At 46.3% G+C, this 57,671-nt stretch carries 52 protein-coding genes, 1 riboswitch and 1 other annotated feature (1 of these 54 running past the window's edge); of the genes, 27 read left to right on the top strand and 25 right to left on the bottom strand.

The features are described from left to right. From sdhD to sucD, 7 genes are all read left to right on the top strand, one after another. A protein-coding gene (gene sdhD / locus R3289_RS12700; protein ID WP_318925973.1) for a succinate dehydrogenase, hydrophobic membrane anchor protein crosses the window boundary here: on the top strand, nucleotides 1-53 show its end. The gene continues 295 nt to the left of window position 1, outside the view; the window shows 53 of its 348 coding nt (coding positions 296-348); its start codon lies off the left edge, out of view; its stop codon occupies nucleotides 51-53. After that, nucleotides 54-1,820 carry a succinate dehydrogenase flavoprotein subunit gene (gene sdhA, locus R3289_RS12695; RefSeq protein ID WP_318925971.1) on the top strand — a complete coding sequence of 589 codons (1,767 nt, stop codon included), beginning with the start codon at nucleotides 54-56 and terminating at the stop codon, nucleotides 1,818-1,820. It begins immediately after the preceding gene. 14 nt (nucleotides 1,821-1,834) lie between these two features. Continuing rightward, nucleotides 1,835-2,548: a succinate dehydrogenase iron-sulfur subunit gene (locus R3289_RS12690; RefSeq protein ID WP_318925970.1), complete on the top strand. Its 714-nt coding sequence runs from the start codon at nucleotides 1,835-1,837 to the stop codon at nucleotides 2,546-2,548. Between the two features lie 113 nt (nucleotides 2,549-2,661). Beyond that, nucleotides 2,662-5,472, top strand: coding sequence for a 2-oxoglutarate dehydrogenase E1 component (sucA, locus tag R3289_RS12685; RefSeq protein ID WP_318925968.1), 2,811 nt, complete (start codon nucleotides 2,662-2,664; stop codon nucleotides 5,470-5,472). Between the two features lie 29 nt (nucleotides 5,473-5,501). Then, the gene (odhB, locus tag R3289_RS12680) at nucleotides 5,502-6,719 is read left to right on the top strand and encodes a 2-oxoglutarate dehydrogenase complex dihydrolipoyllysine-residue succinyltransferase (RefSeq protein WP_318925966.1); all 1,218 of its coding nucleotides are present in this window, start codon (nucleotides 5,502-5,504) and stop codon (nucleotides 6,717-6,719) included. A gap of 138 nt (nucleotides 6,720-6,857) precedes the next feature. Continuing rightward, nucleotides 6,858-8,024: an ADP-forming succinate--CoA ligase subunit beta gene (sucC, locus tag R3289_RS12675; RefSeq protein WP_318925964.1), complete on the top strand. Its 1,167-nt coding sequence runs from the start codon at nucleotides 6,858-6,860 to the stop codon at nucleotides 8,022-8,024. Beyond that, the gene (sucD, locus tag R3289_RS12670; protein ID WP_318925963.1) at nucleotides 8,024-8,896 is read left to right on the top strand and encodes a succinate--CoA ligase subunit alpha; all 873 of its coding nucleotides are present in this window, start codon (nucleotides 8,024-8,026) and stop codon (nucleotides 8,894-8,896) included. Before sucC ends, sucD begins: the two co-directional genes overlap by 1 nt. A gap of 129 nt (nucleotides 8,897-9,025) precedes the next feature. On the opposite strand, the gene znuB is transcribed toward sucD, so the two are convergent. Next, nucleotides 9,026-9,811, bottom strand: coding sequence for a zinc ABC transporter permease subunit ZnuB (gene znuB, locus R3289_RS12665; protein WP_318925961.1), 786 nt, complete (start codon nucleotides 9,809-9,811; stop codon nucleotides 9,026-9,028). Beyond that, nucleotides 9,804-10,580, bottom strand: coding sequence for a zinc ABC transporter ATP-binding protein ZnuC (gene znuC / locus R3289_RS12660; protein WP_318925960.1), 777 nt, complete (start codon nucleotides 10,578-10,580; stop codon nucleotides 9,804-9,806). Before znuC ends, znuB begins: the two co-directional genes overlap by 8 nt. A gap of 114 nt (nucleotides 10,581-10,694) precedes the next feature. Here znuC and znuA point away from each other — a divergent pair, with 114 nt between their 5' ends. The 6 genes from znuA to R3289_RS12630 all read left to right on the top strand — a co-directional run bounded on the left by znuA (nucleotide 10,695) and on the right by R3289_RS12630 (nucleotide 19,525). Further along, nucleotides 10,695-11,609, top strand: a complete 915-nt coding sequence (gene znuA, locus R3289_RS12655) for a zinc ABC transporter substrate-binding protein ZnuA (protein WP_318925959.1) — start codon at nucleotides 10,695-10,697, stop codon at nucleotides 11,607-11,609. After that, entirely contained in the window at nucleotides 11,609-12,964 is a 1,356-nt protein-coding gene (gene mepM, locus R3289_RS12650) for a murein DD-endopeptidase MepM (protein WP_318925958.1), read from the top strand. Before znuA ends, mepM begins: the two co-directional genes overlap by 1 nt. 192 nt (nucleotides 12,965-13,156) lie before the next feature. Further along, complete coding sequence (locus tag R3289_RS12645; RefSeq protein ID WP_318925956.1) at nucleotides 13,157-16,624, top strand: ATP-binding protein; 3,468 nt, start codon at nucleotides 13,157-13,159, stop codon at nucleotides 16,622-16,624. A 158-nt stretch (nucleotides 16,625-16,782) separates the two neighbouring features. After that, on the top strand, nucleotides 16,783-17,010 hold the full coding sequence (locus R3289_RS12640) for a ferrous iron transport protein A (RefSeq protein ID WP_318925955.1): 228 nt from the start codon (nucleotides 16,783-16,785) through the stop codon (nucleotides 17,008-17,010). Further along, the gene (gene feoB, locus R3289_RS12635; protein WP_318925953.1) at nucleotides 17,010-19,286 is read left to right on the top strand and encodes a Fe(2+) transporter permease subunit FeoB; all 2,277 of its coding nucleotides are present in this window, start codon (nucleotides 17,010-17,012) and stop codon (nucleotides 19,284-19,286) included. Before R3289_RS12640 ends, feoB begins: the two co-directional genes overlap by 1 nt. After that, nucleotides 19,283-19,525 (top strand): FeoC-like transcriptional regulator, encoded by a 243-nt coding sequence (locus R3289_RS12630; protein WP_318925952.1) that lies wholly within the window; start codon nucleotides 19,283-19,285, stop codon nucleotides 19,523-19,525. The genes feoB and R3289_RS12630 overlap by 4 nt, the downstream gene beginning before the upstream one ends. Nucleotides 19,526-19,584: 59 nt before the next feature. On the opposite strand, the gene R3289_RS12625 is transcribed toward R3289_RS12630, so the two are convergent. Further along, complete coding sequence (locus R3289_RS12625; RefSeq protein ID WP_318925950.1) at nucleotides 19,585-20,013, bottom strand: HIT family protein; 429 nt, start codon at nucleotides 20,011-20,013, stop codon at nucleotides 19,585-19,587. Nucleotides 20,014-20,201: 188 nt separating this feature from the next. On the opposite strand from R3289_RS12625, the gene R3289_RS12620 reads away from it, so the two are divergent. Beyond that, entirely contained in the window at nucleotides 20,202-20,807 is a 606-nt protein-coding gene (locus tag R3289_RS12620) for a DUF924 family protein (protein ID WP_318925948.1), read from the top strand. 100 nt (nucleotides 20,808-20,907) lie between these two features. Here R3289_RS12620 and R3289_RS12615 read toward each other — a convergent pair whose 3' ends face one another. Both R3289_RS12615 and argS read right to left on the bottom strand, forming a co-directional pair. Then, complete coding sequence (locus R3289_RS12615) at nucleotides 20,908-21,927, bottom strand: GGDEF domain-containing protein (RefSeq protein ID WP_318925946.1); 1,020 nt, start codon at nucleotides 21,925-21,927, stop codon at nucleotides 20,908-20,910. Between the two features lie 317 nt (nucleotides 21,928-22,244). After that, a complete protein-coding gene (gene argS, locus R3289_RS12610; RefSeq protein WP_318925945.1) occupies nucleotides 22,245-23,975 on the bottom strand; it encodes an arginine--tRNA ligase in 1,731 nt (576 codons plus the stop codon). Nucleotides 23,976-24,401: 426 nt separating this feature from the next. Between argS and R3289_RS12605 the strand changes: the two genes are divergently transcribed. Next, nucleotides 24,402-24,992 (top strand): VOC family protein, encoded by a 591-nt coding sequence (locus R3289_RS12605; RefSeq protein WP_318925944.1) that lies wholly within the window; start codon nucleotides 24,402-24,404, stop codon nucleotides 24,990-24,992. 58 nt (nucleotides 24,993-25,050) lie between these two features. Here the strand turns inward: R3289_RS12605 and purU are convergent, their stop codons facing one another. Next, the gene (gene purU / locus R3289_RS12600; RefSeq protein WP_318925942.1) at nucleotides 25,051-25,884 is read right to left on the bottom strand and encodes a formyltetrahydrofolate deformylase; all 834 of its coding nucleotides are present in this window, start codon (nucleotides 25,882-25,884) and stop codon (nucleotides 25,051-25,053) included. A gap of 213 nt (nucleotides 25,885-26,097) precedes the next feature. Here purU and R3289_RS12595 point away from each other — a divergent pair, with 213 nt between their 5' ends. The 6 genes from R3289_RS12595 (at nucleotide 26,098) to rnd (ending at nucleotide 33,558) form a co-directional block, all read left to right on the top strand. Next, the gene (locus R3289_RS12595; protein WP_318925940.1) at nucleotides 26,098-28,041 is read left to right on the top strand and encodes an ATP-dependent DNA helicase; all 1,944 of its coding nucleotides are present in this window, start codon (nucleotides 26,098-26,100) and stop codon (nucleotides 28,039-28,041) included. Between the two features lie 15 nt (nucleotides 28,042-28,056). Beyond that, a complete protein-coding gene (gene tsaB, locus R3289_RS12590; RefSeq protein ID WP_318925939.1) occupies nucleotides 28,057-28,758 on the top strand; it encodes a tRNA (adenosine(37)-N6)-threonylcarbamoyltransferase complex dimerization subunit type 1 TsaB in 702 nt (233 codons plus the stop codon). 67 nt (nucleotides 28,759-28,825) lie between these two features. Next, the gene (locus tag R3289_RS12585; protein WP_318925937.1) at nucleotides 28,826-29,107 is read left to right on the top strand and encodes a hypothetical protein; all 282 of its coding nucleotides are present in this window, start codon (nucleotides 28,826-28,828) and stop codon (nucleotides 29,105-29,107) included. Nucleotides 29,108-29,439: 332 nt separating this feature from the next. After that, nucleotides 29,440-30,342 (top strand): alpha/beta hydrolase, encoded by a 903-nt coding sequence (locus tag R3289_RS12580; RefSeq protein ID WP_318925936.1) that lies wholly within the window; start codon nucleotides 29,440-29,442, stop codon nucleotides 30,340-30,342. A 182-nt stretch (nucleotides 30,343-30,524) separates the two neighbouring features. Next, entirely contained in the window at nucleotides 30,525-32,216 is a 1,692-nt protein-coding gene (gene fadD / locus R3289_RS12575) for a long-chain-fatty-acid--CoA ligase FadD (protein ID WP_318925933.1), read from the top strand. A 211-nt stretch (nucleotides 32,217-32,427) separates the two neighbouring features. Continuing rightward, on the top strand, nucleotides 32,428-33,558 hold the full coding sequence (rnd, locus tag R3289_RS12570) for a ribonuclease D (RefSeq protein ID WP_318925932.1): 1,131 nt from the start codon (nucleotides 32,428-32,430) through the stop codon (nucleotides 33,556-33,558). Between the two features lie 59 nt (nucleotides 33,559-33,617). Here rnd and minE read toward each other — a convergent pair whose 3' ends face one another. The 3 genes from minE to minC are packed head-to-tail and all read right to left on the bottom strand — an operon-like array spanning nucleotide 33,618 to nucleotide 35,382. Further along, nucleotides 33,618-33,878 carry a cell division topological specificity factor MinE gene (minE, locus tag R3289_RS12565; RefSeq protein ID WP_318925931.1) on the bottom strand — a complete coding sequence of 87 codons (261 nt, stop codon included), beginning with the start codon at nucleotides 33,876-33,878 and terminating at the stop codon, nucleotides 33,618-33,620. Nucleotides 33,879-33,884: 6 nt separating this feature from the next. After that, nucleotides 33,885-34,697 carry a septum site-determining protein MinD gene (gene minD, locus R3289_RS12560; RefSeq protein ID WP_318925929.1) on the bottom strand — a complete coding sequence of 271 codons (813 nt, stop codon included), beginning with the start codon at nucleotides 34,695-34,697 and terminating at the stop codon, nucleotides 33,885-33,887. 22 nt (nucleotides 34,698-34,719) lie between these two features. Next, on the bottom strand, nucleotides 34,720-35,382 hold the full coding sequence (gene minC, locus R3289_RS12555; RefSeq protein ID WP_318925928.1) for a septum site-determining protein MinC: 663 nt from the start codon (nucleotides 35,380-35,382) through the stop codon (nucleotides 34,720-34,722). A 222-nt stretch (nucleotides 35,383-35,604) separates the two neighbouring features. Here minC and R3289_RS12550 point away from each other — a divergent pair, with 222 nt between their 5' ends. Both R3289_RS12550 and R3289_RS12545 read left to right on the top strand, forming a co-directional pair. Next, nucleotides 35,605-35,883 carry a YcgL domain-containing protein gene (locus R3289_RS12550; RefSeq protein WP_318925926.1) on the top strand — a complete coding sequence of 93 codons (279 nt, stop codon included), beginning with the start codon at nucleotides 35,605-35,607 and terminating at the stop codon, nucleotides 35,881-35,883. Between the two features lie 9 nt (nucleotides 35,884-35,892). Continuing rightward, the gene (locus R3289_RS12545) at nucleotides 35,893-36,864 is read left to right on the top strand and encodes a lytic murein transglycosylase (RefSeq protein WP_318925925.1); all 972 of its coding nucleotides are present in this window, start codon (nucleotides 35,893-35,895) and stop codon (nucleotides 36,862-36,864) included. 391 nt (nucleotides 36,865-37,255) lie between these two features. Here R3289_RS12545 and R3289_RS12540 read toward each other — a convergent pair whose 3' ends face one another. Continuing rightward, nucleotides 37,256-37,651, bottom strand: a complete 396-nt coding sequence (locus R3289_RS12540; RefSeq protein WP_318925924.1) for an H-NS family nucleoid-associated regulatory protein — start codon at nucleotides 37,649-37,651, stop codon at nucleotides 37,256-37,258. Between the two features lie 367 nt (nucleotides 37,652-38,018). Beyond that, nucleotides 38,019-38,202, top strand: a riboswitch (Lysine riboswitch). A 96-nt stretch (nucleotides 38,203-38,298) separates the two neighbouring features. Between R3289_RS12540 and R3289_RS12535 the strand changes: the two genes are divergently transcribed. Continuing rightward, complete coding sequence (locus R3289_RS12535) at nucleotides 38,299-39,894, top strand: Na+/H+ antiporter NhaC family protein (RefSeq protein WP_318925923.1); 1,596 nt, start codon at nucleotides 38,299-38,301, stop codon at nucleotides 39,892-39,894. A 188-nt stretch (nucleotides 39,895-40,082) separates the two neighbouring features. Further along, a complete protein-coding gene (locus tag R3289_RS12530; RefSeq protein ID WP_318925922.1) occupies nucleotides 40,083-40,661 on the top strand; it encodes a thymidine kinase in 579 nt (192 codons plus the stop codon). Nucleotides 40,662-40,785: 124 nt separating this feature from the next. Here R3289_RS12530 and hisIE read toward each other — a convergent pair whose 3' ends face one another. From hisIE to R3289_RS12465, 13 genes are all read right to left on the bottom strand, one after another. Next, nucleotides 40,786-41,409: a bifunctional phosphoribosyl-AMP cyclohydrolase/phosphoribosyl-ATP diphosphatase HisIE gene (gene hisIE, locus R3289_RS12525; protein WP_318925921.1), complete on the bottom strand. Its 624-nt coding sequence runs from the start codon at nucleotides 41,407-41,409 to the stop codon at nucleotides 40,786-40,788. Then, nucleotides 41,406-42,179 carry an imidazole glycerol phosphate synthase subunit HisF gene (hisF, locus tag R3289_RS12520; protein ID WP_318925919.1) on the bottom strand — a complete coding sequence of 258 codons (774 nt, stop codon included), beginning with the start codon at nucleotides 42,177-42,179 and terminating at the stop codon, nucleotides 41,406-41,408. Before hisF ends, hisIE begins: the two co-directional genes overlap by 4 nt. A gap of 18 nt (nucleotides 42,180-42,197) precedes the next feature. After that, the gene (gene hisA / locus R3289_RS12515) at nucleotides 42,198-42,932 is read right to left on the bottom strand and encodes a 1-(5-phosphoribosyl)-5-[(5-phosphoribosylamino)methylideneamino]imidazole-4-carboxamide isomerase (RefSeq protein WP_318925918.1); all 735 of its coding nucleotides are present in this window, start codon (nucleotides 42,930-42,932) and stop codon (nucleotides 42,198-42,200) included. A 23-nt stretch (nucleotides 42,933-42,955) separates the two neighbouring features. After that, the gene (hisH, locus tag R3289_RS12510; RefSeq protein ID WP_318925917.1) at nucleotides 42,956-43,597 is read right to left on the bottom strand and encodes an imidazole glycerol phosphate synthase subunit HisH; all 642 of its coding nucleotides are present in this window, start codon (nucleotides 43,595-43,597) and stop codon (nucleotides 42,956-42,958) included. Further along, on the bottom strand, nucleotides 43,597-44,682 hold the full coding sequence (hisB, locus tag R3289_RS12505) for a bifunctional histidinol-phosphatase/imidazoleglycerol-phosphate dehydratase HisB (protein WP_413466697.1): 1,086 nt from the start codon (nucleotides 44,680-44,682) through the stop codon (nucleotides 43,597-43,599). Before hisB ends, hisH begins: the two co-directional genes overlap by 1 nt. An 18-nt stretch (nucleotides 44,683-44,700) precedes the next feature. Continuing rightward, the gene (gene hisC, locus R3289_RS12500; RefSeq protein WP_318925916.1) at nucleotides 44,701-45,753 is read right to left on the bottom strand and encodes a histidinol-phosphate transaminase; all 1,053 of its coding nucleotides are present in this window, start codon (nucleotides 45,751-45,753) and stop codon (nucleotides 44,701-44,703) included. 7 nt (nucleotides 45,754-45,760) lie between these two features. Then, nucleotides 45,761-47,092: a histidinol dehydrogenase gene (gene hisD / locus R3289_RS12495; protein WP_318925914.1), complete on the bottom strand. Its 1,332-nt coding sequence runs from the start codon at nucleotides 47,090-47,092 to the stop codon at nucleotides 45,761-45,763. A 4-nt stretch (nucleotides 47,093-47,096) separates the two neighbouring features. Continuing rightward, on the bottom strand, nucleotides 47,097-47,993 hold the full coding sequence (hisG, locus tag R3289_RS12490; RefSeq protein WP_318925913.1) for an ATP phosphoribosyltransferase: 897 nt from the start codon (nucleotides 47,991-47,993) through the stop codon (nucleotides 47,097-47,099). Between the two features lie 60 nt (nucleotides 47,994-48,053). Next, nucleotides 48,054-48,190, bottom strand: a sequence feature (His leader region). 230 nt (nucleotides 48,191-48,420) lie between these two features. Then, complete coding sequence (locus tag R3289_RS12485; protein ID WP_318925912.1) at nucleotides 48,421-48,603, bottom strand: hypothetical protein; 183 nt, start codon at nucleotides 48,601-48,603, stop codon at nucleotides 48,421-48,423. 228 nt (nucleotides 48,604-48,831) lie between these two features. Continuing rightward, nucleotides 48,832-49,374, bottom strand: coding sequence for a YchJ family metal-binding protein (locus R3289_RS12480; RefSeq protein ID WP_318925910.1), 543 nt, complete (start codon nucleotides 49,372-49,374; stop codon nucleotides 48,832-48,834). Between the two features lie 2 nt (nucleotides 49,375-49,376). Next, nucleotides 49,377-50,597: an EAL and HDOD domain-containing protein gene (locus tag R3289_RS12475; protein ID WP_318925909.1), complete on the bottom strand. Its 1,221-nt coding sequence runs from the start codon at nucleotides 50,595-50,597 to the stop codon at nucleotides 49,377-49,379. Between the two features lie 312 nt (nucleotides 50,598-50,909). Beyond that, a complete protein-coding gene (gene lpxH, locus R3289_RS12470; protein ID WP_318925907.1) occupies nucleotides 50,910-51,641 on the bottom strand; it encodes a UDP-2,3-diacylglucosamine diphosphatase in 732 nt (243 codons plus the stop codon). Nucleotides 51,642-51,683: 42 nt separating this feature from the next. Further along, complete coding sequence (locus R3289_RS12465; RefSeq protein ID WP_318925905.1) at nucleotides 51,684-52,181, bottom strand: peptidylprolyl isomerase; 498 nt, start codon at nucleotides 52,179-52,181, stop codon at nucleotides 51,684-51,686. 200 nt (nucleotides 52,182-52,381) lie between these two features. Between R3289_RS12465 and cysS the strand changes: the two genes are divergently transcribed. Then, on the top strand, nucleotides 52,382-53,764 hold the full coding sequence (gene cysS, locus R3289_RS12460; RefSeq protein WP_318925903.1) for a cysteine--tRNA ligase: 1,383 nt from the start codon (nucleotides 52,382-52,384) through the stop codon (nucleotides 53,762-53,764). Nucleotides 53,765-54,090: 326 nt separating this feature from the next. Then, complete coding sequence (gene glpQ / locus R3289_RS12455; protein WP_318925901.1) at nucleotides 54,091-55,170, top strand: glycerophosphodiester phosphodiesterase; 1,080 nt, start codon at nucleotides 54,091-54,093, stop codon at nucleotides 55,168-55,170. Between the two features lie 124 nt (nucleotides 55,171-55,294). On the opposite strand, the gene R3289_RS12450 is transcribed toward glpQ, so the two are convergent. Beyond that, entirely contained in the window at nucleotides 55,295-56,113 is an 819-nt protein-coding gene (locus R3289_RS12450) for an ion transporter (protein WP_318925899.1), read from the bottom strand. A 133-nt stretch (nucleotides 56,114-56,246) separates the two neighbouring features. Then, complete coding sequence (locus R3289_RS12445) at nucleotides 56,247-56,885, bottom strand: YchE family NAAT transporter (RefSeq protein ID WP_318925897.1); 639 nt, start codon at nucleotides 56,883-56,885, stop codon at nucleotides 56,247-56,249. Nucleotides 56,886-57,671: the final 786 nt, after the last annotated feature.

The raw sequence follows: 57,671 nt of genomic DNA, 5'->3' as shown, positions 1-57,671 counted from the left end.
TGGTCCTTTTTGTTTATCTGTTTTCAGGTTTCTTCATTTTGTGGGGTGTGTAAGTGAGCATTGCAGTTCGTGAGTTTGATGCCGTTGTAATCGGTGCCGGTGGTGCAGGTATGCGCGCCGCACTGCAAATTTCTGAACAAGGCCTTAAATGTGCGTTGTTATCTAAAGTCTTTCCTACCCGTTCCCATACTGTGTCAGCACAAGGGGGAATTACCGTTGCGCTAGGTAACTCGCACCCTGATAACTGGCAATGGCACATGTATGACACGGTCAAAGGATCTGATTATATTGGTGATCAGAATGCCATTGAGTATATGTGCCAGAATGGCCCCAAATCTGTAATTGAGCTTGAACAGATGGGCCTTCCTTTCTCTCGTTTTGATGACGGTACCATTTATCAGCGCCCGTTTGGCGGTCAGTCAAAAGCATTCGGCGGTGAACAGGCGGCACGTACTGCCGCTGCGGCTGACCGAACCGGCCATGCACTTCTTCATACGCTGTACCAGCAAAACATCAAACACAAAACGACGATTTTCTCTGAGTGGTACGCGCTGGATCTGGTAAAAAACCAGGATGGGGCCATTCTAGGCTGTACCGCACTTTGTATGGAAACCGGCGAGATCTGTTATTTCAAATCAAAAGCAACCATTCTGGCGACAGGTGGTGCAGGCCGCATCTATGCGTCGACGACCAATGCCCATATCAATACCGGTGACGGTGTCGGTATGGCGCTACGTGCCGGTGTGCCGATGCAGGATATCGAAATGTGGCAATTCCATCCTACGGGTATTGCTGGTGCCGGTGTTCTGGTGACGGAAGGTTGTCGCGGTGAAGGGGGGTATCTCCTCAATAAAGACGGTGAGCGTTTCATGGAACGTTATGCGCCTAATGCAAAAGATCTTGCCGGCCGTGATGTTGTTGCCCGCTCAATGATGGTTGAGATCCGCGAGGGGCGTGCTTGTGATGGTCCTTGGGGGCCGCATATTAAACTGAAGCTTGATCATCTGGGTAAAGACGTACTCGAATCTCGTCTGCCTGGTGTGTGTGAGCTGTCTCGTACATTTGCCCATATTGACCCGGTTAAAGAGCCTATTCCCGTCATACCGACTTGTCACTATATGATGGGCGGCGTGCCAACTCAGGTTTCGGGACAGGCACTGAAGCAAAATAGCGCAGGCATTGATGAAGAAGTTCAAGGGTTGTTTGCCTGTGGTGAAATCGCTTCTGTTTCGGTTCACGGGGCCAACCGTCTTGGAGGAAACTCGCTGCTTGACCTGGTGGTCTTTGGTCGTGCGACAGGTCTTCATCTTGGCGAGACGCTGGCAGCACAATCGGAGGCCCGTCCAGCAACAGAGTCAGATATCGAAGCATCGCTTGCACGTGTTAACCGCTGGAATTCAACCCAGAAAGGTGAAAATCCAGTGCAAATCCGTAAAGATTTGCAGCAGTGCATGCAGAACAACTTCTCGGTATTCCGGGAAGGTGAAGCCATGGCGAATGGTTTAGCGGAACTCAAAGTTATCCGCGAGCGTTTGAAAGAAGCACGCCTGGATGATACCTCTACCGAATTTAACACTCAGCGTATTGAGTGTTTGGAACTTGATAACCTGATGGAAACGGCATACGCGACCGCGGTTGCGGCAAATTTCCGTACGGAAAGTCGTGGTGCCCATGCTCGCTTCGACTTCCCTGAGCGTGATGATGAGAACTGGCTATGCCATTCAATTTACAACCCCGAGACAGAAGAAATGTCCAAGCGGGCGGTAAATATGGAGCCTATTCATCGCGAAGCATTCCCACCGAAAGCTCGCACATACTAGGGAAGGGAAGAAAGATGAACCTGAATTTCTCAATTTATCGTTACAATCCAGATGTTGATAATGCCCCCCATATGAAGGGCTATAACCTGGAAGTACCTGATGGCTCTGACATGATGGTACTGGACGCACTTATTCTGTTGAAAGAGCAAGACCCAAGCTTGGCTTTCCGTCGTTCATGCCGGGAAGGAGTGTGTGGTTCTGATGGTCTTAACATGAACGGTAAAAACGGCCTGGCATGTATCACGCCGCTCTCGGCACTGACGGGCGAAAAGACCATTGTTATTCGGCCGTTACCGGGATTACCTGTTGTTCGTGATCTGATCATTGATATGGAACAGTTCTATATCAACTATGAGAAGGTGAAGCCATTTCTTGTTGATGATGGTGTGCAGCCTCCGGCACGTGAAAACTTGCAATCCCCGGAAGATCGCGCGCATCTTGATGGTCTGTATGAATGTATAATGTGTGCATGTTGTTCGACATCATGTCCGTCATTCTGGTGGAACCCTGATAAATTCATCGGACCCGCAGGCTTGTTGGCAGCCTATCGCTGGCTAATTGATAGTCGGGATAATGCTACCGAGGAACGATTATCGGATCTTGACGATGCTTTTAGTGTTTTTCGTTGCCATGGCATCATGAACTGTGTAAATGTTTGTCCTAAAGGGTTAAATCCGACAAAAGCGATTGGTCATATTAAATCAATGCTGCTAAAACGTGCGGTATAAATAAATTGAATTATCGATATGCTGGCCTCCTGATTTTTACATTCAGAGGTCAGCTTTTAAGCCCGGCCAAGAGGTCGGAGTAAATGGCGATAACTAGTGGTTAAGGGAAAACAATGCAGAACGGCGTTATGAAGGCATGGCTTGAGTCTTCACACCTAGCTGGCGCCAATGCGACTTATGTAGAAGACCTCTACGAGTTGTATCTTAGCGACCCGGAATTAGTTGATGAACAATGGCGAGGCGTTTTTAGCGACTTGCCGGTAGTGAATGAAGCGGTGGTTGAACAGCCTCATTCTCGTATTCGTGATTATTTCCGACGTCTGGCAAAAGAAACAACTCATCTAAGCGCTACCGTCAGTGATCCAGATGTGGATGCCAAGCAGGTTAAGGTGTTGCAGCTCATTAATGCATACCGCTTCCGCGGGCATCAACATGCAAACTTAGATCCCCTGGGCTTGTGGCAACAGGAACGAGTTTTAGAATTAGAACCTGAATTCCACAACCTAACGGCAGATGATTTTAACGAAAGCTTCAATGTCGGCTCTTTTGCCGTCGGCCAAGAAACAATGAAGCTGTCCGAAATCTACGATGCACTCAAGAAAACCTATTGTGGTTCAATTGGTGCAGAGTACATGCATATTACCAACACCGATGAGAAACGTTGGGTTCAGCAACGTCTCGAATCCGTCGTTGGTACGGGCACATTCAGTAAAGAAGAGAAGCAGTGTTTTCTGGAAGAGTTAACGGCTGCGGAAGGTCTTGAGCGTTATCTTGGCGCAAAATTCCCTGGTGCAAAACGTTTCTCATTGGAAGGTGGTGATGCACTGATCCCGATGATGAAAGAGCTGATCCGCCATGCGGGTTGCCAGGGTATTCGTGAAGTTGTTGTTGGTATGGCCCACCGTGGTCGCCTTAACATGCTGGTCAACGTGCTGGGCAAGAAGCCGCAAGACTTGTTTGATGAGTTTGCGGGTAAGCATGGCGAAAGCTGGGGGACGGGTGATGTGAAATACCATCAGGGTTTCTCTGCTGATTTCGCAACGCCCGGTGGTGATGTGCACTTGGCATTAGCGTTTAACCCGTCTCACCTCGAAATTGTTAACCCTGTTGTAGTGGGCTCTGTTCGCGCACGCCAGGATCGTTTAGGCGATACCGATGGCTCGAAAGTGCTTCCTATCACTATTCATGGTGACTCGGCAATTGCAGGGCAGGGCGTGGTGGCTGAAACATTTAACATGTCTCAGGCTCGTGGTTATAGTGTTGGCGGTACTGTACGTATCGTTGTCAATAACCAGATTGGCTTTACTACTTCAAACCCGCATGATATGCGTTCAACAGATTATTGTACTGATATCGCGAAGATGGTGCAGGCACCTATTTTCCACGTCAATGCTGATGACCCGGAAGCGGTGGCTTTTGTCACCCGCATTGCGTTTGATTTCCGTAATACGTTCAAGCGTGACGTTGTTATCGATCTCGTCTGTTATCGACGTCATGGCCACAATGAAGCTGATGAGCCGAATGCCACTCAGCCATTGATGTACCAGAAGATTAAGAAGCACCCTACTCCACGTAAGATTTACGCTGATGCATTAAGCGATGGCAGTAGTGTGGATCTGGAAACCGCAACGGGCCTTATCAACGAATACCGTGATGCACTTGACCGCGGTGAATGCGTGGTGAAAGAGTGGCGTCCGATGAAGCTACACTCTGTTGACTGGTCTCCGTACCTCGGACATGACTGGACAGTCGATTGGCCAAGCAAAGTTGATAGTAAGCGGCTTCACGAGTTAGGTCAGCGTATCTGTCAGTTCCCTGAAAGTCATAAGCTTCAGAGCCGAGTACAGAAACTGTATAACGATCGTTTATCAATGCTTGCGGGCGATAAGCTTGTTGATTGGGGGATGGCTGAAACATTGGCTTATGCCACCTTGGTCGATGAAGGTAATCGTATTCGTATTACGGGCCAGGATTCTGGCCGGGGTACATTCTTCCACCGTCATGCAGTACTGCATAATCAAGAAGATGCAAGCACTTACGTACCTCTGGCAAATCTGCATGATAAGCAAGGTCCGTTCGAAGTTATTGACTCGGTGTTATCTGAAGAAGCGGTGTTGGCCTTCGAATATGGCTATGCGACGGCAGAGCCCGGCGGCCTGACTATCTGGGAAGCGCAGTTTGGTGATTTCGCCAACGGTGCACAGGTCGTTATCGATCAGTTCATCAGTTCTGGTGAGCAGAAATGGGGACGTATGTGTGGTTTAACCATGCTGTTGCCACACGGTTATGAAGGCCAGGGGCCGGAACACTCCTCTGCACGCCTTGAGCGCTACCTGCAACTTTGCGCAGAGCAAAATATGCAGGTTATCGTACCGTCGACGCCGGCACAGGTTTATCACATGTTGCGCCGTCAGGTTGTTCGTCCGATGCGTCGCCCGATGATCGTGATGTCACCGAAGTCGTTGTTACGCCACCCTTTGTGTGTATCAACAATGGAAGATTTAGCTGAGGGGACGTTTAAGCCTGCTATCGGGGAAATCGATTCTCTCGATCCGACGCAAGTCAAACGGGTTGTCTTCTGCTCAGGCAAGGTCTATTACGATCTTCTTGATCAACGTCGCAAAAACGAACAGACAGATGTTGCCATTGTGCGGATTGAACAGTTATACCCGTTCCCTAAAGATGATGTTGAAGCTACGTTAGCCGATTATCAGCATGTCACTGACTTCATTTGGTGTCAGGAAGAGCCACAAAATCAAGGCGCTTGGTATTCTAGCCAGCATAACTTCCGCTCTGCGTTGCCGAAAGGTGCTGAGCTGAACTATGCAGGCCGCCCGGCATCTGCATCACCGGCTGTAGGTTACATGTCGGTTCACTTGAAACAACAGAAAGCGTTAATTGAAGACGCTCTGACAATCGCCTAATAAGAGCTGGAAAAAAGGACAAAGCCGATATGACAATCGAAATTCTGGTTCCCGATTTACCTGAATCAGTTGCTGATGCAACCGTGGCAACTTGGCATAAACAGCCTGGTGATACCGTTACACGTGATGAAGTTCTGGTGGATATCGAAACAGACAAAGTGGTGCTGGAAGTTCCGGCACCGGAAGATGGTATTTTAGAAGCAATTCTTGAAGACGATGGTACAACGGTTTTATCCAAGCAATTAATCGGCAAGATCAAAGCTGGTGTGGTTGCTGGTGAACCAACGAAGGATGTACCGACAGAAGCGGAGGCATCGCCGACCAAGCGTAGTACCGCTTCTTTAAGTGAAGAGACTAGCGAAGCCTTAAGCCCGGCGGTCCGTCGTCTGCTTGGTGAGCACAGCATTCAAGCATCAGCAGTGAAAGGTACCGGTGTCGGTGGCCGTATTACACGTGAAGACGTCGAAGCCTTTTTGAAGCAAGATAAAGCCGCTCCGGTAACTGCCGCCCCGGCCGTTGAGGCAAAAGTAGAAGCACCGCTGGCACAGCGCAGCGAAAAACGTGTTCCTATGACGCGTTTGCGTAAGCGTGTCGCTGAGCGTCTGCTTGAAGCGAAAAATAGCACCGCAATGCTGACCACGTTCAACGAAGTAAACATGAAGCCAATCATGGATCTTCGTAAGCAATATAAAGATATATTTGAAGAGCGCCATGGCATTCGCCTGGGCTTTATGTCTTTCTACGTCAAAGCGGTTGTGGAAGCGCTGAAGCGTTATCCTGAAGTCAATGCTTCGATTGATGGTGATGATATTGTTTATCATAACTTCTTCGACGTAAGCATTGCTGTGTCGACGCCTCGTGGCCTGGTGACTCCGGTACTTCGTGACTGTGACAAGCTTAGCCTCGCTGAAATCGAGAAAGGGATCCGTGAACTCGCTGTCAAAGGCCGTGACGGTAAGCTGACGGTTGATGAGCTGATTGGCGGTAACTTCACAATCACTAACGGTGGGGTATTTGGTTCACTGATGTCGACACCAATCATTAACCCGCCACAAGCCGCCATTTTGGGCATGCATAAAATTGCTGACCGCCCAATGGCCATTGATGGAAAAGTAGAAATTCTGCCAATGATGTACCTGGCACTGTCTTATGACCACCGTTTGGTTGATGGCCGTGAGTCGGTAGGGTACCTGGTGACAATTAAAGAATTATTAGAAGATCCAACCCGTCTGCTCCTAGACGTTTAATACCTGTTTTGCAGCTTAAGCCGGACTGGCTCAACGTCCGGCTTACATTAGGCTGCCAGGTATCACTGACGAAGAAATACCCAAGAGTATTTCAAATGGATATAACAGTCCCAAAGGGATATGAAATGGATAGAACATATGAATCTGCATGAGTATCAGGCAAAACAGCTTTTCGCTGAGTACGGACTACCAGTTCCAGAAGGCTATGCTTGTGACACTCCGCAAGAAGCCGCAGAAGCTGCGGGTAAAATCGGTGGTGACAAGTGGGTTATCAAATGTCAGGTTCACGCTGGTGGGCGTGGTAAAGCTGGTGGTGTTGAACTACATAACACGAAAGAAGGGCTGAAAGAATTTGCCCAAAAATGGCTGGGTAAAAACCTGGTGACTTACCAGACAGACGCCAATGGCCAGCCGGTTACAAAAATCCTGGTCGAAGAAGCATCAAACATTGTTAATGAGCTGTATCTGGGCGCGGTGGTTGATCGCGCTTCTCGTCGTATTGTTTTCATGGCATCGACTGAAGGTGGTGTTGAAATCGAGAAAGTGGCGGAAGAAACACCTGAGCTGATCCACAAAGCGGCAATTGATCCATTGGTTGGCCCGCAGCCATATCAAGGTCGTGAGCTGGCTTTCAAGCTTGGCTTGAAAGGGGATCAAATTAAGCAGTTTACAAAAATCTTCCTCGGCCTTGGTAATATGTTTGCTGATTACGATTTGGCGCTACTTGAAATTAACCCGCTGGTCGTGACGGGTGATGGCAGTCTCGTTTGTCTCGATGGTAAAATTAACATTGACTCAAATGCAATGTACCGTCAGCCAAAACTGCGTGATATGCATGATTCATCTCAGGAAGATAAACGTGAAGCACATGCCGCACAGTGGGAATTGAACTATGTAGCGCTTGACGGCAACATTGGTTGCATGGTTAACGGTGCTGGTCTGGCAATGGGGACGATGGATATCGTCAACCTGCACGGCGGCCATCCTGCAAACTTCCTGGATGTTGGTGGTGGTGCAACAAAAGAGCGTGTCACAGAAGCATTTAAAATTATCCTGTCAGACAGCAACGTAAAAGCAGTACTGGTAAATATTTTTGGCGGCATCGTGCGTTGTGACCTTATTGCAGAAGGTATCATTGGTGCAATAGCTGAAGTGGGCGTTGAAGTACCGGTTGTTGTCCGCCTTGAAGGCAACAATGCAGAAGTCGGTACGGCTAAGCTGGCTGAAAGTGGTCTGAATATTATAGCTGCGACTTCCTTAACTGAAGCAGCAGAAAAAGTTGTTGCTGCAGCGGAGGGTAAATAATGTCAGTTTTAATCAATAAAGATACCAAGGTGATCTGTCAGGGCTTCACGGGTGGCCAGGGTACGTTCCACTCAGAGCAGGCGATTGCGTACGGTACGAAAATGGTTGGCGGTGTATCACCAGGCAAGGGGGGAACGACTCACTTGGGCCTGCCGGTTTTCAATACCGTTCGTGATGCGGTTGAAGCTACTGGCGCAACGGCAACGGTTATCTATGTGCCCGCCCCTTTTTGTAAAGATGCGATTCTGGAGGCCATCGATGCTGGTCTTGAGCTGATCATTACGATTACGGAAGGCATTCCGACACTGGATATGCTGGATGTCAAAGTGCGTCTTGATGAAGCTGGCGTGCGTATGATTGGCCCCAACTGTCCGGGAGTGATCACCCCTGGCGAGTGTAAGATTGGTATTATGCCTGGCCATATCCACAAACCGGGTAAAGTCGGTATTGTCTCCCGCTCTGGTACCTTGACGTACGAAGCTGTCAAGCAAACCACAGATGAAGGTTTCGGCCAGTCTACTTGTGTCGGTATTGGCGGTGATCCCATCCCCGGCTCTAACTTCATTGACGTGCTGGAAATGTTTGAGAAAGATCCCGCGACGGAAGCAATCGTGATGATTGGTGAGATAGGCGGTACTGCCGAAGAAGAAGCGGCAGCTTACATCAAAGAGAACGTTACTAAGCCTGTCGTTGCATACATTGCAGGCGTTACGGCACCTCCGGGTAAGCGGATGGGTCACGCCGGTGCCATTATCTCTGGCGGTAAAGGTACAGCAGAAGATAAATTTGCGGCCCTTGAAGAAGCGGGTGTTAAGACGGTGAAAAGTCTGGCCGAGATCGGTAAAGCACTGCGTGAAGTCACAGGCTGGTAATTAATACCCATTGGTTCATCGGGGAAATAGTCCCGGACTAGGCATCAGATCTTGTTTTAAAAACCCGCCAGCTGGCGGGTTTTTTTGTGGGCATAGCAAAAGCAAAATAAAGCGAGTGCGGAGGTTAGGTTATTTTTCGGCACGCTTTAGCTGGCTTAGCATGAACATTCCTGCTGCGGCAACGACCACAGACGGGCCTGCCGGTGTATCATAATGCCATGACATGGTCAGGCCAATGACGACTGCAACCGCGCCGATAGCAGAAGCTAAACCAGCCATAAATTCTGGACTGCAGGAGAAACGACGAGCCGTGGCGGCCGGGATGATCAGCAGCGAAGTGATGATCAGCGCCCCGACAAACTTCATTGCGACAGCGATAACCATACCGACCATCAGCATCAGCAAGAGCCGCATCAAGTCAACATTTACCCCTTCAACTTGCGCCATGTCCTCATTGATGGTCATGGAAAGCAGAGGGTGCCACAGGGTAAACAGTGCGATCAGCACCAGCAATCCACCGCCGTAAATCCATAACAGATCTGTCGTGGTGACGGCTAATAAGTCACCAAACAGATAGGCCATCAGATCGATACGAACATGGTCAAGAAAACTGACTGCGACTAAACCCAGCGATAACGCACTGTGGGCAAGAATACCTAACAAAGTATCGGTGGCGACGTATTTTTGTTTCTGTAAGCTGACCAGAATGACGGCCAACACTAAACAGCAAATGATCAGGGCCAGGTTAAGGTTGATATCAAATAAAAAACCTAATGCGATACCCAACAGCGAGGCGTGGGACAGGGTGTCACCAAAATAAGCCATCTTGCGCCAGACGACGAATGAGCCTAATGGGCCTGCCAGTATGGCAATTCCAATACCTGCGGCAAGGGCTGGAAGAAGAAACTCAAGCATTATGATCACCGTGTTGTTTTTTATTATGCTGGCATGGTCCTACAGGGCTACCTGTAAGATCGTGTTCATGATTATGATGGTGATGGTATAAAGCCAGTTGCTCACTTTGTTGCTGACCAAATAAAGCCACGTAGGAAGGATGGCTGGTGATGGTGTCGGGTTCACCCGAGCAGCAAACATGATGGTGGAGGCAAATGACATTATCGGTTTTTGCCATGACTAAATGCAGATCATGCGAAACCATCAAGATGGCGCAGTTGAGCCTATCTCGCAGAGACTGAATTAAGCTATAGAGTTCCAGCTGGCCATTCACGTCAACACCTTGTACCGGTTCGTCTAAGACCAGTAGATCGGGTTTTTGCAGCAGTGCCCGGGCCAGCAGAATCCGTTGCATTTCTCCTCCTGATAATGAATGCATATCACTGTGCTGAAGGTGGATACCTCCGACAAGGCTCAATGCTTCGATTATGGCATCCTCTTTGTACCGGCCCGCTAATCGCATGAAACGATCTACCGTTAAAGGCATAGACGTATTAAGTTGCAGCTTTTGCGGAACATAGCCAATACGAACTCCCTTCTGACGAAGCACTTTTCCTGAGGTGGGTTTGCGCAAGCCCGTGATCACCTTAACCAAAGTTGATTTACCTGCCCCGTTAGGCCCGATTAAAGTGGTGATTTGACCTCGTTCAAGCTTCAGAGAAACTTGATCCAGGACATGCCGCTCAGCAAATGCGACGGTAACCGACTGTAGTTCAATTAGTATTGTCATAAGAAAAATAGGCTGTCTTGAAAGAATGCAGAAAAGGAGTTTGCCAAAATGAGATGTTATAATATAACATTCAATTTCTTATTGGTATTCTTTAATTATATTAGGCATTGTTTAATGGACATTGTTATGCGTCGCTTTACTTCATGGTGCAGTATTGTTGCACTGGTACTTACTGGCTCTGCCTTTGCTAACGAAGAGAAAGTTTTTTCAGTGGTTACAACGGTAAAACCGCTGAATATGATAGTACAGGATCTGACTGCTGGCATAACCCGCAGTGACGCATTGCTACCACCTGGCACCTCACCGCATGATTATGCGTTACGCCCTTCTGATATGAAAAAGTTGCGAGATGCAGATTTAGTGATCTGGGTGGGGCCTGAGCTCGAAATGTTTATTGCCAAAATGGTTGAAGGTAAAGAGAACAGTCTGGCGTTAACTGAACAGCACTCTATTGATTTCCGCCATTATGAGCATGCTGTTGAGAATGATCACGATGATCACAATCACAACCATGACGGTATTGATCCACACCTTTGGTTGGGGCCAAAACAAGCAATTCAGGCTGCAAATGTGATCACGAAGGCGCTTGTTCAACATGATCCATTGCATAAAAAGGGGTATGAGGATAATCTCACGATGTTCATTTCAGAGGTCAATCAAACCGTCTCTGAACTGAATAATAAACTCAAACCATTAGCAGATCATGGCTACTTTGTTTTTCATGATGGCTATGGCTACTTTGAAGAACAATTCGGACTGAATAATCTTGGACATTTCACGGTTGAACCAGATCGACGACCGGGTGCAAAGACGTTGATTTCAATACGTCGAGCGTTGCAAGATCAACAAGCTTTTTGTGTATTCAGTGAACCCCAGTTTTCTCCTGCTGTAGTCAGTAGTGTTGTTAGTGGTACTGGCGTTAAAATAGGAACTCTTGACCCAATGGCAACTGAGATTGCAGAGGGCGAGGGTGGGTATGCACGTTTTCTTACAGAATTGGGTGCGAGTTTTACCAAGTGTCTTGAATAATGAAATTGTATAAGGTTGCGGTCTCTTCAATAAAAAAGTTACCTCGTCAGCATCGGATTGCGTTAGCCTCAACCTCTCTGTTGGTGATGGCTGCACTTATGTGGCAGCCATCAAAACAAACGTTTCAGTCATCAAGTTCTCAACGCGCTGCACGGGTTGAAATTGAGCTGCCACACGAGAAAGTAGATGTCTTATCAGATCAGAATAGTGAGCCGTTGGGCGCTGAACTGGATCCGGATGACCCTGAGTTTTCAGCGCCAAAAGATGCGCTTGAGCAGAAATTAGAACAAGTTACTGACGTTGCTCATAAGCATAAAATTACGTCAGGTGAAACATTAGGTTCAATTTTCTCGCAATACGCACTGCCTATTTCTGATATGTACCGACTGATCAAGGTCAACAAGTCGATTCAGAACCTTCGGGTAGGACAGACCATAGAATGGTCTGTTAATGATGGTGGGCAGGTAAAAGAATTTAATATCCAGCGCAGTAAAAAAATCACCGATAGCTATACCTTGGCTGACAAGGGCTACCATTTTAAGCAGATTGAAGAAAACGGTGTGATTAAACCTGTCTTTTTAACCGGAAGGATTACAGGAAGCTTCTATAATTCCGCGCTTGCCGCTGGCTTAACACCTAATCAGATTCAAACCTTAGTTCAGGTTTTACAATGGCGCTTTGATTTCGGTCGCGAAGTGCGTAAAGGCGATCGATTTGCCGTATCTGTAGAGCGTGAGTTCATTGATGGCAAGGCGGTGACTAAAGGTGAACTGAAAGCGCTTTACTATCTGAGCGATCATCGAGAAATTTTCGTGATGCGTCATAGCGATGATCAGTTTTATGATCCCGATGGCAATAGCTTAAATCGTGCATTGCGCCGTGTTCCATTAGCGAAGCGCTACCGTACCAGCTCGTCGTTTAATCCGACGCGTAAGCACCCGGTAACCCGTCGTATTTCGCCACATAACGGTACCGACTTTGCGACTCCGATTGGTACCCCGGTCTTGGCGGCAGGCGATGGGGTGGTGGTTAAAGCCAGTAAGCACCAACTCGCAGGCAACTATGTTGTTATCAAGCATGGTCGCGAATATATGACCCGTTACCTGCACCTTCATAAGTTGCTGGTAAAAGTTGGCGACCGAGTGACCATGGGCCAACGTATAGCATTAAGTGGTAATACCGGTCGTTCGACCGGTCCGCATCTTCACTTTGAACTCATCAAAAAGAACCGTCCGGTTAACGCAATGAAAGTACCGTTGCCTCAAGCGGAGCCTGTTCCCAGTAAAGCGCGTTCTGAATTTAAACAACTGGCTAATAGCGAAAGACAGAAATTACTGGCGGTGATGCCCGGTTAGTATGTTTTATTGAAAGGCTCGGGTACAAAAAAGCGCACAAGGTGCGCTTTTTTATGTTTGAGGCTGTAATTTATAAAACGACGCTTATATTAGAATCACCGTACGTATAATGGCCGAGCCATTAACGTACCCGTTTTGCGAGTTATTGGTGTGGCGCTGATATTACTGGCACTTAAGAATAAGAATAAGAATATGACTAAAGCCTATATTACTATTATTTGTCTGTTGGCTTCACTGCTTGGTGGGATCCCTGCCGCTAACGCTGGCGGGAATTACGCTTTTTATCCATTACCTCACCAAGAGCAGGGAAGTCTTGTTTCGGCACTCAAAATCATTAATAACACCAACGGTGGTTTGTGGTTTGTTGATGTTTACGGGGAGCTGATTTTTTATGATGGTCGTATTCTGCATAGTACTGTTGACGGGCAAGGCAATATCGTTAAGGGGGTAACGGATGCTGTTATGGTGAACCAGGCGCTTTGGTTAATCAAAGATGGCGAAGCTTTTCATTACTCTCCGGCAGAAACCCGGTTACGTAATCTCAATATCAGTCAGCTTCCACTGAAACATGTTATTCGCAAAGATGGAGAAGTTTGGTTTGCCAATGACCAAGGTCTTTATCTCGTGACGGAAGATCAGGCACATCCGGCATTTTTCAGTTTGCCGGAAGGCTTTATTGTTACGGGTTTGTACCTTGCCGGTGAGTCACTGTTTGTTGCCGGAGAAAGCGGTCTTTATGAATTTAAAGAGCATCAGCGGATTGAGCCCATGAGATACCCTGAACAGAAGGTGACGGCGGTTTATGCTGATAAAACCAATCAGCTCTGGGTGGGTACCAATGAAGGACTTTTCTTGAATCACAGTGAAAAGCCATATGTGTTTAAAGAACGCAAACAACTAAGTCATCATTATATTTCGAGTCTTTCTGAAACAGATTCAGGATTGTGGATTGGTACCAAGAAAGGGTTGAATCTGCTCGAATTTGAGAGCCATGAATTGCATCATTTTCTAGCCCGCCGGCATGATGTTTTTTCCATTGATGGTGATCAGATCCAGGCCTTGCACCGTGATGAGCAAGGGGCCTTATGGATAGCATCCAATAATGGGGTCAACTATTTTCCTAATATCACGACTTTATTTAAACGTCTACGTTACGGTATGCAGCCAGATCTGATTCAGGCAGGACAAATCAATGATGTGCTCGAATTGCCCGACGGTGATATCTGGCTGGCGACTGATCTGGGGCTGGTTGAACTGAATGCCGAGCTTGATATTGTACGCCAGATTACCACTCTGGGAGTCGTTAACCATATAGCTTACCGCAACAATGAACTATGGATCGCAACTGAACGTGGGCTGAAGGTTTTTTCACTATCGAGCAATAAGCAGGTTTCTTATCAATTGCCTCCTTGGTTTAACAATAAGCACGTTGTCAGCATTATGGTTGATCATTATGAATCGGTCTGGATTGGTATGCGATCAACCTTGTATCGCTACTGGCCCGATAGCCAGGAGTTGGTTTCATTTGGCAGTCATTGGCAGCTGGACCCGAAGGGGGATGAGCTGGCCACTATTCTCTTTGAAGATAGTGCAAAACAAGTATGGATAGGAACGGATTATGCGCTGTATCGTTTCGATGCCGGACGCCTTCAAGTTATTGAGCAAACCCGGGGGCAAGGCGGGGTTTTAGATTTATATGAAGATCAGATGGCGCAGCTTTGGATTGTAAACAATCATAGTTTGCAGTTTTCACCGGATTTGAAAAACTTGCAACCATCCATCATCGAGCTTATGGGTCAGCGAGCCAATCCTTATTGCGTGGTGAGTGGTAATAAAGGCGTGTGGCTAGGCTCCAGTAAAGGCGTGTCATATTTTTCATTTAATGCGGACTTACGTCAGCATTTTGCACCGCCGGCAGGGGTCATTGAAAATGAATTTTATTCACAGGCGTGTGAGCGATTACTGTCGGGTAAGCTACTTTTTGGTGGCCGTGAGGGGCTGCTGGAAGTCACCCCTGATAAGTTACTTAAATCAGAAACTGAGTTATCGCAGGTGGTCATTGGCGAAATACAGGTTAACCATCAGTTACGTCAGTTTGCTGGTGCCAGCGAGGAGTTATTGCTTGTACCGTTTGGTGATCCAGTCAGTTTTAATTTAGGTGTTTTTCCCTTTTCCGGCCAGACTAAACTGCAATTTCGTTTGTCAGCGAATGAAGGTGACAGCTGGCATTCTTTGAATGGCTATTGGCTGAGCTTTGATAGCTTGCGACCGGGCAACTATACGTTAGAACTCAGAATTGATTCACTGCATAGTGAACGGCAACAAGTCACGGCATTTCCGTTTCAGGTTCTCAAGCCCTGGTACCTTTCTTATTGGGCTATGGGGACTTTCATCTTGTTACTCTGCGCAATTATAATGTTGTTGCTTTTCTGGTACTCAAAGAATGTTAAAGAACAAAACCTGCGTTTAAAACAAGCAGTCTTCCGTAAGACGGTTCGTATAGAGCGGCAAAAGCAGCAGCTTTATTCAAGTAATAAGCAGTTACAGCATATTTTAAGTATTCGTCAGAACTTCATGGCTCATTTATCTCATGAGTTGCGGACACCGCTAGCATTGATTTTGGGTCCGGTTAAAAAAATGCAGGAAGCTAACCAGGGAGAAGAAGCAGAGAAGTTCAGTATGATAGCCAGTAATGTTGAGCGTTCACTGCATCTGGCGGATCAGTTACTGACGAGGGATGCTCTGGGGTTTATTGAACCGGAAAAGCTCTGTGAGCAGTTAGTCAGTCCGATTCTTCAGGCCACGGTACTGAGCTGGCAGATGGAGGCGGATCAAAAAGATATTATTTTGTGTCTTGAGAATAGTACCGAAGGGGCCAATATTAAAATTGCCCCCTACCATTTAGAAATTATGGTCGGCAACCTGCTGTCAAATGCACTGAAATATAGTGCTATCAGAGGTTGTATTACCGTCGTGGCTAAAAACGATCGTGCCTATTTGACTATATCGGTGGCAGATACCGGTAAAGGGATGTCTGAAGATATTCGTGACAGTATCTTTACTCAGTATTTTAAGGAAGAATCTGAGTTCAACGTTGAATCCGGATTCGGACTCGGCCTGAGTACGGTGAAACAGCTGGTGGAACGTTACGGTGGTGACATCTCCGTTATTAGCTACCAGGGGGTTGGTAGTGAGTTTGTGCTGAAGCTTCCGTTATACCGACATGATAATACCGGCGATATGACAGTCGCTAATGACGGCCTGTACACCGATGATTTATCGCAGACAAAAGCGGGCTCTAACATTATGACTGAGCTGGCAACGCCGTGGGGTAAAGAAATCATGGCGCTGGTAGAGCAGCATTTCCATGATGCTGATTTTGGTACGGCTGCGGCGGCAAAGGCAATATTCACCTCTGAGGACAGTTTGCAGCGCAAGTTCATGCAAGAATTCAATATGTCTTTTAAAGATTATGTGCTTCAGTTTCGTTTTGAGCAGGCGCAAGTGATGTTGAAGCAAGGCGATAAGATTTCTGATGTCGCGTTAGCCTGTGGTTTCAATGATCCATCGTACTTTTGTGTCAGATTTAAAAATAGTTTTGGGATGACCCCATCGCAGTTTGTTGCGTCAGCTAAAGAGTGTGAAAAAATCCTGGAATAACAAAAGCCCCGTTGCTCTGTGTTGAAATCTTCGTTTGCACAATCAATGATCCCCTATCAGTTGAGGTTATTTTTGATTTAAAACAATAATTGCATCCGTTTGATGTGTAAAATTGCATATATAAATGCAAATCATTCTTATTAAGGTGTCGGTTTAGTATGAAACTGTCAGATTTATCGTGCGGCGTTAATGGAGTCGTGACAGATATGTCGAACCTCCCTGTCGCCACCCGGAAAAAGCTAATGGTTATGGGGTTATTACCTAACACGGCAGTCAGCGTTATTCGTCTAGCGCCCCTTGGTGATCCTCTTCAAGTGCGGGTACGCGGTGTCGATATCGCACTCCGTAAACAAATTGCCGCGAATATTGACGTAGAGGTGCGCTAGTGCAGTACAACATTCTTACCGTTGGTAATCCGAATAGCGGTAAAACAACATTATTTAACGGTCTTACCGGCGCTAAACAGCAAGTGGGTAACTGGGCTGGGGTAACTGTTGAGAAAAAAACGGGAAATTACCAATGTGCGGGTGACAGTTTTGCTCTGACCGATCTACCGGGAATTTACAATTTAGACAGTGCCAATGATGCCAACAGCTTAGATGAAGCCATCGCTTCTCGTGCGATTTTAACCACACCGGCAGATGTGATTATCAATGTTGTTGACGCTTCCTGCTTAGAACGCAGTTTATACATGACTCTGCAGCTTCGTGAGCTTGGCCGCCCGATGGTGGTGGTCTTAAATAAAATGGATGTGTTAAAGCGCCAGCGTCAGGTTCTGGATATCCAAGCGTTGGAAAAAGCCCTTGGTTGCCCGGTATTATCCCTGTCAGCACATAATAAAAAGCAGGTTAGCGAGTTTAAAGCCAGATTGCACAAAATGCTGGCACAAGGCGTGGCAGTCGGTGATCTGACATTGAATTACGGCGAACACTTTGAAGCGGCTGTCACTGAGCTTGAAGGTCTGTTCTCTGACGGACAGTTAAAAGTGCGTTCACAAGCTATTCGTGTGCTTGAAAATGATACTTTGGTTATTAACGGATTATCTGAATCTGATAAGAGCCGGGCATGTAATATTCGCAATAGACTATTGGTAGAGGTAGATCCGGATATTCAGGTCGCTGATGTTCGTTATACCTTCCTGCATCAGCTTTGTCAGAAAGTTCGCCGTCAAGAAGGCAAATTGAGCCGCAGCATCAGTGACAAAATTGACAGCGTTCTTTTACATCGTGCGTTTGGTATTCCATTCTTTTTTGTCGTGATGTATCTGATGTTTATGTTCTCCATTAACATTGGTAGTGCATTTATCGATTTCTTTGATATTAGCGTTGGTGCCATTCTTGTCGATGGTGGCCATTACCTGTTAGACGAGCATTTGCCGGTGTGGCTGGCAACCGTGATTACTGATGGCATTGGTGGCGGTATTCAGACTGTTGCGACCTTTATTCCTGTTATTGCCTGCCTGTATCTGTTTCTGGCGCTATTAGAAAGCTCTGGTTATATGGCTCGTGCTGCCTTTGTGCTGGATAAAGTGATGCAGAAAGTGGGCTTGCCGGGTAAAGCATTTGTTCCGTTGGTACTGGGTTTTGGCTGTAATGTACCTGCGATCATGGCAACACGTACACTGGAGCAAGAGCGTGAGCGTAAGTTGGCGGCGGCAATGACGCCATTTATGTCATGTGGCGCCCGCCTTCCGGTATACGCGCTATTTGCAGCTGCGTTCTTCCCGCAAAATGGTCAGAATGTTGTCTTTGCCCTTTATTTACTCGGTATTGTTGCCGCAGTGATGACCGGAATGATTCTGCGCCATACCCTTTATCCGGGTAAGAGCGATAGCTTTATTATGGAAATGCCTGATTATGAATTGCCGACTATGCGTAATGTGGGCATTAAGACCTGGCAGAAGCTGAAGCGCTTTGTATTTGGGGCGGGTAAGACAATTGTTGTGGTTGTCGCATGCCTGAGCTTTTTTAACTCATTGGGTACAGATGGCTCATTCGGTAATGAGGACTCTGACCGATCAGTATTATCAAAAGCGGCGCAAATTGTAACGCCAGTATTATCACCCATCGGTGTGAAGGAAGATAACTGGCCTGCAACGGTGGGTATCATTACTGGTATTTTTGCCAAAGAAGCGGTAGTTGGCACGTTGAATAGTTTATATGCGCCATCTGCCAGTGACGATGATGCGGAATATAACCTGTTGGCTAGTTTAAAAGAGGCGGTAGCAACGATTCCGGCAAACCTGACAGATCTTAGTTACTCAGACCCTCTCGGTATTACGGTGGGTGAGTTAGGTGATCTGAATACCGTTGCTGAAGAGCAAGACGTTGACCAATCAATCTTTGGTAATATTCAAGCGCACTTTGTGAGTTCTGCTGCCGCGATGGCATACTTGATTTTCATCTTGCTATATACGCCTTGTGCTGCCGCGATGGGGGCTTATGTCCGCGAGTTTGGTCAGAAATTCTCTGTGTTTATTGCAGGCTGGACAATGCTGCTAGCTTATACATTTGCCACTATTTTCTACCAAGCCGCGCACTTCGCTGATCACCCTGTTACGAGCATATCCTGGATTGCTTTTTTTGTTCTGATTAATGCAGGTTTGTTCGTCGCGTTCAAGCATCAGGGTAAGAAACAACAAAAAGAGTTGGTTGTATTATGATCCTTCAGCAGCTGAAACAGTATATTGAACAACATGGGCGTTCGAGCCGGAAAAAAATGGCAACCCACTTCGGTATGTCTGAAGATGGCGTCGAGGCAATGCTCGATGTTTGGGTGCGCAAGGGCACTGTTGGTAAAGAACTGGTTGGCTGCGACAGTGATAATTGTTGCCAGTCAGCAAAAGAGGTCTGGTATCGTTGCTTACAGGCTAACGAGCTGTCGGTAACGGTAATGCGATAATCACTTCAGATCATTCGAAAACAGAAGGCAACCACACGGTTGCCTTTTTGCTAGCGTGTTTAAGCCGTAACAAAGCCGTCAATATTATTTAATTCGTCGCGTAGCTCTTCCGCTAAAGCTTGTTGTACTTCCTCACTGCGCTGGGTGCCATTGGTATTGCCCCAAACCGGGCCCGGCCAGGCTATGTCGGTGGTAAAGCGTGCAATATGGTGGACATGTAATTGCGGAACCAGGTTACCGAGGGCGCCGATATTAATTTTGTCGGCACGATAATCATTTTCTAATAAAGCCGCCACAGCACTCGATTCACGGATTAACTGGTACTGTTCTGCAGCGGATAAGTGATGGATCTCGGTCAGTTCATCTTTGCGAGGTACAAGGATCAGCCATGGGCCCAGGGCCTCTTTGGACAACAGAACCCGACTCAGAGGTAAGTCACCTAAAGTCGTAGTATCTGTCGCTAGTTGCGGGTGTAGGGTGAAACTCATTGTAAATATTCCTTAAGAGTACAGTGCCGCTCACAAGCTGGAACATTGCTGATATTTTTAAAATAGGTCGTTCGGTATTCTGACATTATCTTTGAGATAAATATATTATACCAATCGCGTTAATAGTCTGGCCATTCAAATATACAGGTACAAACTTTGTGGTTGTTGTAGTGGGTGTGGAGATGACAATGGCGGAAGAATATCAGCAAGTCTTAGATTTTTGGTTTGGTGAGTTAGACCAAGAAGTCACAATAACCGACAAAAATGCTCTGTGGTTTAAAGGCGAAAAAGAGACAGATAAGCTGATCGCCGACAAGTTTCAACACTTAGTCAGTCAGGCGGGTCGTGGCGGATTAGGCCATTGGGCTGAGACTGCGAAAGGCTCTCTTGCGCTGATCATTTTACTTGATCAATTTACCCGTAATATTTATCGCGGACTCAGTGCTGCGTTTCGTTATGATTCGTTAGCACAGGCTATTTGTAAGCGATCTCTGGCTCAAAATCTGGATGAAGCTCTAACACCGATTGAACGGGTCTTTCTGTATTTGCCATTAGAGCATTCTGAAGCGATTGAAGATCAGGAAGAGTCAATATTTTGCTTTAATCAGTTACGTCAGGCCATTTCACCAGAAAATGCAATTATTTTTGAAGGCTTCTATCAGTATGCCGTCAGCCATCGAGATGTGGTAAATAAGTTTGGCCGCTTTCCGCACCGTAACGCCGCTTTGGGGCGTTTATCTACCCAGGAAGAATTGCAGTGGTTGAGCAACGGTGGTCAGCGATTTGGCCAATAGCCATGATTTCAGAATGCTGTCAGACACATACTACGTCATGACCGAGTAAGGTTACGCTTGCGAGGTTAGCCTGACAGTATTGGTGAAATGATTTAGGGGGTTAGATAAGCGGTAATACGCGATTACGGCCGAGTTTTTTTGCCTGAATCATAAATGCATCGGTGCGGTTAATCAGGCTCTCTCCCGATTCATTCTCCAGTCTTTCTGCGACACCAAATGAAGCTGTAATCGAGTTAACACGTTGTCCCGATTTTTTGTCCAGAACCGATATCTTTTCTAAAGCACGACGGAGGGTTTCAGCTTGCTGCCTGGCTGATGCCTTCATTTTATGTGGTAAAATTAATACAAATTCTTCTCCGCCAAAACGGTAGGCCTGGGCATAATCCCGGCAGCTTTCTTTGAGTCTGCGGGCAACTGTTTTCAGGACCTGATCACCAAGCAGATGGCCAAAGTCATCGTTAAAATTTTTGAATCTGTCGATATCTAACAGTATCAGACTGAGGGGGGTATTCTTTTGGATGTAATTTTGAAAATCACGGTTAAAAGCGCGACGGTTTAAAATGCCGGTTAACGCATCTTCATTCGCTTCTTTCTGGCTTTCGATTAGCGCCTGACGTAAAGACGATATCTCTTGTTGCGTGCTGCTCAGTTGCCCTTTAAAGGTACCGGTTGAAGTGTGTATCTGACGGGATTCGCGAACAAACTCGCGTACCAGTTTCATGGTTTCTTCGAGTGATAGCCCATCTTGTTCAGCCGTTTCGAGTTTACCGAAAGTCTTGGTTAATACGCCCTGAAATACTTCAGTATCCGATAGAGTATCTGCCATGCTATGGGAGATCTCTTGCATCATCGCGGTCAGGCTCTGTTTTAACTGAGCCATGTCTTTATCTGTCTGGCTAGCCAAATGCTCCTGATAGAGAGTATCGCATAATGTTGGGGTACAGAGTCCTAGCTCGGCAATTCCCTGATCAACGGCTTGATTGAGCATTGGGAGCTGTTGCTTTGCATAAGTGTACCAAAGTGCATAGTTGGTAGGCGTTGTCGGTACTTTGTGTTTGATCATTAAGGGAACCGTTTTTTTTAACGTTTTTGTCGATTCCACAAAACTATCGTTATTCATAACACAAATTCCATTTGTTGCATAAAATATAAAAAATCATCATAGTGAAACCGCTAATTCAACAATCTTTGGGGTAATCCAGAGCAGATACTAATCATAGTGAAGACGTTTAGCCTCAATCGGTTATCAAACTCAACACCATTGATATACACAGCTACAATAATCCGCTAATGATACTCTAGAAGGCTGTAAATTATTAGTATGTAATTATATTTTTAATTATATCCACGGATATGGGTAGGATGAATAATCACAAAAAAGCCTTCTAAGGTTTCCCTAGAAGGCTTTGGGTTATCAGGCTGTAATCATATTATTAATTACATGCGTTCAAGGGTTTCGATACCAAGCAGGTCCAGACCCTGTTTAATTGTTTTCGCAGTGAGCAGCGCGAGTTTCAGGCGGCTCTCTTTAACGGCTTCTTCTGCATTTAGAATTGGGCATGCTTCGTAGAAGCTAGAGAACTTGCCTGCCAGTTCGAACAGGTAGCTACACATCAGGTGTGGCTGGCCTTCACGAGCTACCGCCAGTACTGCTTCTTCAAATTGCAGAAGTGCCGATAGCAGTGTTTGTTCTTTCTCGTCGTTGATAACAACAGGGTGAGTCAAATCTGACAGCTCAACGTCAGCACGTTTGAAGATAGAAGCAACACGGGTGTAAGCGTACTGCATGTATGGCGCTGTATTGCCTTCAAACGCCAGCATGTTATCCCAGTCGAAGATGTAGTCAGTTGTACGGTGCTTAGACAGGTCCGCATACTTAACCGCCGCCATTGCAACGGTTTTTGCAATGTTCGCTTTTTCTTCAGCGTCTAGTGTCGGGTTCTTCTCTTCGATAAGTTTAGCTGCGCGCAGCTCTGATTCATCAAGCAGATCCGTCAGGCGCACGGTACCACCCGCACGGGTTTTGAAAGGACGGCCATCTTTACCCAGCATCATACCGAATGCGTGGTGCTCAAGCGTCACCTCTTCTGGCACGTAGCCGGCTTTACGAACGATAGACCACGCCTGCATCAGGTGCTGATGCTGACGTGAATCGATGAAGTAAAGCACCCGGTCAGCATTTAGCTGCTCGTAGCGGTACTTGGCACATGCGATATCAGTGGTTGTGTACAGGAAGCCGCCATCACGCTTCTGGATGATAACACCCATAGGATCGCCGTCTTTGTTCTTGTACTCGTCCAGGAATACCACTTGCGCGCCGTCACTTTCGACGGCCAGACCTTTTTCTTTCAGGTCAGCAACAATGCCCGGCAGCATGTCGTTATACATGGATTCACCCATCACGTTCTCACGAGAAAGTGATACATTCAGGCGATCATAGTTGCGTTGGTTCTGAACCATCGTAACGTCAACCAGCTTCTTCCACATTTCAGCGCAGTATTCGTCGCCGCTCTGCAGTTTAACCACGTAAGCACGAGCACGGGCTGCGAACTCTTCATCTTCGTCGTACAGTTTTTTAGATTCACGGTAGAACGCTTCAAGATCGGAAAGTTCCATAGATACTTCCCCGGTCTCTTTTTGTACGCGTTCGAGGTTTGCGATAAGCATACCGAACTGAGTACCCCAGTCACCGATGTGGTTAGCACGGATAACATTGTGGCCTAAGAACTCAAGAGTACGAACAACCGCGTCACCAATGATGGTTGAACGCAGGTGACCAACGTGCATTTCTTTCGCTACGTTTGGCGCAGAGTAATCAACAACAATATTTTGTTGCTCTTCAGTGGCAACGCCAATACGCGCATCAGCCAGTGCTTCTTCAGCACGAGCAGCAAGCCAACTTTTGCAGAGGAAGATATTGATAAAACCAGGGCCGGCGATTTCGACTTTTTCAGCGATACCGTCAAGCTCCAGAACATCGATAACTTTTTGTGCAAATTCTCGAGGGTTAGTTCCCAGTTTTTTTGCTACGCCCATTACGCCGTTCGCCTGGTAATCACCAAACTGCGCCTTTGCAGACTGACGTACAGCTGCCGGGCTACCTGCTGGTGCGCCTGCGGCTTCTAAGGCCTGAGATACTTTGTCATTAATTAGTGCTTGAATGTTCACACGCTGATCCTTTAAATCGTTTGTAACGTCATGTAATCATTAGTGAGGCATAAACGTTACCGTATTCAAGAGTTGCCAGTAAGCAAAAACCGTCAAAAATAGCCACGAAGGTTGGTTACATTAATTTAATGTTGTTAATGTAAATAAGTGCTCGTGAGTATTTTTGACGGGGCATCCTCTTGAGTCAGAGGTGGTACCTTGAATACACAAATGGTATTTCCTAATCATACCCACATATTTAGGTACTTTGGCAACCTGAAAAGGCCATTGTTTGCGATTTTTTTTTGCTTTAAAGACTTGATGAAAAATATGCATGGATCAAGATGCTACAAGGCCTGTGGTAGCATGGTTCGGGGTTCCGTTGAGACCTAAACTGTGGATAATTATGCGTTAGCCCCTGATAATAAATTAATTGGAGAAAAAAACATGCAGAAGCTGACAGAAGCGGGCCTTCACCCTGAACAAATGTTGGCGGATTTACCTGCCTTTATGGCGCGCATTATGGCGTTGGCCAGTGAATTAGGGCTTTCTCTTGAGCAATATCAGGCTGACCATATAGCGTTGCGGGTAAATGACCGGGAAATGGCACAAGCGCTGCATCAGTCGTGGCTTGCTTATGGTGATGAGTGGTCGAATAATGTTATCAATGGCAGACCGATTATTGTGATTGGTTTTCATCAGCCGATTCAGGTGGGTAGCTGGGTGATTGAATGTTTGGAGTTACCCTACCCCGGTGATAAAGCCTATCCGCAAGAAGGGTGGGAGCATGTGGAGTTTGTGATCCCGGCAAAAGCGGGCAATACCGAGCAACTGAAGGTGGTATTGGAACAGGCTTTCCCTCAGCTTGAACACCAGTGGACCCTAATGGCCGGAAAAGGAATTAAAGTCAAAGCCAGCTCACCATCCGGCGATAAAGAGCGCTTACCGAATCCGACTTATGCGTTTAAGAAAAACGGGGTTTGCATTAAGCTGCATCCTTGCTCTTTGAAGGATGTCATTGAAAGCGAAGAAGTATAATTCAGAAGCGGGAATCATGAGTTGCGAGCTTAAGGAGTCTCGCAACTCATACACATACCTAGAGTATTACTGTTCTGTTACCGTGCACAAAGACCCGATCATCGATCACTAAACCGAGCGCTTTACTCAGTACTGACTTTTCGACATCGCGACCTGAGCGTACCATGTCATTGGCACTGAAATTATGGTCAACCGGGATCACGCTCTGGGTGATGATTGGCCCTTCATCGAGGTCGTTGGTCACAAAGTGTGCGGTGGCACCGATGATTTTAACTCCACGCTCGAAGGCTTGCTGATACGGTTTCGCGCCAATAAATGCAGGCAGGAAGCTGTGGTGAATATTAATGATTTGGTGTGGGAACTGAGCGACAAAATTGGCCGTTAAAATACGCATGTATTTTGCGAGTACCACGTAATCCGGTTCATATTGCGTAATTGCAGCAAGCAGCTTCTCTTCATGTTCTTCACGGCTTAGTCCTTCGTGGCTAACATGATGGAACGGAATATCAAATTTTTCAGTTAACTTACTCAAGGTGTCGTAGTTGCCGACAACGGCAGCGATGTCTATATCCAGCGTGCCGTCATACGCTTTCACCAGAATATCACCGATACAATGGGCTTCTTTGGTTACCATGATCACGATGCGCTTACGTGCCGAACTCACCAAGCTGCGGTGGCTTCCTGCCGGTAGGGCGTGGTCAAGATCGGCCAAAAAGGTGTGATCGTTAAAATAGCCTTCCAGTTCGGTACGCATGAAGAACTGTTTATTGGTGTTATCAACAAACTCATTGTTATGCACGATGTTAAGTTGGTGCTTATAACAGATGTTGGTGATCTTTGAGATAAGGCCGACGGCATCAGGACAATCGGTGAGTAGGGTTTTCTTTTCCATGGTCTTCCTTGAACGGTATTTTTAATTCAACTTCTTACTGTTTACCTTTTATTTATTTCAGGGTCAAAAGATAATTGAATTATCACGTAAGTGAATGCCCACTCGTACGCAAGCAGCAAGCAACACCGGGTGAATTAATCATGGTCGGCTGCAGACAAACTTGGCATAATAGTCAACCTTTCTACTGTATATATAACCAATAGTTTTGACATCATGATTGCCAAGTTTTTCGCCTCTGGAGGCGCGTTGGACAAAGCCCTTCCCGGCTTTCAGGCCCGACAACCGCAAATTGATATGGCACAAGCTGTCGATGATGCTATACGCGAGCAGTCTCAACTGGTGGTTGAAGCGGGCACGGGAACCGGTAAAACATTTGCCTATCTGGTGCCTGCGCTGGTCAGCGGGAAAAAAATCATAATCAGTACCGGATCGAAAAACTTGCAGGAACAGTTGTTCCACCGTGATTTACCACTGATGGCCAATGCCATTGGTTTTACCGGGCGAGTGTCACTGTTAAAAGGACGCTCTAACTATTTGTGCCTTGATCGCCTTAGCCGACAAGTAACCGAAAGCCATGGCACTCATGTTGATCCTACGCTGCTTAGTCAGTTGGTCAAAATTCGCAACTGGTCGTCATCGACCAAAAGCGGTGATTTGGGTGAGTGTGAAGCCATTGCGGAGGACAGTCCCGTTCTTCCGATGGTGACTTCGACCAACGACAATTGCCTCGGGCGGGAATGTCCGTCTTATGAAGATTGCTTTGTGGTTAAAGCGCGTCGTAAAGCCATGGAATCCGATGTCGTGGTGGTAAATCATCACCTCTTTCTGGCTGATTTAGCCATTAAAGAAACCGGATTCGGTGAGTTGATCCCTGAAGCCGATGTTTTTATCTTTGATGAAGCCCATCAGATGCCAGATATTGCCAGCCAGTATTTCGGCCAGAGCTTATCCAGTCGCCAGGTGCAGGAGTTGGCGAAAGACGTCGAAATTGGCTACCGAACTGAAGCCAGAGACATGCGCCAACTGCAAAAGACTGCCGACCGACTGGCCCAAGCGGCATTTGATTTACGTATTGTTCTTGGCGAGCCGGGCTTTCGTGGTAATTGGCGAGATGCGGTAAGAAGCCCCGTGATTCAGCGAGAGCTGACCCGGTTAAATGACGCCCTTGATTTAACTTATGATGTGCTGAAACTGGTTCTGGGCCGCAGTCAGTTGTTAGATGCCGCATTTGAACGGGCAACCTTATTAAAAGCGCGTCTGGCTCGTTTGTGCGATATCACTATCACGGGCTATTCCTATTGGTTTGAATGTACGCCTCGTCATTTTACGTTGCATATCACGCCGTTGTCAGTAGCCGAAAAGTTCCGTGAACAGATGCAGCAACAGAAAGGGGCATGGATCTTCACTTCCGCGACGCTGGCTGTTGATGATGATTTCAGTCATTTCAGCCACCGACTGGGGCTGGAGCCGAAACAGCAGTTCTCATTGGAAAGTCCGTTTGACTATCAGCAGCAGGCTTTGCTGTGTGTGCCTCGTTTCCTGCCTGAGCCCAATAGCTTTGGTATTGCCGATCAGCTGGTGGAAATGCTGACGCCAGTGATTGAAGAAAATAATGGCCGCTGTTTCTTTCTCTGTACTTCTCATCAGATGGTTCGTGATTTGGCGGAAGGTTTTCGCGCGAAGCTTGAATTACCGGTGTTAGTACAAGGTGAAACGACCAAGCAGAAGTTACTGGCCGAATATTTAGAGCGTGGGAATGCTTTATTAGTTGCCACCGGCGCTTTCTGGGAGGGGATTGATGTTAGAGGCCAGGCCCTTAGCTGTGTTATTATCGACAAATTGCCTTTTACTGCGCCGGATGATCCGTTGCTAAAAGCGCGAATAGAGGATTGCCGCCTGCGAGGTGGTGATCCGTTTTCACAAGTCCAGATACCTGACGCCGTGATCACCCTGAAACAGGGTGTCGGACGCCTGATCCGCGATAAGCGGGATAAAGGTGTGCTGGTAATTTGCGACAATCGACTGGTAACGCGCCCGTATGGCGCGGTATTTTTAAGAAGCCTGCCGCCGATCCCGCGTACGCGGAATATCAGTGGTGTCGGGCAGTTTCTGTCACAAGTGAACGGTGAAACTACAGCTGTTGACTGTGACGATTAGCATTCAGAGGCTTGAATGAGCACCAAAATTCTGGCGGTCGATACCGCAACTGAAAATTGTTCTGTTGCCTTACTTATGGGTGATGAAGTTATCTCACGTTGCGAATATGCGCCTCGTGAACATACCACAAAAATTTTGCCGATGGTTGATACCGTACTGGCAGAAGGCGGTGTAAAATTAAATCAGCTCGATGCATTAGCTTTCGGTCGTGGCCCGGGGAGTTTCACGGGGGTACGTATTGGTATCGGTATCGCGCAAGGCTTAGCTTTCGGTGCTGATCTGCCAATGGTAGGCGTTTCTACGTTGGCAACAATGGCGCAGGGAACCTTCCGTAAGCATCAGGCCGAGCAAGTACTGACGGCGATTGATGCCCGTATGGGAGAGATCTACTGGGGTCAGTATCAACGCCAGGCTGATGGTGACTGGCTGATTGTTGGTGCTGAGCAAGTCATTGCTCCTGAAGCCTTAGCGGATGGGTTTGAGACGGCATCCGGGATTTGGTTTACCGCAGGCACAGGCTGGGAAAGTTATGCTGAACAACTCAGCCAACTGAAAGCCCAAACAGAGAAAGGCACCATTTTATACCCGGATTCTCAAGATATGGTCTTGCTTGCAAAGTTTGCCCTTTCTCGTGGCGAAGCCGTTACAGCCGAGGCCGCCAGTCCTGTTTATGTGCGTGATACCGTGACCTGGAAAAAACTGCCGGGGCGGGAATAAATTCCAGAGACGAGCAGTAACCGGCTAGTTCAACCGCCACACTGCTCGTTGTTCTCAGGGGGATGTTATGGTTTCAATTCATCGCTTACCACCTTCAATAAATCCGCAGCAGAAGCCGCGGGTTTCTGCTCCCGCTCAGCCGTCAGGCGTTGCTCATCCTACCGCAGTCGCCAGTGCGGTATCGAAATCGGTTCACAGCCCTGAGTCGATCCGCGATGCTCATGCCCAGATTCAATATGATCAACCCGAAGGCAATCATCGCGAAGCGCTTGAATCGTATCTGGGTGTGATGTATCAAAATAAAAAAGATGAATTCTCTGACCTGATGGGCGTTGATGTTTACGTGTGAACTGACATTGTGAATACTGATGTGATGTCTGATTTATTCCCTCTAATTAAGACGCCTCCCTTGGGATCTTTTTAACTGACAATGCCCTCAGCTTGTGCTGATTGTTATGGCCTAATGGTCAGATAATTAATGGTCTGGGTATAAGAGAGTGTTGAGCGTATATTGAACATTTATGACTGAGAACCAAATGTTTATAAAGCTATTTCTTGGGCTGTCTACCGTGTTTATGATAGGCTGCGCACGCGCGCTAACGACCCTGAAATGCAGGTTGAAAAGACAGCCTGGCGTTCATCATCGCGTAACCCTGAATCTGTTATCGAGACGACATGGTGATGTATAACACTTTTTTCCAGCTAGCTGAAAAAAAGCTGGCCGGGCTCTGCTCGTTTCAGCACTCAGCGGATGAAATGCTGGTTCCGCCTGCAGAGGAGGGCTGTGGCGATCAAAAACCGACATTGTTGCTACTGCATGGCTGGCAAGATAATGCAGCCAGTTTTGATGCGTTATTTGAGTCTTTAGCAAGGCATTGCCATCTAGTTGCGATTGACTGGCCGGGACATGGTTATTCTGATAAACGTGATGCCGATAACTATTATCATTTTTTTGACTATATTGATGATCTGCACCAGCTCGTTGAGCAGCTGTCGGCCTCTCCCCTGTATTTAGTGGGTCATTCGCTAGGTGCACTGGTCGCCGGTTGTTATGCCGCCGCTTTTCCTGACAAGGTAGCGGGCGTGGTCATGATTGAAGGGCTGGCTCCGTTATATGAATCAGCCGATAATGTTGCAGCCCGTTTGCAACAAGGCATTGAAAGTCGCCAGCGTCATCGTCGGCGAGTTGCCAGACGGCCAGTACGGAGAATGAATGCGCTGCAAGAAGCGCTCGATTTGCGTTGTACGGTCAATAGGCTCCCCGAATCCTGTTTACGGCCTCTGGTCTTAAGGGGAACGGAGACTGATGGCGAACATTGGTACTGGCGACATGATGACAGGCTACGCTGTGATTCTTTATATCGTATGGTGGCAGAACATGCGCAAGCTTTAATGTCACAGATCCAATGTCCGGTTTTATCCATTGTTGGTGATCAAGGTTTCTCCCACCTGCAACGGACAGGGCCGGAAAAGAGCTGGTTTGAGCGGCTCAGGCAAGTACAAGTGCAAGGTGGTCACCACTGTCATATGGAAAGCCCGCAAGATGTCTGTCGTCATATCTTGATGTTTACCGCTAGATTTTAAATGCTAAGAACAATCGATGCTCTAAAGAGCAATATATTAATTGTCACTTTAATTTTAGAGTGATTAGTCTAATTGGTTTGTGTTAAGTTTTTGTTGCTCACGCTGTTGTGGCGGGTGTATCAATTGTTTGAACTACCCATAGAAAATGGCGATAGCGCCAGAATAAAGTAAGGAGAGTGCAAGTGGATAAGGTTTGGCTTAACCGCTATCCGGAAGATGTACCGGCAGAAATCAACCCTGATTTATACTCATCGCTGGTCGATATGTTTGAGCAATCGGTCCACAAGTTTGCCGACCAAACCGCGTTTATTAACATGGGCCAGGTCATGACCTTCCGGAAGTTGGAAGAGCGTAGCCGTGCTTTTGCTGCTTACTTACAGAACGATCTGAAACTGGAAAAAGGTGATCGTGTCGCGGTAATGATGCCGAACTTGCTTCAATATCCTATCGCGTTGTTTGGTATTCTCCGCGCCGGATGTGTTGTCGTAAACGTTAATCCGCTCTATACCCCGCGAGAGCTTGAGCACCAATTGAATGACGCCGGGGCGAAAGCCATTGTCATTGTTTCGAACTTTGCTCACACCCTGGAAACGGTCGTGAAGAGAACCGGCGTTCAGCACGTTATCTTAACCAGCCTGGGTGATCAGCTGTCCCGCCCGAAAGGCACCGTGGTCAATTTTGTGGTGAAGTACATCAAAAAGATGGTGCCCAAGTACCACCTGCCTCATGCGACGTCCATGCGTGCTGCCTTGAGAAAGGGGCGCCGTATGCAGTATGTGAAGCCGTTTATGTCTGGCGATGATGCCGCATTTTTACAATATACCGGCGGTACGACAGGGGTGGCCAAAGGTGCGATTCTGACCCATCGCAATATGCTGGCGAACTTGATGCAGGCCAAAGGGGCATATGGTCCGGTTCTCACTGAAGGTCGTGAGCTGATCGTGACGGCATTACCGCTGTACCATGTGTTCGCTTTGACCGTGAACTGCTTACTGTTTATTGAAATCGGTGGCCAGAATCTGCTGATCACCAACCCGCGAGATATTCCGACTTTTGTTAAAGAGCTACAGCGTTATTCATTTACCGCATTAACGGGAGTGAATACGTTATTTAATGCTCTGCTCAATAATGAAGACTTTCATGAATTGGATTTCAGTAAGCTCCGTTTATCGGTCGGCGGCGGTATGGCTGTTCAGCGTGCGGTGGCAGAAAAATGGAAAAGTGTCACTGGCAATTACTTGCTGGAAGGTTATGGTTTAACGGAATGTTCACCGCTGGTGGCTGCGTACCCGTATGATCTTGTTGATTATAACGGTTCCATTGGTCTGCCGGTCCCGTCTACAGATGTGCGAATTGTTGACGACGAGGGCAACGTCTTAAGCAATGATCAAGCGGGTGAGTTGCAAGTTCGTGGTCCGCAGGTTATGAAAGGCTACTGGCAGCGTCCGGAAGCCACGAAAGAAGTGTTGACAGATGATGGCTGGTTATCGACGGGTGACATTGTACGTTTTGATGACGAAGGTTTCCTGCACATTGTCGATCGCAAGAAAGACATGATCTTAGTGTCCGGTTTTAATGTTTATCCGAACGAAATCGAAGATGTTGTCGCCTTACATGGCAAAGTGCTCGAAGTTGCTGCTATCGGCCAGCCACATGATATTTCGGGTGAATTGGTGAAGATTTGTGTTGTTAGGCGCGATTCAAGCCTGACCCGTGATGAGTTGCTGATGCATTGTCGCGAACATCTGACGGGTTATAAAATACCTAAAATTGTTGAATTTCGTGATGAATTGCCAAAATCCAACGTAGGTAAAATCTTACGTCGTGTGCTGCGCGAAGAGTCTGACAAAAAGAGTAAAGCGCAAGAAGCATAGACAAAGATGCCTTACGGGTAAAAAACAAGCGCGTATAATCCTTTCAGGTTACAATTGACCAATATCGTAAGTGCCGGCGATAAGTGCCGGCACTTACGATCGGGTAGTTATTCATCCTATTGCTATTGAATGAGATAGTGGCCATTTAGAACAACTACAAGTTATGTACTTTAGGCTGGTCTGTTACAACCGGCTCTTTTAAAGGTTTGCTGTGAATTTCGAAATAATAACGACGACCCAACAATTAGAGGCAATCTGTGAGCACGCGCGTGCACTCCCTGTAGTCATGCTGGATACGGAGTTTGTACGTACTCGTACGTTGTATCCGAAACTCGGGCTGATCCAGTTGTTTGATGGGGTTAATTTAGCGCTTATTGATCCACTCGAAATTGACGACATGACACCGTTCTGGGATCTGTTACAAGATAAGTCCGTGACTAAAGTCTTGCATGCCTGTGGCGAAGATCTGGAAGTCTTCCAGTACTACGCAGGATGCTTGCCGGAACCGATGCTAGACACGCAACTGATGGCTGCCTTTCTGGGCCACGGAATTTCAACGGGTTTCGGAACACTCGTCAATGAGTATCTTGGGGTTGAGCTTGATAAAGGTGAGGCCAGAACCAATTGGTTAGCCCGTCCTTTAACTGAAAAACAGCTCGATTATGCCGCGGCTGACGTATTCTATTTACTCCCGCTTTATGAAAAGCTGATTGAACAGGTAAAAGCGAAAGGCTGGATGAAAGCATTAGAGCAAGAGTGTTCGTCTCTGATGTTGAAACGTGTCCAGCCCGTTGACCCGGAACAAGCTTATCTGAAGGTGAAAAATGCCTGGCAGTTGAGTCCTAAGCAGCTTGCAGTTTTGCAACAAGTGGCGAAGTGGCGTGTACTGGAAGCGCGCAAACGAGATATCGCGTTGAACTTTATCGTTAAAGAATTAAATATCTGGAAATTAGCGCGTTACAACATCACCTCTAAAGCGGTGATGGTGAAAGAAGGTTTTGATAGCATGGAGATCCAACGCCATGCAGGACGTCTGCTAAAAATAGTTCACGACGCGGAAAATATTTCGCCAGAACAGTACCCGGAAAAAATTGTTCGCCTGGTTGATTTGCCGGGTTATAAGCAGATTGTTAAACAAATTAAAGATGAAATTACCTGTGTCGAAGCAGAAACGGGGCTGGCCCCAGAATTTTTGGCATCGAAAAAGCAAGTGAACCAGCTTGTTTCATGGGCTTGGAAACATCAGAAGTCAGCAGATAAGTTGCCTGACATGCTGAAAACATGGCGTAAGCCATTGTTTGAAAAACGCATACGACCACTGCTGGAAAAGTCAGCCAGATAAGTCTGTCAGATAGTCTGAAATAGTTTAAATCCCCTGAAGGTTCGCTTCAGGGGATTTTTTTATTTGTCTTCTGGCAGGGTAACGTTTAACTCCAGAACCGACAGATCTTCTTCTCTTTGATCCAGGTTTACACTTACCTGTTCTGGCGTGATATTCACATATTTGCGAATAACGTCCAGAATATCTTGTTTTAGCTGGGGCAAGTAAGAAGGCGCAGACTGGCCCGCAGAGCGGCGCTCTGCGACGATAATTTGCAGCCTTTCCTTCGCCATACTAGCCGTGTTTGTTTTTTTCGGGCGGAAAAACTCTAGCAAAGCCATAATTAATTAGCCTCCAAATAGACGTTTCAGGAAGCCTTTTTTCTCTTCCTCTAAGAAACGGAACGGGCGTTCCTCGCCCAGTAAACGGGCAACAGTATCTTCATATGCAAGGCCAGCATCTGACTCTTTGTCAAAAATAACCGGCTCACCTTTGTTGGAGGCATTCAGCACTGCCTGGCTTTCAGGGATAACGCCAAGCAACGGAATATGAAGGATGTCTTCTACATCTTGTACACTTAGCATATCACCCAGAGTCACGCGGGCTGGATTATAGCGAGTTAACAGCAGGTGTTGCTTAACTGGCTTATCAGAATTTTCAGCGCGACGAGATTTTGAGTCTAAGATACCCAGAATTCGATCGGAGTCTCGAACCGAGGAGACTTCCGGATTCGTGGTGACAATGGCTTCATCAGCAAAATACAGTGCCATTAGCGCACCAGTTTCGATACCTGCGGGTGAGTCGCAGATAACAAAATCAAAGCCCATTTCATCGAGATTTTTCAGAACGCGCGCTACGCCTTCTTTACTTAATGCGTCTTTATCGCGGGTCTGAGATGCTGGAAGCACGAAAAGATTATCAACGCGCTTATCTTTAATCAGCGCTTGGTTAAGATTTGCTTCGCCATTAATGACATTAACAAAATCATATACGACGCGACGTTCACAGCCCATGATGAGGTCAAGGTTACGCAGACCAATATCGAAATCGATAACAGCGGTCTTTTTCCCGGCAAGCGCAAGGCCTGATGCGATTGCCGCACTGGATGTTGTCTTACCAACGCCACCTTTGCCCGATGTAACAACGATAATACGTGCCATCTATTAAATTCCTTATCAAACGTTATAAAGCAAGGTGCTCTATGTTTAAATTATTTTCAGCAAGTGAGATAACGACACCTTTGCTCCAGAACTCTTCTTGGATTTTATCACTGAGCCAGTAGTTTCCAGCGATGGAAATCAGCTCTGATTGTAAGTTCTGGCAGAAAATTGTTGCTTGCAGCTGACCGCTTGCACCGGCAATAGCTCGTCCCCGTAACACGCCATAAACATGAATACAGCCATCAGCAATGATTTCGGCACCAGCACTAACATGGTTCATCACAACGAGATCACAGTTTTTCGCGTAGATTTGTTGACCTGAACGAACAGGAGTGCGAATGATTTTCGTTGGCTCCATGGCTTTTTCTGCCGCTTGCGCCTGACGTGCAGCATTCATGATAGCAAAACCTGCTGATTTTGCTTGTGACTGTAAGTAAGGATCTTTACAGCCGCTGATACCGACCGGGATCATTCCTGTATCTTCAACACCAGCTTTTAGCTGTTTGAAGTCAATTTGCTTTCCTGCAAGGGTAACATCGATTACCACCGGAGCAGAGGCGAAGAAACTAGCTGCTTGGCTCACTTTCTCTTTTAAGTGGTCAGTTGCCTGCTTTATATCCCCATCAACTAAATGCAGGGCTGAGAGCGTGTATGTGCTCCCTTTTAATTCTGGCGATTTACTCATGATTATTATATGACTGACGTTAAATTAGCCAATTAGGTACGTTATCACAAAGGTACTTGCATGGTATATTCCAAAGGATGTATCGGCAAGCTATCCTTGCCCTGGCGTTGGAATTTAAGACAAACGTCTCATCTGCATTGCCTTAAAGTTAGCACTTTGGGGGAATGATTGAGTAAAATGAGTGTCTGAAAAGATGAAGACTTTAACAAGCAGGCTATTTTGATGTTGTGTTCAATTTATAAAAGTGCCAAAAAAGAAAATACATATTTATATATCAATAAAAAAGATGATTTTTCTGACGTGCCAGAACCTCTGATGACAACTTTTGGCAAGCCACAGTTTGTTATGGTGATAAAGCTGGAAGGGCGTAAATTAGCATTAGCAGATGCCGATAGGGTTAAAGAGGCGTTAGCGACGGCAGGTTATTATCTGCAGATACCACCACCAGTGATTAATTTACTCGAACAACATAAAGCAGCAAAAGCTGAACTCAATTCGTAAAAGGTAACTATGCATAAGCGTTTGATATCGGCCCTAGTGGCCATAGGATTAGGGATCTCTTCGACAGCATTTTCGTCTGACGAAGGATTTGACGAGTATGTGCTTGAGCTTAAAACACAAGCTCGTGAGCATGGAATTTCAGAATCGATAATCAATACTGCTTTCAAAGGCATTAAATATACAGAGCATGCCGTTAAGGCTGATAAAAATCAGCCTGAGAAAAAGTTGACGCTGGATGAATATATCCCACGAGCGGTTCCTGATTGGAAAGTAAAACAGGCTAATCGTCTATACCAAGAGCATAAACTGACGCTGGATAGGATTGGACGTGAATATGGTGTTCAGCCAAGGTTCATAGTCGCTTTATGGGGCGTTGAGAGTAACTTTGGTCGCTTAATGGGTAATTATAATGTGATCGAAGCGCTTGCTACCCTGGCCTATGAAGGCCGTCGAGAAGCTTTTTTTCGCAAACAGGTAATAGCAGCCTTAACCATTCTTAATGACGGCCATATTGCGCCAACAGAGATGAAAGGGTCATGGGCTGGTGCGATGGGGCAACCCCAGTTTATGCCGACATCGTTTCTTGCTTATGCTGTCGATGGAAATAATGACGGACGTATTGATATCTGGCAGAGCGAAGAGGATGTTTTTGCCTCCGCGGCGAATTATCTGAAGATGTCGGGCTGGAATGATGAATATATATGGGGAAGGCAGGTTAAATCCCCTGTGGGAATAGATACATCATTTAAAGGTGTCGAAAAGGAAAAAGCAAGACCTTTAGCGGAATGGCAAAAGCTGGGGGTCAGGAAAATAAATGGGCAAGCACTTCCTAAAGTTAATATTGACGCATGGCTTATTCAGCCTGATGATCAACAAGGGCGTGCATATCTGATTTATGATAATTATCAAACACTATTAAGCTGGAATCGTTCGCATTATTTTGCTTTAGCGGTGAGTCATCTAGCTGACCGGATTCGATAACATTTGTATTTTTTGATTCTAAAAAGAGACAGAGTCAGGTATTAATATCTGGCTCTTTTTCGTGGAATCTAATCGTTTACCAGCCTGTTATCATTATTATTCACATGGTTTTTTTGTTGGTTATTTTCTTTTGTTTCAATGTCTTATGTTTTTAGTGAGTGCGGCAGCCGTGCAGGGATAATAAAAGTTACCGGCTTACTTTCGTGCTTTTTAATGGCTCTTATTAACAGCACCAATGCGTATTGATGTTATTGGTGATTCCGTGAATGGTCTGCAGTGATATGAGAATGGCCAGCAATCATTAGTCGGTTGTTAATAAATAAAATACTTTTACTGAATATAGAAAGCCCGGCATGATAGCCGGGCTTTTATTCAACTGGTATATGGCTTATTAGATTTCGAAATCTTCAATAGATTGACCGGCATCTAACGCTTTCTTCAATGCACTTGGTGTACGACCTTGGCCTGTCCACGTTTTTTCTTCACCATTTTCATCGATGAATTTATATTTTGCTGGACGTGAAGCACGCTTAGCTTTTGGTGCTTTAGCCAGAGTAGAAAGTAATTCTTCTGGGTCGATACCATCAGCCAGAAGCATTTCACGGTAATGATCCAGTTTTTCTTTACGCTCATTCTCTTTCGCAATCTCTTCTGCTTCAGATTCTTCACGTTCAGCGACAACTGTTTGTAGTTTTTCCAGAGCTTCTTGTAGTTGCTCTAGTGTATATTCGCGAGAAAGTGCGCGAAGGCTACGAAGGTTTAATAGCGCTTTCATTACATCAGACATTTTTTATTTCCCGTTAAATTTACTGCCGCATTAATAATAGCAGTCAAAAAGCAATATTTATCAATAATAATACTTTTATAGTGTCAGTGCCAAACAATTTATTTAATTAATAATTAAATATTGTTTGTTTGTTGAATGGATTCTCAATTATGGAAAAATGTAATCACATTTTAGTTTGAAAATATCAACCAAAAAGTGATTCTTCGCTATATATAAATGTCCGCCATTTCATATTCATCGCATTCCAATTTAGGGTGTTATGATTAAAGATTCACCAAGTCGGCAATATTATTCACTATTTCTGTAAAAACTTTCACTTTAAGTTGTTGCAAAAGAGTCGACATTCCGTAGAATGAACCATTCCTTGACTAAGGGTAGAGGTGCATTGTCTAAGAGTAGCAAACTGTAGGGTGATTCCGATGATAGTTTGCGAAAGGAGCCAATGCCGAAGTTAGAAAGGTTTATCAGACCTTCTTGCTGGGGTTGTCACCAAATAGGGGCAACACTGCCATAGTATATAATTACATTAACTATGGAGCGCTACTGTGGGGTCGGGAGAGGTTTATCTTCTTTCCTTATACTCATCTATCACGGTTATTCCCGTGTTCAGCAGTAGATCTCCGACCAGATCGGTTGTAGTAGAGATCATGAATATTGTAGATTTTTCACATTCCTCCATTTCGCTTTTACCACCATTAGTGGCATTGGTATTAGCTGTCCTTACACGTAAAGTATTGGTTTCTTTAGGTGTTGGTGTTGTCTTAGGTGCACTGTTATTAACCGATTTCTCTGCCGGGGCTACCGCAGATTACTTGTTCACAACAGTTAAAAGCGTATTCATCGAAGATGGCGCCATCAATAGTTGGAACATGAGTATTGTGGTATTCCTGGTTTTATTGGGAATGATGACTGCATTGCTGACCTTATCGGGCGGTACACACGCATTTGCCGAGTGGGCACAAACTAAAATAAAAAGTAAACGTGGCGCGAAGCTACTGGCTGCATTTTTAGGTGTTTTCATTTTTGTTGACGACTATTTTAACAGTCTGGCAGTAGGTTCGATTTCTCGTCCGGTTACTGACCGATTTTACGTTTCACGCGCTAAACTGGCTTATATTCTGGATTCAACGGCCGCACCTATGTGTGTATTAATGCCTGCATCAAGTTGGGGTGCTTATATCATTACCGTGATTGGTGGCATTCTGGTATCACATGGTGTGACTGAATATTCTGCATTGAGTGCATTCTTGCAGCTGGCTCCAATGAACTTTTATGCCGTATTTGCTCTGCTGATGGTATTCGCTGTTGCTTGGTTCCAAATTGATGTCGGCTCTATGAAAAAGCATGAAGTGCAGGCAAGTCATGGTTATGGGTTCGATGAAGGCGATGATGACAGTCAGGCTAAAGATCTGAATGATGAGCTTGAAATCGAAGAAAGCCAGAATGGCCGTGTTACTGATCTGGTTATGCCGATTGTAATTCTGATCCTCTCCACTTTCTTCTTTATGATTTATACGGGTTATCAGGCTCTGGATGCAGATGGAATTGCGTTTAATATTCTGGGGGCTTTTGAAAATACCGATGTGGGTAAATCGCTATGTTATGGTGGTTTATTTGGTTTGGTGTCGGCGTTTATTCCTGTGCTGCGCCAGAAAATCCCGATGGCGGATACCGTCAAAACATTGTGGATTGGTGCGAAGTCGATGTTTGGTGCCATTCTGATCCTGTTGTTCGCCTGGAGTATCGGTAGCGTCATCGGCGATATGGCGACCGGAAAGTATTTGTCTACGCTGGTGCAAGGTAATATTGACCCAATGATGCTACCCGTTATCCTGTTCTTGCTATCAGGTGTTATGGCGTTCTCAACAGGAACATCTTGGGGTACTTTCGGTATCATGCTACCGATTGCCGGCGATTTATCTGCTGCGACAGATATTGCTCTGCTACTGCCGATGTTAAGTGCGGTTCTGGCGGGTTCGGTCTTCGGTGATCACTGTTCACCAATTTCTGATACCACCATCCTGTCTTCAACCGGTGCTCGTTGTCACCATATTGATCATGTCTCTACTCAGCTACCTTACGCACTTTCAGTCGCCTTTGTTTCAGCCATTGGTTTCTTAGTGCTCGGCATGACGGGTTCACTGGCCGTGTCATTTATGGCAGCCACTGTCACATTTATTGTGGTTTGTGTAATGCTATCTTGGCTCTCTCGCCGTCCGACAGCGACCACTGCAAACGTATAATACCAGTAACAGATTAGTAATCTGCGACGAAGCCTGCGATGTTTTCGCAGGCTTTTTTGTATCCCGATTGATATAATTTGAGTGTAAAGACAAGAGACTGGATACTGCCCTTTTCATGCGGTATGTTCTTTCATTTCCGGGTTAATTTCTGTAGCATTCCGGCAGTTTTTCAGTCTTTGGGGAGCCTCATGGCCCAGATGTATTTCTACTACTCAGCAATGAATGCGGGTAAATCGACGACGTTATTACAATCATCTTTTAATTATCGCGAACGTGGCATGCATCCGGTGATCCTCACCGCGGCGATTGATACCCGATTTGGTAAGGGCAAGGTCAGCTCTCGGATCGGTTTACAGGAAGATGCGGAGCTATATACGCCCGAAGACGATCTCTGGGATAAACTGCAAGCCCTTCACCGTGCATCCAAAATTGACTGTGTCTTGATTGATGAGTGCCAGTTTCTGACCAAAGATCAGGTGTATCAATTAACGGAAGTCGTCGATAAACTCCATGTTCCGGTTTTATGCTACGGACTTCGTAGTGATTTCCGCGGTGAGCTTTTCGAAGGAAGCCGATATTTACTTTCTTGGGCTGATAAGCTGGTCGAGCTAAAGACAATTTGTCATTGTGGACGTAAAGCAAATATGGTGATTCGTCAGGACGAGTCTGGTCAGGCGATTGCTGATGGTGATCAAGTTGAAATTGGCGGTAATGACCGTTATCTCTCCGTTTGTCGCAAGCACTATAAAGAAGCATTGGGCCGTTAAAAAGCGTCTTGGCTCGGGGAACCGCCGTGAATAAGAAAAAGGAAGCCTGCGCTTCCTTTTTTATAGGTCATATTTTTAGTGAACTCATCCTATTCCTGGGAGTATAACGCCTCATCGTTCCGTTTTATTTATTGTGGCGCTCCTGGAGCTTGGCAGTGATATCGGCCAGTGTCAGATCTTGATCTTGCAGCAGAACAAGCAGGTGATAAATCAGATCAGCCGATTCACAGACTAACTCCGCCTTATCGCCCGACGTTGCCGCAAGCGCGACTTCAACGCCTTCTTCACCCACTTTTTGCGATATACGTTTGGTGCCGCGAGCATAGAGACTGGCAGTATAAGAGGACTCGGGATCAGCACCTTTACGACTAGCCAGAACTTGTTCAAGTTGATGAAGAAACACCAGTGCCGGCTGTTCTTGTTTGCCCTCGGTATCATTGTCAAAACAGGCTGGGGTACCCAGGTGGCAGGTTGGTCCAACCGGCTTTACCTTGACGAGTAAAGTGTCCTGATCACAATCCAGGTTAATACTTTTCAGCTCAAGGACGTTGCCGGAGGTTTCCCCTTTAGTCCACAGGCGGTTCTTGGTACGAGACCAGAAGGTTACCTGTTGGGTTTCTAATGTTTTATTTAAGGCTTCTTGGTTCATGTAACCCAGCATCAGTACCTGGCCGCTGGTGTTATCCTGAATCACCGCCGGGACTAAGCCGTCGACTTTTTCCCAATTAACCGCTGTTACCAGGCTCATAGTCGGATCTCCACATTCTGTTCTTTTAGATACTGCTTAAGTTCGCCAATATTGATAATTTGCTTATGGAAGACAGAAGCCGCCAATGCGCCATCAACATTGGCCTTATTGAAGGCCTCAGCAAAGTGCACCATTTCCCCAGCACCACCGGAAGCAATTAAAGGAACATGGCAGACTTTACGTACCATATTGAGTTGCTTTAGATCGTAACCGTTACGTACGCCATCCTGATTCATCATGTTTAACACGATTTCACCCGCGCCACGTTTCTGTACTTCCTGTACCCAATCGCAGGTTTCCCATTGGGTTGCTTTGGTGCGGGTTTCATCACCGGTAAATTGGTAGACCTGATATTTCCCCGTTTTAGCATCAAAATAGGAATCGATGCCGACCACAATACACTGCACGCCAAACTTATCGGCAAGTTCGGTGATCAAATCCGGGTTTGCCAGCGCAGGGGAGTTGATTGATACTTTATCGGCTCCGTACTGCAAGATACGGCTCGCGTCTTCTGCTGATTTAATACCGCCGGCAACACAAAATGGTATATCAATCACTTCAGCAACACGGGCGACCCAGCTTTTATCAACGACGCGGCCATCACTCGAGGCCGTGATATCGTAGAAAACCAGTTCATCGGCACCTTCTTCGGCGTAACGTTTGGCAAGCGGTACAATATCACCGATGATCTCGTGGTTTCGAAATTGCACCCCTTTGACCACCTGTCCGTCGCGGACATCTAAACAAGGAACGATTCTTCTTGCTAGCATGCTATGACTCCTTGTTTGTTAATTGTTCCAGCACTGGAAAGCATCTTCGGCGGTAAACTTACCATCGAGCAAAGCGCGCCCAACGATGACACCCGCGACACCACTGCCTTTTAAGGCTTCGATATCTTTCAGGCCACCAATACCACCGGAAGACTGGAATTGGACTTGCGGATACCGGGCGCAAAGATCGACATACAGCTCGACGTTAGAGCCGGCAAGTGTGCCGTCACGAGAGATATCGGTGCAGAGTACATGCTTCAGGCCTACCGTCAGGAAGTCATCCAGCAACGCTTCGATACTGACTCCGGAATCTTCTTGCCAGCCTGATATAGCCACTTTACGGTTGCCGTCTTGGTCAATGTTGACGTCGAGAGCTAATACGATGTGCTCCGGACCGTATTTTTCCATCCAGCCCTTAACTAGCTCTGGCTGTTTGACCGCGGTAGAGCCGACAACAACACGTTGTGCCCCGGCTGCCAATAAATCAGCGACGTCTTTTTCGGTGCGAACTCCACCGCCAATTTGAATATTGGCCGGGGTGCTGGCAAGTAAGTGTCGGATCAAATCAAGCTGACGGGCAGAGGTATCTTTGGCCCCTGTCAAATCAACCAGATGCAGCCAGTCGGCTCCAGCCTGGTTATAAAGTTTGAATTGTTCAGCTGGATCTACCTGGTATTCAGTAACTTGTCCGTAATCTCCCTGAAACAGACGAACAACTTGACCGTTAATTAAATCGAGGGCGGGAATAATCATCATAAGGTCCTTTTATGTCGTCCTTACATCTCTAAAAAGTTTTTAATTAGCTGAGCGCCGGCTTTGCTTGACCGCTCAGGGTGAAATTGGACCCCATAGTAGTTACCGCTCTGAATCGCGGCACTAAACGGCTGACCATATTCACACCGGGCGATGGTATAACCCTTTTCTTCGAATGCAGCCTCAGAGACCGGCATGGCATAGCTGTGAACAAAGTAGAAGTAGCTACCCGCCGGGATATCTTTGAACAGCGGGTGACCGTCAACGGGGGTGATGGTATTCCAGCCCATGTGAGGCAGTGGCAAGTCACCGGTCTGCATTTTCTTTATTGGCGCATCGCAAAGGCCAAGGCACGGAACGAGATCGGTACCGCTCTGGCCCTGTTCTTCCGATAATGCCCCAAGTAACTGCATGCCTAAACAGATACCCAGCAGAGGCTTGTCGACTTGTTTAACAAGCTCGACCAGGTCGCGTTCCTGCAGGTTCTTCATCGCTTCGCTGGCGGTACCAACACCGGGCAAAAACAATTTGTCGGCAGCCAGTACGATGCTCGGCTCTTTGCTGACGGTGACCGTGTAGCCCAAGCGCTCGATAGCAAAACGTACTGAAGAGACGTTGGCACAGCCGGTATCAATAATGACGATCTTCTGGTTTTTACTCACCATTACAGCACTCCTTTACTGCTCGGTAATTCGTTACCTTCGACCTGAATCGCCTGGCGCAGCGTGCGGCCGAAGGCTTTGAACAGGCTCTCGACAATGTGGTGGTCGTTATCGCCGGTCGAGGACAGGTGCAGGGTACAGGCCAGAGTATCGGTCAGTGACCGGAAGAAGTGCTGTACCATTTCTGTTGACAAATCACCGACTTGTTCACGACCGAATGTAGCGTCAAATTTCAGGTACGGGCGGCCAGACAGATCTAAGGCACATTGCGCCAGACATTCATCCATAGGCAGGCTGAATCCAAATCGGCCTATGCCCCGTTTGTCGCCTAGCGCTTGTTTTAACGCCTGACCTAAGGCCAGAGCGGTATCTTCAACGCTGTGGTGATCGTCAATGTGCAAATCACCTTTGACGGTGAGTTCCATGCGGAAGCCACCGTGGGTCGCGATTTGATCAAGCATGTGGTCAAAGAATCCCAGGCCAGTTTCAATCTTGTTGCCACCGGTTTCATCGAGATTCACTTTCACCCGGATGTCGGTTTCCTTGGTGGTGCGAACCACTTCGGCGATCCTTGGGGTGGTCGTAAGATCTTTAACGATCTGTTGCCAGTTCATGCTTTTTTCATCGCGGGGCTGCGGATTGTAAAGGATACCGCGAATGGCCATATTTTCAGCCAACTGCAGATCGGTTGGACGATCGCCAATCACGGCTGATGTGGCAAAGTCGACACGACCCTGCTGCAGGTAGCTTTTAACAAGGCCTAGTTTAGGCTTGCGGCAGGTACAGTTTTCATCGTCAAAGTGCGGACAAATCAGGACATCGTCGAATTTTACTCCTTGTGATTCGAAGATTTCCATCATCATGGTGTGCGGCGCGTCGAAGTCCGCCTGCGGGTAGCTATCTGTGCCGAGGCCGTCCTGATTGGTGATCATAACCAGCTTATAGCCCGCATCCTGCAGCTGAAGCAACGCTGGGATCACGAAAGGTACGAGTTTCAGTTTGTCTAAGCGATCGACCTGAAAATCAATAGGTGGCTCAACAATTAAGGTGCCGTCACGATCAATAAATAAAATCTTTTCCTTGCTCACAATGCTTATCCTTTCTGCTTAATTCTGATCTAGTTGCTCTCGGATGAAGGCCAGTGTTTTTTCACACTCATCACGGTTGCCGACACTAATACGAATACAGTTCTTAATGGGGGAGCGCCTAAGAATGATGCCGTGATCCCACAACGCCTTAAATAAGGCGTCTGCATCCGGGAACTTCACCAGTATGTAGTTGCCATAGCCATCAAAAACGTGAACGTTATTTAGCATGCTTAAGCCAGCTTGAAGGTAAGCACGGTTGGCACAGAGATCGAGCACCTGGAATTTGGTTTTTGCTAATCCGGCAGGTGAAAGTGCCTGAACGGCAATGTCAGCCACAGGTACTGGTACCGGGTACGGAGCTATTACTTTTAATAATAGCTCGATAACATCGGCGTTGGCTAAGGTAAAACCACAACGAAGTCCGGCTAAAGCAAACGCTTTTGACAGAGTGCGCAGAATCACTAGATTCGGGTATTGCTCAAGCAGATCAACGGTTGAGGCCTCAGGGCAAAAGTCGATATAGGCTTCATCGACGACCACTAACGCTTTATTGGCCGTCATATCGAGCAGTGCTTCGATATCCTGACGTTTCATCAAGTTACCGGTTGGATTGTTAGGGCTACAAACAAAGACTAACTTGACGCCATCAAGATTGTCATGAATGGTGGGTAAATCCAGCTGCCAATCAGCGGTTAACGGTACTGATTTGGTCGCTATATCGAACGTTTCTGCACTGATGGCATACATGCCATAGGTCGGTGGGCAGTATAGGATACTATCTTGGTTTGGCTCGCAAAAAGTACGAATTAGCAACTCGATGCCTTCATCGGCACCACGCGAAGTCATCACTTGTTCTTTTTGTACGCCGGCATAATCGGCGTAGGCCTGGATCAGATCTACTGGCTGGCATTCACTGTAGCGGTTCAGGCGGTTGCAATTAATGTTGTATTCGTTGGCAAATGGCGATTCGTTGGCATTGAGCCAGATATCGCCACTTCCACCCAGGCGCCGAGCAGACTGGTAAGGCGTTAGTTCGCGCACGGTTTTCCGTGCCAGTTGTGCGATAGTCATGATTACGTTACGCCTCTTTATCGTTAATTTGCGATGTATTACACGCTTCTTGCTGCTGCAACTTCTCGATTCGAATCGTCACTGCGCGTTTGTGTGCATCAAGTCCTTCAGCTTCCGCCATCGTAACCACTGTCGGGGCAAGAATTTTAAGGCCGTCTGCTGTTAATTCCTGTACCGTCATGCGTTTAGAAAAGTCGGCTAAGCCCAGGCTTGAATAGGTACGGGTATAACCGTAGGTCGGCAATACGTGGTTTGTTCCCGATGCATAATCGCCAACCGATTCCGGTGACCAGTCACCTAAGAAAATCGAACCGGCATTATCGAGCAGCGGCACTAACTCTCTTGGGGTCCGGGTTTGTACAATCAGGTGTTCAGGCCCGTAATGGTTAGAAATCGCAATACACTGAGCCAGTGTTTCTGCCACAATCAACAGACTTGAACCTAAAGCCTGACGTGCGATGTCGGCACGAGGAAGTTCTTTAAGTTGTTGTTGGATGGCATCAGCAACCCGATCAGCAATACTAGGATCTGGTGTTACCAGCACGACCTGGGAGTCCGGCCCGTGTTCAGCCTGACTGAGCAAATCTGCCGCAATAAACGCTGGTTCTGCCGTGCTGTCAGCAATGACTAATACTTCAGATGGACCTGCTGGCATATCAATTGCCGCGCCGCGGAAGTCATTGCTGACCTGACGTTTGGCCTCAGTCACAAAGGCATTGCCCGGGCCGAAGATCTTATTGACAGAACTGACCGATTCGGTGCCATAAGCCATTGCGGCAATGGCTTGAGCCCCACCAACATTATAGATGTCTTTGATACCACACAGTTGAGCGACATAGAGGATCTCGTCGGCAATAGGCGGGGGCGAGCATAATACTACCTGAGAGCATCCCGCAATCTGTGCCGGTACGCCTAGCATGAGAACGGTTGAAGGCAGCGGTGCACTACCTCCCGGAATGTAAAGGCCTACTGAATTGATCGGACGGGTGACCTGTTCGCAAACGACGCCTGGCTGAGTCTCAACGCGCAGGGTATCCACCTTTTGTGCCTGGTGGAATGTTGCGATATTTTGATAAGCCTGCTGCAGCGCTTGTTTCATCTTATCGCTTAAGCGTGATGATGCCGCACTGACTTCTTGTTCAGAAACGCGAATCGACTCAGGCCGTACGCGGTCAAATTTTTCTGTCAGATCGAGCAGGGCTTCATCACCACGCTGACGGACATCAGCAACCACAGCGGCAACTATCGCGGTGATGTTTGCGCCCTCAGCAATTGCCGGACGCTGCAGCAAGGTATCTTGCTGGTTTTCACTCAGGGATTGCCAAACAACCGTTTTCATTGCCTTACTCCATCATTTTTTCAATTGGCAGCACCAGAATTGAACTGGCACCAAGCGCTTTTAGCTGCTCCATTGTTTCCCAGAACAGGTTTTCAGTGCTGACCAGATGAACGGCAACGCGGCTTTTATCGGCAGCGAGTGGTAATACGGTCGGATCTTCAGCACCTGGAAGCAATGCCGTGATTTTATCTAAGCACTCTGTTGGCGCGTGTAGCATGATGTATTTTGATTCTTTGGCCTGAATAACCCCCTGCATGCGGGTAAGAAGGCGTTCAATCAGGGCTTGTTTTTCTGTACTGAACTCACCATTGCGCTGTATCAGTACGGCTTTAGAGCGGAGGATCACTTCAACTTCTTTCAGGCCGTTGGCTTCAAGAGTGGCACCGGTTGAAACCAAATCACAGATGGCATCTGCCAGGCCTGCTCTGGGAGCGACTTCTACCGAGCCATTGAGCATACAAGGGCTGAATGTCACCCCTTGCTCGTCCATATAGCGTTTTACCAGTTGCGGGTAGGTTGTTGCAATACGCTTGCCTTGTAGATCTTGCGGGCCGTTATATTGGGCGTCTTTATCTATGGCAATGGATAAGCGGCAACCACCAAAATCTAGACGACGTAGTTTGTTGTATTCAGAGGGCTCGCCAAGTGCTTCACGCTCAAGGCCGACCTCTTCCAATTCGTTTTCGCCGATGACACCCAGATCAACAACCCCATCCATGATCAAACCCGGAATATCGTCATCACGGACTAACAGCAGGTCGATAGGCATGTTTTCAGCGTGTACAACCAAACGCTCGCCCACCAGATTAAATTTGACACCACATTGTTTAAGCAGGTTCTGGCACTCTTTACTTAGACGCCCTTTCTTTTGAATCGCAATTCGAAGTCGTTGTGTTTGCATTGTCATTTTTCCCTGTTTGTATTCTTGTAAAGCCAATCCGTGAATTTTTTGTCACTTAGAACGAAAAAACCCTCGGAAGCATTGCTCTTCCGAGGGTTTGAATTCTGTATTCATATTAACCGCTGGAAGAATTATTACTGTCTTCCAGAGTGAGGCGTATCCTCCCGAAAGACTAGTCAGGATGATGATGGTGATGTAGGTTTACCATTTGGATACGCATAATTATTTACTCTGTCGAAATCATTATTTACTTAGTGCTTGTCTTTCACACTAACGAAGCTCGTCTGTTTTTGCAACATTAAATTGATGGAAATTTTCAATTTCTAATCAAGTGGTGCCGGCAGGTAATAACCTGACAGCAAAACAAACGGGAGAAGGGCATGACTTCACCGCTTTTTTACAATAGAGAGCAGTCAGTTAATCAAAATCAGACATATATATCGAGCAGGTGTTTACGCGCTTTCTTTTTGGGCTGATCACTTTCCTGGTCATTGCTCTCTGCTTTTTTGGGTTCGATCTTCAGCCGTCGCTCATCAATAGGTGATGCCTGAGTCACTTTTTTGAGCTGATTTTGAGTGGGCGGCGGTAGTTTGTTGTTCGAATTGATCATGTTATTGCCTCATCAAACTGAAAGTGTCTGATGATATTATCGGCAATCAAGTGCACATCTTGAGTGTTTTTTGCTCACATATTGGTTGTAAAGTAGACAGTGTGTGGTAGGTAATCTTGTTAGAGAGTGGGATATCGATGTTAGGCTTTACAAGGAGTAAGCAGGTACTTACTCCTTATTTTCAGAGGGTTGATATTTTCCTAGATGGTAGTGTCATCCCTAATGGTATTAACCACAACATTTTTTGAATTTGTTACCACTACCGCAAGGACAAGGATCGTTGCGGCTGATTTTATTGCTGACTGCCGGGCTGATCGCAGGCGCAGTCGACTCTTGTGATAACGGCGATTCTTGCGGCGGTGACTCGGGGTAGTCTCCATCAATATAGAACCATTGTTGCTCACCATTAACTGGTTCTCTCAGAAAGCGAGAACGCTCATGTAAACAATGTTGTTCTTTACCCTCTTGGTAATAGGCTTTGAATTCGACAAAACCTTCATCGTTATCTGTGATTTCACTGCTGATGATATCAAGACCCAGCCATTGAGAGCTCACTGATTCGGCAATAGCCTCACGGTATTGCTCTGCCTGGCAACTTGGATGGTAGGTTGCGATAACAAAGTCTACTATGCCTAAAACATGCGCGCTGTATCGGGCGCGCATCAGTTGTTCTGGATGCTCTGCATGTATTGCTGACAGATGTATCGGCTGGCAGCACTTTGCCAGTGATTTCTGACTACCACAGGGGCAGGCTTGTTGAGGTTTTGACATGATTATTTTGTCGCTGCTTTCTCAAAAAAGGTCACCCATTTTAATGATTCATCATAGCGAGCTGCAACGTTTGTTTCGTTAATGCCAAGCTGTTTACTGTATTGGCTGACATCCTCCCACTGGGCCTGATCGTAGGCTGTGGCTAATTTGAGAATGGTGCCCAGTGTTCCGGTCTGGTTAACCAGAGCCTGTTGAACCTCTTCACTTAAAGGCAGGAGGGTGACCAGCTCATCAATAGGTTGATCTAATAGTGAATCAAGCAATGAAAAGAGTCCGGTTAAAAAAGCCTGATTGCCGCTAATCTTTGGGGTGACAAGTATTCCCAGTCGCTCGCAAAAATGGGCGCGCAGTAGCGATAAGCTGTATAACGAATGTGGTTTGCCTGCGAGCGCATGAGAGGCGGCTACAAAGGAAATAAAGCGTCGTAGTTTTTCTTCGCCCAGATAAACTAAAGCCTGTTTAAACGATGATATCGCTTCGGTACGTGCTGACGTCATGGTATTGACATGGCGCAGTAATTTATAGGAAAGCGTTACGTCGGTGGCGATGATACCTTCGACTTTTTTGTAATCGACTTCAGGCAGACAAATCTCCTGATAGAGGCGGATCGTCGTTAAAGCCGAAGGGGCTAAAGATTTACGCTGAACCATCTCTGGTTTGCTAAAGAAAAAGCCCTGGAAAAGGTCAAATCCCGCGTCGCACGCTGCAATGAACTCCTCATGGGTCTCTACTTTTTCAGCTAGAAACTTGAGGTTGCCATCTTTATGGCGACGAATGAAAAAGCCCGCTCTTGCTACAGGCGTTGAACGTAAATCGAACTTCACAATATGAATATAGGGTAAAAAACGATTCCATTCTTTACTGGGTATAAAGTCGTCCAGTGCCAGCATGTAACCTTTCTGGTGAAGCTCTGTCACTGCTTCTAATAATTCGTCAGTTGGTACACAGGTCTCAAGAATTTCAATGACGAAACTTTTCTTTGGAAACATCAGTGGGGTGCGCTGAATCAGGCTTGTATATGGAAAGTTTACAAAAAACCATTTACTATCAGTGGATTGCAATGAGCCAGACGTCATAAAGTTATCGATTAATAAGCGATTGGTTGCTTGCTCGTCACCGATATCCGGAAAGCAGTTATCTGGCCCGTCTCGAAAAAGCAATTCGTACCCTACGGTTGCTTTTTCTTTGTTCAGTATTGGCTGTCTAGCATGGTATGAATGCATGATGGCTAGCTCAAGCTATTAATTTATATTCTAAAAATATTATTTAAGATAATAATATCGAATGACAAGTCAGATAACAGATGCACTATCTTAACTTACGAATAATACAAATAATTATAGGTGTACATAGTGATAGTTGTAACATATTAAAGGAATGATCAAGAAAATCGAACAATATGAGACATCTGTTGTAATTATGGGTTTTTTATTCGTATTTTCGGTTGTATGTGATCGTATTCATTTTATATTAATCCCGCTAAATATCCTATTCTGGCTACAATGAAAAGGTACGCATGGCGTACCTTGTTGTCACTATCGATTGAAAAAATCTCTTTTTTCCAATCGATTACCTTCAGGTCTGCATACCAGCACCGAACCATGATCGTACCAGTCACCTAACACGATCCGAGTGGCGTTTTTTCCATCGACGGTTAACGTGTGTACGTCAGGGCGATGGGTATGGCCATGGATCATACTGAGTACGTTATGTTCAGCCATCACTTTGATCACCTCATCGGGTGTAACATCCATGATTGTCATCTTCTTAGCTTGATTATTCTGACTGCTGCTGTTTCGTATTTTATCACCGATCTTCTGGCGATAACGCAGGGGCAGACGGAAAAACAGCCACTGAATAAATCGGTTATGGACTTTCTTACGATAACGCTGATAAGCCTCATCTAAGGTGCACAGCGTATCACCATGAAGGATCAAGGTCGGTGTGCCATACAGGTCAATAACACTGTGTTGTGGCAACAGTTGTACGCCGGTTTCCTGGCTGAAACGCGAACCAATCAGAAAGTCACGATTACCATGAATAAAAAAGCAAGGCACGCCTGAATCGGTGAGTTGCTTAAAGGCATGTTTGATTTGCTGGTGGAAGGGGGAATTGTCATCATCGCCTATCCACATTTCAAACAAATCACCAAGCACATAGAGGGCATCAGTCCTTCTTGCTTCTTGTTGCATGAATGAGAGAAAACAATCAGTAATATCAGTACGTTCGGCACTTAGGTGCAGATCGGCAATAAAAAGTGTAGTCATAAGGAAGGATAGGGTGGCAACAAGGCCACCCTGATCGAAGAATTATTCTTCAATCGTTACGCTATTGATAGCCACTTCTTCAACTGGCACGTCCTGGTGTACATAACCCCAGTTACCCGTAGAGACAGCTTTGATCTTGTTAACTACGTCCATGCCTTCAACAACTTCAGCGAACACACAGTAACCCCAGCCATCAGGCGTTTCTGATTTGAAGTCCAGGAATTTATTGTCGTTAACATTAATGAAGAACTGAGAACTTGCAGAATGCGGCGCATTTGTGCGAGCCATTGCAAGCGTGCCGACCTTATTGCTCAGGCCGTTGTTTGCTTCATTTTTGATTGTTGCACGGGTTTCTTTCTCAACCATGCCAGATGCCATACCGCCGCCCTGGATCATGAAACCATCGATAACACGGTGGAAAATAGTATCGTTGTAGAAACCGTCACGGCAATATTGCAGGAAGTTTGCACACGTTTCAGGCGCTTTTTCTGAATTTAGCTCGATCTTGATGTCACCAAAAGTAGTGTGAAGCGTTACCATGATTCTGTCCTTTAATGGATGTATATAGCTTTTAAAGTATATAACTTTCTTTAACGTTGGATTTTATCTTATTAGTACCTGTCCATACAAATTTTGATCTGCTTGGTATCACCTGCGGTATTTTTCCTTGCCTTCATTTGCCATAAAAGGTGTAATTACTGCTCTTAATAGTAACCCCATAAAATGAGTAATTACGAGATATGTTAAAGATCTATAACTCACTGACAAAACAGAAAGAGGCATTCAAACCCATTCAGCCTGGTAAAGTAGGCATGTATGTCTGTGGGGTTACCATTTACGATTTGTGTCACATTGGTCATGGTCGTACTTTTGTATCTTTCGATGTTGTATCTCGATACCTACGTTACTCTGGTTATGATCTGACATTTGTTCGAAATATCACGGATATTGATGATAAGATCATCAAGCGTGCAGCAGAGAACGGCGAGAGCTGCGAATCATTGACCGAGCGCCTGATCGGTGAAATGCACTCTGATTTTGATGCACTGGGTATGAAACGCCCTGATATCGAGCCGCGAGCAACAGAATTCATTGCTGAAATTATCACAATGTGTGAGCGTTTGATTGAACGAGGCTTTGCTTATGTTGCCAGCAATGGCGATGTTATGTTCGAAGTGAGCAAGTTCGAACAATATGGTCGGCTGTCTAAACAAGATTTGGATCAACTACAAGCTGGTGCACGTGTTGATATTGACACGGCGAAACGTTGTCCGCTTGATTTCGTATTGTGGAAAATGTCTAAGCCAGGTGAGCCAACATGGGAATCTCCGTGGGGTCCAGGACGTCCGGGCTGGCATATCGAATGTTCGGCAATGAATTCTGCCATTCTTGGTGACCACTTTGATATTCACGGTGGTGGTTCTGATTTACAGTTCCCGCACCACGAAAATGAAATAGCACAGTCCTGCTGCGCAACAGGTTCACAATACGTGAATACCTGGATGCACAGTGGCATGGTCATGGTTGACCGTGAGAAAATGTCTAAATCACTGGGTAACTTCTTCACCATCCGTGATGTATTGGGCTATTACGATGCCGAGACGGTTCGCTATTTCCTGATGTCTGGCCACTATCGCAGCCAGCTGAATTACAGCGAAGATAACCTTAAGCAGGCGCGCTCTGCTCTTGAGCGTCTTTATACCTCTTTGCGTGGTCTTGACTTGACGGCGAAAGCGGACGGTGGAGAAGAGTTTGTTTCCCGCTTTAAAGAAGCGATGGATGATGACTTTAATACCCCGGAAGCCTACTCGGCACTGTTTGATATGGCACGTGAAATTAACCGGTTGAAACCTGATGATCTGGCTGCGGCCTCTGCGCTGGGTGCGCGTATGCGCGAGCTGGCTGATATTCTAGGCTTGTTGTCTCAAGAGCCAGAAGCTTTCTTGCAAGGCGGAGCCGGAGAGAGTGATGATGTGGCAGAAATAGAGGCCCTGATCCAGCAGCGTCTGGATGCCCGCGCAGCAAAAGACTGGGCAGCTGCTGATGCGGCTCGTGATAAGCTGTTGTCGATGGATATTATTCTGGAAGACGGCGCGCAAGGTACGACATGGCGCCGTAAATAAGCCTTAATTACTAATAAAAAACCGGAGCCAGTGATGGTTCCGGTTTTTTTATGTCCGAAGGAAGGCTTATACCGATTGATATTATTAAAGAATTACCGACTAATACAAAATGAAGGCGGTACACTGCCGCCTTTCAGATGAACAATGAAATTTGATCCAGTATCACTTTTCGAAAATAATGTGTTCCAATTCGAGCGCCACTGATCACAATAAAAGTAGAAATTCGAAAATGTTCATTTATTACTGATTATTATGCTTTCCGATGTATAACCCCGATGTACTTTGTTTGCCCCAAATGAAAGTACAGATTGCTAAGGATGATAATAATGAAAAAAATATGGCTTGCCGCTGCCGTTGGCAGCACCTTGCTCGCATCTCCCACTTTTGCCCAATCAACTCCAGATTCCAATAAAATCGTGGTTGCCCATCGTGGTGCCTCGGGATACCTGCCAGAACATACCTTACCGGCCAAAGCGATGGCTTATGCCATGAAGCCTGACTATATTGAGCAGGATGTGGTGATGACGAAAGATAACAGGCTAGTGGTACTGCACGATCACTTCCTTGATCGCGTTACCAATGTCGCCCAGATTTTCCCGAGTCGTGCCCGCGAAGACGGCCGTTTTTATGCGATTGATTTTACTCTTGCCGAAATCAAGCAGCTGAGCGTGACTGAAGGCTTTAACATTAAAGATGGTAAGCAAGTTCAGGGTTTCCCCGAGCGTTATCCGATATGGAAGTCTGATTTTAAGGTGCCGACCTTTGAAGAAGAAATTGAGATGATCCAGGGGTTGAACAAAACGCTGGGTTACGACATTGGCATTTACCCTGAAATCAAAGCGCCATGGTTCCATCGCCATGAAGGCAAAGATATCAGTACCGCGGTGTTAAAAGTACTCAAAGACTACGGCTATACCGACAAAGCAAGTAAAGTCTTCCTTCAGTCTTTTGATTTTGAAGAGCTTAAGCGTATTCATGACGAGCTAATGCCAGCCATGGGTATGGATGTGAAACTGGTTCAGCTACTGGCATACACCGACTGGAATGAAACCATGGTGTATAACAACAAAGGTCAAGCGCAGCCATACAATTACGATTGGATGTTTGCAAAAGGTGGGATGGAGGAAGTTGCCAAATATGCTGATGGTATTGGCCCGTGGAAGCCAATGGTGATATCTGATCAATCAACCAAAGGGAATATCAAGCTAACGGGGTTGGTGAAAGCGGCTCACCAGCATGGCATGCAAGTGCATCCTTATACATTCCGTGCAGATACGGGTCGTATTCCGGCGTATGCAAATAATTTCAACGATATGTTAGATATTTTCTATAATACCGCAAACGTTGATGGGGTCTTCACTGACTTCCCGGATCGGGCTGTAAATTACCTGTCAGTCCAGCAATAATCTGTTAAATAAAAGACAGATCGCCATCAGGGCGGTAACTCGTGGTGGCAATAAGGCGACGCTGTGTTTGGCGTCGCTTTTTTTTGCTTGTTGGTTTTTATTTTTAGCCCTGAATAAAATGCGGCTAGAGCTGTTCAGGCAGTTCACTGCCACAGTTTTTACAGAATTTCGCATCAGATTCATGGCCGCCACGGGTGCAGTTCATACAGCGGATCAATTCCCGTTGAGCTTTCATCTCCTGACTCAGTTCTGCGGTGATAATGCCGGTCGGAACGGCCAATATGGAGTAACCGAGCAACATGGTCATGGATGCAACTGCTTTACCGAGAAAGGTGTGCGGAACGAGATCGCCATAACCGACGGTAGTGATGGTGACAATTGCCCAGTAGATACTTTGCGGAATACTGGTAAAGCCATTGTCTGGCCCCTCAATAACAAATATCAATGCCCCGAAAACGGTCACAAGAATGAATACGGAGCTGAAAAATACCAGGATTTTTCGTTGGGATTGAAGTAAAGCACGCAGTAAGATATTGGAATCTTTGAGGTAACGTGCCAGCTTCAATACCCGGAAAATACGTAATACTCTAATCAAACGAATGATGAGTAAGTAGTGGGCACCGGGAATCATGAGCGCAAGATAGACCGGTAAAATGGCAATGAGATCGATGACACCAAAAAAACTCCGCGCATAAGCAAGCGGTTTAGGTGAGCTATATAGCCTCAACAGGTATTCAACGGTGAAAAGGAGCGTAAAAACCCATTCACCGTAAAAGAGGATGTTTGCGTACTGCTCTTGAATATGGGTGACTGATGAAAGTATGAGAATCAACTCTGAACTCAGTATTGCGAGGATTAACACAATGTCAAAGTTCTGCCCCGCACGGGTGTCGGTACCAAAAATGACTTCATAGATCTTTTGCCGAAGGGTGAGTCTGGACATACTATTTCTTTGCTGAGTTATAGGGTTAACCCTAGCATAAAGAAGAAAAGTGGCTTAAGCCAGAGTAGCAGTAGCAAGAAGGGTTGTTGAAAAGGATTACGATTTTATCGTAACCCTTTTCATTTGTGCAACGTTATGCCAATCCAGGGAACAGGGCACGTAAGCCTGTGGCAATAAACTCGATCCCTAATGCGGCAAGGATTAAGCCCATAATACGTGTGATAACGTTAATACCGGTTTGGCCCAGAAAACGCACGATGATCGGGGCACCGCGGAATAACAGCCAGCAACAAAACGCAAAAATGCAGATGGTGAGTGCAATGCCGATTGTATTCGGTAAGCCTGGGAATCGAGCACCATAGACAATGGTCGAGCTGATCGCGCCCGGTCCCGCCATTAAAGGCATTGCTAAAGGAACGACACCAATTTGCTCTCGGCTTGCCGATTCAGATTTTTCTTGTTTATTCTGTTTATCTTCACCCAGCTTACCACTCATCATCGAGAAGGCGATGGTAAGCAGTAGTAACCCCCCCGCAACCCGGAATGAATCAAGCGAAATGCTGAACATATCCAGCAAGAATTGCCCGGCGAGTAGTGAGACAATCAGAATAACCGTGACTGCAATATTGGCCGTAAAAGCGGTTTTGTTTCTTTCCTCTTGGCCCATGTGCGAAGTTAATGAAACAAAGATAGGCATGATACCTATGGGGTTGACTGCTGCGATAAGACCGACGAAAAATTGTAGGAAAATGGCGAATTCTAAAGACTGCATTGTTTGACCATCAGACAAACGTTGATAAAAAAGAAGATAGCTTCTTGAACTGAGCAGAGTATCTCTGTCATCGGCGACACTTTAAGCTAAAGAGCGTAAATCCACCAATTAAAAATAGTTATATCAAAACCTAAACAATCTTATGAATTTTAAAGTGTTAATAGGCTGTAAATATACGGGTGACTGTATTACCCTTAGTGGGTGAACAACGTGCCAGTCAAATGTGAAAAAAGATTAGTCAATCAGCTTTAAAAAACGTGACAGGTATCGCAAAGGGTGATGTTTATTCTAATAAATGAAAGTTTATTACGTAATATTCACAACTAGTGATAACAAGAAAATTCACATCGTACTGAGGGGTCAAGTAACTAGCTCACAAATTTACTCTGTAAGGTGTTGATTATGGCTTCTGCAGATCAAAATTTGACGATTTTTACTCCTTTTAAATGACAAGTGATCTAAATCAAATTATTTCACGGTGTGAAATTTTATAATCAGTTTTGAAAGCGATTTACTAAGCATGTGTGTTGCGGGATTGTTGGATGAATTCACTACCTTCCTGCCGCTTGAAAGGATTTAAGACGTATCCTTACTAAAAAGTTTTTAATATTAAGTTAGGAGTTAACTATGCCTGTAACGAATATGGCTGAACTAGATGCAATGGTTGCCCGTGTCAAAGCTGCTCAAAAAGAGTTTGCGACTTTCTCTCAAGAGCAAGTTGACAAAATCTTCCGTGCTGCATCTCTGGCGGCGAACAACGCGCGTATTCCTCTAGCTCAACAAGCT

The sequence above is a fragment of the Photobacterium sp. genome (assembly GCF_033720175.1).
GTDB lineage: Bacteria > Pseudomonadota > Gammaproteobacteria > Enterobacterales > Vibrionaceae > Photobacterium.
Note: the sequence above shows the minus strand (reverse complement) of the source record. Positions and strands in the feature narration are given on the sequence as shown.

What these genes read in the sequence shown, in the direction of transcription:
- R3289_RS12690 (WP_318925970.1), top strand. Translation starts at nt 1,835, where the DNA reads ATGAACCTGAATTTCTCAATTTATCGTTACAATCCAGATGTTGATAAT.
- sucA (WP_318925968.1), top strand. Translation starts at nt 2,662, where the DNA reads ATGCAGAACGGCGTTATGAAGGCATGGCTTGAGTCTTCACACCTAGCT.
- odhB (WP_318925966.1), top strand. Translation starts at nt 5,502, where the DNA reads ATGACAATCGAAATTCTGGTTCCCGATTTACCTGAATCAGTTGCTGAT.
- sucC (WP_318925964.1), top strand. Translation starts at nt 6,858, where the DNA reads ATGAATCTGCATGAGTATCAGGCAAAACAGCTTTTCGCTGAGTACGGA.
- sucD (WP_318925963.1), top strand. Translation starts at nt 8,024, where the DNA reads ATGTCAGTTTTAATCAATAAAGATACCAAGGTGATCTGTCAGGGCTTC.
- znuB (WP_318925961.1), bottom strand. Translation starts at nt 9,811, where the DNA reads ATGCTTGAGTTTCTTCTTCCAGCCCTTGCCGCAGGTATTGGAATTGCC.
- znuC (WP_318925960.1), bottom strand. Translation starts at nt 10,580, where the DNA reads ATGACAATACTAATTGAACTACAGTCGGTTACCGTCGCATTTGCTGAG.
- znuA (WP_318925959.1), top strand. Translation starts at nt 10,695, where the DNA reads ATGGACATTGTTATGCGTCGCTTTACTTCATGGTGCAGTATTGTTGCA.
- mepM (WP_318925958.1), top strand. Translation starts at nt 11,609, where the DNA reads ATGAAATTGTATAAGGTTGCGGTCTCTTCAATAAAAAAGTTACCTCGT.
- R3289_RS12645 (WP_318925956.1), top strand. Translation starts at nt 13,157, where the DNA reads ATGACTAAAGCCTATATTACTATTATTTGTCTGTTGGCTTCACTGCTT.
- R3289_RS12640 (WP_318925955.1), top strand. Translation starts at nt 16,783, where the DNA reads ATGAAACTGTCAGATTTATCGTGCGGCGTTAATGGAGTCGTGACAGAT.
- R3289_RS12630 (WP_318925952.1), top strand. Translation starts at nt 19,283, where the DNA reads ATGATCCTTCAGCAGCTGAAACAGTATATTGAACAACATGGGCGTTCG.
- R3289_RS12625 (WP_318925950.1), bottom strand. Translation starts at nt 20,013, where the DNA reads ATGAGTTTCACCCTACACCCGCAACTAGCGACAGATACTACGACTTTA.
- R3289_RS12620 (WP_318925948.1), top strand. Translation starts at nt 20,202, where the DNA reads ATGGCGGAAGAATATCAGCAAGTCTTAGATTTTTGGTTTGGTGAGTTA.
- R3289_RS12615 (WP_318925946.1), bottom strand. Translation starts at nt 21,927, where the DNA reads ATGAATAACGATAGTTTTGTGGAATCGACAAAAACGTTAAAAAAAACG.
- R3289_RS12605 (WP_318925944.1), top strand. Translation starts at nt 24,402, where the DNA reads ATGCAGAAGCTGACAGAAGCGGGCCTTCACCCTGAACAAATGTTGGCG.
- purU (WP_318925942.1), bottom strand. Translation starts at nt 25,884, where the DNA reads ATGGAAAAGAAAACCCTACTCACCGATTGTCCTGATGCCGTCGGCCTT.
- R3289_RS12595 (WP_318925940.1), top strand. Translation starts at nt 26,098, where the DNA reads ATGATTGCCAAGTTTTTCGCCTCTGGAGGCGCGTTGGACAAAGCCCTT.
- tsaB (WP_318925939.1), top strand. Translation starts at nt 28,057, where the DNA reads ATGAGCACCAAAATTCTGGCGGTCGATACCGCAACTGAAAATTGTTCT.
- R3289_RS12585 (WP_318925937.1), top strand. Translation starts at nt 28,826, where the DNA reads ATGGTTTCAATTCATCGCTTACCACCTTCAATAAATCCGCAGCAGAAG.
- R3289_RS12580 (WP_318925936.1), top strand. Translation starts at nt 29,440, where the DNA reads ATGTATAACACTTTTTTCCAGCTAGCTGAAAAAAAGCTGGCCGGGCTC.
- minE (WP_318925931.1), bottom strand. Translation starts at nt 33,878, where the DNA reads ATGGCTTTGCTAGAGTTTTTCCGCCCGAAAAAAACAAACACGGCTAGT.
- minD (WP_318925929.1), bottom strand. Translation starts at nt 34,697, where the DNA reads ATGGCACGTATTATCGTTGTTACATCGGGCAAAGGTGGCGTTGGTAAG.
- minC (WP_318925928.1), bottom strand. Translation starts at nt 35,382, where the DNA reads ATGAGTAAATCGCCAGAATTAAAAGGGAGCACATACACGCTCTCAGCC.
- R3289_RS12550 (WP_318925926.1), top strand. Translation starts at nt 35,605, where the DNA reads ATGTTGTGTTCAATTTATAAAAGTGCCAAAAAAGAAAATACATATTTA.
- R3289_RS12545 (WP_318925925.1), top strand. Translation starts at nt 35,893, where the DNA reads ATGCATAAGCGTTTGATATCGGCCCTAGTGGCCATAGGATTAGGGATC.
- R3289_RS12540 (WP_318925924.1), bottom strand. Translation starts at nt 37,651, where the DNA reads ATGTCTGATGTAATGAAAGCGCTATTAAACCTTCGTAGCCTTCGCGCA.
- R3289_RS12535 (WP_318925923.1), top strand. Translation starts at nt 38,299, where the DNA reads ATGAATATTGTAGATTTTTCACATTCCTCCATTTCGCTTTTACCACCA.
- R3289_RS12530 (WP_318925922.1), top strand. Translation starts at nt 40,083, where the DNA reads ATGGCCCAGATGTATTTCTACTACTCAGCAATGAATGCGGGTAAATCG.
- hisIE (WP_318925921.1), bottom strand. Translation starts at nt 41,409, where the DNA reads ATGAGCCTGGTAACAGCGGTTAATTGGGAAAAAGTCGACGGCTTAGTC.
- hisF (WP_318925919.1), bottom strand. Translation starts at nt 42,179, where the DNA reads ATGCTAGCAAGAAGAATCGTTCCTTGTTTAGATGTCCGCGACGGACAG.
- hisA (WP_318925918.1), bottom strand. Translation starts at nt 42,932, where the DNA reads ATGATTATTCCCGCCCTCGATTTAATTAACGGTCAAGTTGTTCGTCTG.
- hisH (WP_318925917.1), bottom strand. Translation starts at nt 43,597, where the DNA reads ATGGTGAGTAAAAACCAGAAGATCGTCATTATTGATACCGGCTGTGCC.
- hisC (WP_318925916.1), bottom strand. Translation starts at nt 45,753, where the DNA reads ATGACTATCGCACAACTGGCACGGAAAACCGTGCGCGAACTAACGCCT.
- hisD (WP_318925914.1), bottom strand. Translation starts at nt 47,092, where the DNA reads ATGAAAACGGTTGTTTGGCAATCCCTGAGTGAAAACCAGCAAGATACC.
- hisG (WP_318925913.1), bottom strand. Translation starts at nt 47,993, where the DNA reads ATGCAAACACAACGACTTCGAATTGCGATTCAAAAGAAAGGGCGTCTA.
- R3289_RS12485 (WP_318925912.1), bottom strand. Translation starts at nt 48,603, where the DNA reads ATGATCAATTCGAACAACAAACTACCGCCGCCCACTCAAAATCAGCTC.
- R3289_RS12480 (WP_318925910.1), bottom strand. Translation starts at nt 49,374, where the DNA reads ATGTCAAAACCTCAACAAGCCTGCCCCTGTGGTAGTCAGAAATCACTG.
- R3289_RS12475 (WP_318925909.1), bottom strand. Translation starts at nt 50,597, where the DNA reads ATGCATTCATACCATGCTAGACAGCCAATACTGAACAAAGAAAAAGCA.
- lpxH (WP_318925907.1), bottom strand. Translation starts at nt 51,641, where the DNA reads ATGACTACACTTTTTATTGCCGATCTGCACCTAAGTGCCGAACGTACT.
- R3289_RS12465 (WP_318925905.1), bottom strand. Translation starts at nt 52,181, where the DNA reads ATGGTAACGCTTCACACTACTTTTGGTGACATCAAGATCGAGCTAAAT.
- cysS (WP_318925903.1), top strand. Translation starts at nt 52,382, where the DNA reads ATGTTAAAGATCTATAACTCACTGACAAAACAGAAAGAGGCATTCAAA.
- glpQ (WP_318925901.1), top strand. Translation starts at nt 54,091, where the DNA reads ATGAAAAAAATATGGCTTGCCGCTGCCGTTGGCAGCACCTTGCTCGCA.
- R3289_RS12450 (WP_318925899.1), bottom strand. Translation starts at nt 56,113, where the DNA reads ATGTCCAGACTCACCCTTCGGCAAAAGATCTATGAAGTCATTTTTGGT.
- R3289_RS12445 (WP_318925897.1), bottom strand. Translation starts at nt 56,885, where the DNA reads ATGCAGTCTTTAGAATTCGCCATTTTCCTACAATTTTTCGTCGGTCTT.